This window comes from Litoreibacter janthinus, from assembly GCF_900111945.1.
GTDB lineage: Bacteria > Pseudomonadota > Alphaproteobacteria > Rhodobacterales > Rhodobacteraceae > Litoreibacter > Litoreibacter janthinus.
In genome coordinates this window covers 38,251-92,938 of sequence record NZ_FOYO01000001.1, presented here as the reverse complement: position 1 = coordinate 92,938, position 54,688 = coordinate 38,251, and the positions used below count along the sequence as shown (strand labels likewise).

60 protein-coding genes (1 of these 60 cut by a window edge) are annotated in these 54,688 nt (G+C 56.4%); 31 read left to right on the top strand and 29 right to left on the bottom strand.

The window, feature by feature from the left end; translation table 11 throughout:
• The 6 genes from BM352_RS00525 to BM352_RS00500 all read right to left on the bottom strand — a co-directional run.
• A protein-coding gene (locus BM352_RS00525; protein WP_090211143.1) for a GDP-L-fucose synthase family protein crosses the window boundary here: on the bottom strand, positions 1-769 show its 5' portion. It extends 167 nt beyond the left edge of the window; 769 of the gene's 936 nt are visible here — the first part of the coding sequence; the start codon lies at positions 767-769; its stop codon lies beyond the left edge, outside the window.
• Positions 769-1,875 carry a GDP-mannose 4,6-dehydratase gene (gene gmd / locus BM352_RS00520; RefSeq protein ID WP_090211142.1) on the bottom strand — a complete coding sequence of 369 codons (1,107 nt, stop codon included), beginning with the start codon at positions 1,873-1,875 and terminating at the stop codon, positions 769-771. Before gmd ends, BM352_RS00525 begins: the two co-directional genes overlap by 1 nt.
• A 111-nt stretch (positions 1,876-1,986) precedes the next feature.
• Complete coding sequence (locus BM352_RS00515) at positions 1,987-3,246, bottom strand: TRAP transporter large permease (RefSeq protein ID WP_090211141.1); 1,260 nt, start codon at positions 3,244-3,246, stop codon at positions 1,987-1,989.
• On the bottom strand, positions 3,243-3,773 hold the full coding sequence (locus BM352_RS00510) for a TRAP transporter small permease (RefSeq protein WP_342713283.1): 531 nt from the start codon (positions 3,771-3,773) through the stop codon (positions 3,243-3,245). The genes BM352_RS00515 and BM352_RS00510 overlap by 4 nt, the downstream gene beginning before the upstream one ends.
• A 15-nt stretch (positions 3,774-3,788) precedes the next feature.
• Positions 3,789-4,769, bottom strand: coding sequence for a TRAP transporter substrate-binding protein (locus BM352_RS00505; RefSeq protein ID WP_090211139.1), 981 nt, complete (start codon positions 4,767-4,769; stop codon positions 3,789-3,791).
• A 22-nt stretch (positions 4,770-4,791) separates the two neighbouring features.
• Positions 4,792-5,334, bottom strand: coding sequence for a 3-hydroxyanthranilate 3,4-dioxygenase (locus BM352_RS00500; protein WP_090219739.1), 543 nt, complete (start codon positions 5,332-5,334; stop codon positions 4,792-4,794).
• Positions 5,335-5,462: 128 nt separating this feature from the next.
• Between BM352_RS00500 and BM352_RS00495 the strand changes: the two genes are divergently transcribed.
• Complete coding sequence (locus tag BM352_RS00495; RefSeq protein ID WP_090211138.1) at positions 5,463-5,699, top strand: Lrp/AsnC ligand binding domain-containing protein; 237 nt, start codon at positions 5,463-5,465, stop codon at positions 5,697-5,699.
• A 1-nt stretch (position 5,700) separates the two neighbouring features.
• Here BM352_RS00495 and hemN read toward each other — a convergent pair whose 3' ends face one another.
• Positions 5,701-7,050: an oxygen-independent coproporphyrinogen III oxidase gene (gene hemN / locus BM352_RS00490; protein ID WP_090211137.1), complete on the bottom strand. Its 1,350-nt coding sequence runs from the start codon at positions 7,048-7,050 to the stop codon at positions 5,701-5,703.
• 70 nt (positions 7,051-7,120) lie between these two features.
• Between hemN and fnrL the strand changes: the two genes are divergently transcribed.
• The 5 genes from fnrL (at position 7,121) to ccoP (ending at position 11,488) form a co-directional block, all read left to right on the top strand.
• Positions 7,121-7,849 carry a transcriptional regulator FnrL gene (fnrL, locus tag BM352_RS00485; RefSeq protein WP_090219738.1) on the top strand — a complete coding sequence of 243 codons (729 nt, stop codon included), beginning with the start codon at positions 7,121-7,123 and terminating at the stop codon, positions 7,847-7,849.
• Between the two features lie 188 nt (positions 7,850-8,037).
• Entirely contained in the window at positions 8,038-9,642 is a 1,605-nt protein-coding gene (gene ccoN, locus BM352_RS00480; RefSeq protein WP_090211136.1) for a cytochrome-c oxidase, cbb3-type subunit I, read from the top strand.
• Positions 9,643-9,653: 11 nt separating this feature from the next.
• Positions 9,654-10,412 (top strand): cytochrome-c oxidase, cbb3-type subunit II, encoded by a 759-nt coding sequence (ccoO, locus tag BM352_RS00475; protein ID WP_090211135.1) that lies wholly within the window; start codon positions 9,654-9,656, stop codon positions 10,410-10,412.
• A 10-nt stretch (positions 10,413-10,422) separates the two neighbouring features.
• Positions 10,423-10,632: a cbb3-type cytochrome c oxidase subunit 3 gene (locus BM352_RS00470; RefSeq protein ID WP_090211134.1), complete on the top strand. Its 210-nt coding sequence runs from the start codon at positions 10,423-10,425 to the stop codon at positions 10,630-10,632.
• Complete coding sequence (gene ccoP / locus BM352_RS00465) at positions 10,625-11,488, top strand: cytochrome-c oxidase, cbb3-type subunit III (RefSeq protein WP_090211133.1); 864 nt, start codon at positions 10,625-10,627, stop codon at positions 11,486-11,488. The genes BM352_RS00470 and ccoP overlap by 8 nt, the downstream gene beginning before the upstream one ends.
• 172 nt (positions 11,489-11,660) lie before the next feature.
• Here ccoP and rsgA read toward each other — a convergent pair whose 3' ends face one another.
• On the bottom strand, positions 11,661-12,737 hold the full coding sequence (rsgA, locus tag BM352_RS00460; protein WP_090211132.1) for a ribosome small subunit-dependent GTPase A: 1,077 nt from the start codon (positions 12,735-12,737) through the stop codon (positions 11,661-11,663).
• 493 nt (positions 12,738-13,230) lie between these two features.
• Here rsgA and ccoG point away from each other — a divergent pair, with 493 nt between their 5' ends.
• The 5 genes from ccoG (at position 13,231) to gndA (ending at position 18,941) form a co-directional block, all read left to right on the top strand.
• A complete protein-coding gene (ccoG, locus tag BM352_RS00455; RefSeq protein ID WP_090211131.1) occupies positions 13,231-14,652 on the top strand; it encodes a cytochrome c oxidase accessory protein CcoG in 1,422 nt (473 codons plus the stop codon).
• The gene (locus BM352_RS00450; RefSeq protein WP_090211130.1) at positions 14,649-15,101 is read left to right on the top strand and encodes a FixH family protein; all 453 of its coding nucleotides are present in this window, start codon (positions 14,649-14,651) and stop codon (positions 15,099-15,101) included. Before ccoG ends, BM352_RS00450 begins: the two co-directional genes overlap by 4 nt.
• Positions 15,098-17,257 (top strand): heavy metal translocating P-type ATPase, encoded by a 2,160-nt coding sequence (locus BM352_RS00445; RefSeq protein ID WP_090211129.1) that lies wholly within the window; start codon positions 15,098-15,100, stop codon positions 17,255-17,257. The genes BM352_RS00450 and BM352_RS00445 overlap by 4 nt, the downstream gene beginning before the upstream one ends.
• Entirely contained in the window at positions 17,254-17,406 is a 153-nt protein-coding gene (gene ccoS, locus BM352_RS00440; RefSeq protein ID WP_090211128.1) for a cbb3-type cytochrome oxidase assembly protein CcoS, read from the top strand. The genes BM352_RS00445 and ccoS overlap by 4 nt, the downstream gene beginning before the upstream one ends.
• 128 nt (positions 17,407-17,534) lie before the next feature.
• Positions 17,535-18,941, top strand: a complete 1,407-nt coding sequence (gene gndA / locus BM352_RS00435; RefSeq protein WP_090211127.1) for an NADP-dependent phosphogluconate dehydrogenase — start codon at positions 17,535-17,537, stop codon at positions 18,939-18,941.
• Here the strand turns inward: gndA and BM352_RS00430 are convergent.
• On the bottom strand, positions 18,938-19,510 hold the full coding sequence (locus tag BM352_RS00430; protein ID WP_090211126.1) for a DNA-3-methyladenine glycosylase I: 573 nt from the start codon (positions 19,508-19,510) through the stop codon (positions 18,938-18,940). The genes gndA and BM352_RS00430 overlap by 4 nt on opposite strands.
• A gap of 136 nt (positions 19,511-19,646) precedes the next feature.
• Between BM352_RS00430 and BM352_RS00425 the strand changes: the two genes are divergently transcribed.
• The 3 genes from BM352_RS00425 to phbB all read left to right on the top strand — a co-directional run bounded on the left by BM352_RS00425 (position 19,647) and on the right by phbB (position 22,632).
• Positions 19,647-20,474 (top strand): EAL domain-containing protein, encoded by an 828-nt coding sequence (locus BM352_RS00425; RefSeq protein ID WP_090211125.1) that lies wholly within the window; start codon positions 19,647-19,649, stop codon positions 20,472-20,474.
• Between the two features lie 172 nt (positions 20,475-20,646).
• Positions 20,647-21,822: an acetyl-CoA C-acetyltransferase gene (locus BM352_RS00420; RefSeq protein WP_090211124.1), complete on the top strand. Its 1,176-nt coding sequence runs from the start codon at positions 20,647-20,649 to the stop codon at positions 21,820-21,822.
• An 84-nt stretch (positions 21,823-21,906) separates the two neighbouring features.
• The gene (phbB, locus tag BM352_RS00415; protein WP_090211123.1) at positions 21,907-22,632 is read left to right on the top strand and encodes an acetoacetyl-CoA reductase; all 726 of its coding nucleotides are present in this window, start codon (positions 21,907-21,909) and stop codon (positions 22,630-22,632) included.
• A 79-nt stretch (positions 22,633-22,711) separates the two neighbouring features.
• Here phbB and BM352_RS19190 read toward each other — a convergent pair whose 3' ends face one another.
• A complete protein-coding gene (locus BM352_RS19190) occupies positions 22,712-22,840 on the bottom strand; it encodes a hypothetical protein (RefSeq protein WP_281245088.1) in 129 nt (42 codons plus the stop codon).
• A 112-nt stretch (positions 22,841-22,952) separates the two neighbouring features.
• On the opposite strand from BM352_RS19190, the gene BM352_RS00410 reads away from it, so the two are divergent.
• Both BM352_RS00410 and yddG read left to right on the top strand, forming a co-directional pair.
• Positions 22,953-23,894: a transcriptional regulator GcvA gene (locus BM352_RS00410; protein ID WP_090211122.1), complete on the top strand. Its 942-nt coding sequence runs from the start codon at positions 22,953-22,955 to the stop codon at positions 23,892-23,894.
• Complete coding sequence (gene yddG / locus BM352_RS00405; protein ID WP_090211121.1) at positions 23,887-24,753, top strand: aromatic amino acid exporter YddG; 867 nt, start codon at positions 23,887-23,889, stop codon at positions 24,751-24,753. The genes BM352_RS00410 and yddG overlap by 8 nt, the downstream gene beginning before the upstream one ends.
• Here the strand turns inward: yddG and BM352_RS00400 are convergent.
• The 3 genes from BM352_RS00400 to BM352_RS00390 form a co-directional block, all read right to left on the bottom strand.
• Positions 24,750-24,914, bottom strand: a complete 165-nt coding sequence (locus BM352_RS00400) for a YdcH family protein (RefSeq protein WP_090211120.1) — start codon at positions 24,912-24,914, stop codon at positions 24,750-24,752. The genes yddG and BM352_RS00400 overlap by 4 nt on opposite strands.
• A gap of 94 nt (positions 24,915-25,008) precedes the next feature.
• Positions 25,009-25,758 (bottom strand): tRNA1(Val) (adenine(37)-N6)-methyltransferase, encoded by a 750-nt coding sequence (locus BM352_RS00395; protein ID WP_090211119.1) that lies wholly within the window; start codon positions 25,756-25,758, stop codon positions 25,009-25,011.
• A gap of 6 nt (positions 25,759-25,764) precedes the next feature.
• Positions 25,765-25,980, bottom strand: coding sequence for a putative signal transducing protein (locus BM352_RS00390; protein ID WP_090211118.1), 216 nt, complete (start codon positions 25,978-25,980; stop codon positions 25,765-25,767).
• A 57-nt stretch (positions 25,981-26,037) separates the two neighbouring features.
• Between BM352_RS00390 and BM352_RS00385 the strand changes: the two genes are divergently transcribed.
• Positions 26,038-27,039, top strand: a complete 1,002-nt coding sequence (locus tag BM352_RS00385) for a polyprenyl synthetase family protein (RefSeq protein WP_090211117.1) — start codon at positions 26,038-26,040, stop codon at positions 27,037-27,039.
• Here the strand turns inward: BM352_RS00385 and BM352_RS00380 are convergent.
• The 4 genes from BM352_RS00380 to BM352_RS00365 all read right to left on the bottom strand — a co-directional run bounded on the left by BM352_RS00380 (position 27,036) and on the right by BM352_RS00365 (position 32,381).
• Entirely contained in the window at positions 27,036-27,887 is an 852-nt protein-coding gene (locus BM352_RS00380) for a 4-(cytidine 5'-diphospho)-2-C-methyl-D-erythritol kinase (RefSeq protein WP_090211116.1), read from the bottom strand. The two genes, BM352_RS00385 and BM352_RS00380, sit on opposite strands and share 4 nt — an antisense overlap.
• Complete coding sequence (locus BM352_RS00375) at positions 27,884-29,593, bottom strand: tetratricopeptide repeat protein (protein WP_090211115.1); 1,710 nt, start codon at positions 29,591-29,593, stop codon at positions 27,884-27,886. Before BM352_RS00375 ends, BM352_RS00380 begins: the two co-directional genes overlap by 4 nt.
• A gap of 118 nt (positions 29,594-29,711) precedes the next feature.
• Positions 29,712-31,346: an electron transfer flavoprotein-ubiquinone oxidoreductase gene (locus tag BM352_RS00370; protein ID WP_090211114.1), complete on the bottom strand. Its 1,635-nt coding sequence runs from the start codon at positions 31,344-31,346 to the stop codon at positions 29,712-29,714.
• Positions 31,347-31,412: 66 nt separating this feature from the next.
• Positions 31,413-32,381: a phosphatase PAP2 family protein gene (locus BM352_RS00365; RefSeq protein WP_090211113.1), complete on the bottom strand. Its 969-nt coding sequence runs from the start codon at positions 32,379-32,381 to the stop codon at positions 31,413-31,415.
• A 147-nt stretch (positions 32,382-32,528) separates the two neighbouring features.
• Here BM352_RS00365 and BM352_RS00360 point away from each other — a divergent pair, with 147 nt between their 5' ends.
• Genes BM352_RS00360 through BM352_RS00350 form a run of 3 tightly spaced genes read left to right on the top strand, consistent with a single transcriptional unit; the run spans position 32,529 to position 36,742 of the window.
• Positions 32,529-32,846: a DUF2834 domain-containing protein gene (locus BM352_RS00360; RefSeq protein WP_090211112.1), complete on the top strand. Its 318-nt coding sequence runs from the start codon at positions 32,529-32,531 to the stop codon at positions 32,844-32,846.
• The gene (gene lysA / locus BM352_RS00355) at positions 32,846-34,111 is read left to right on the top strand and encodes a diaminopimelate decarboxylase (protein ID WP_090211111.1); all 1,266 of its coding nucleotides are present in this window, start codon (positions 32,846-32,848) and stop codon (positions 34,109-34,111) included. Before BM352_RS00360 ends, lysA begins: the two co-directional genes overlap by 1 nt.
• Before the next feature lie 33 nt (positions 34,112-34,144).
• Positions 34,145-36,742, top strand: a complete 2,598-nt coding sequence (locus BM352_RS00350; protein WP_090211110.1) for a TIGR02302 family protein — start codon at positions 34,145-34,147, stop codon at positions 36,740-36,742.
• 2 nt (positions 36,743-36,744) lie between these two features.
• Here BM352_RS00350 and BM352_RS00345 read toward each other — a convergent pair whose 3' ends face one another.
• Complete coding sequence (locus BM352_RS00345) at positions 36,745-37,578, bottom strand: zinc-ribbon domain-containing protein (protein ID WP_090211109.1); 834 nt, start codon at positions 37,576-37,578, stop codon at positions 36,745-36,747.
• A 159-nt stretch (positions 37,579-37,737) separates the two neighbouring features.
• On the opposite strand from BM352_RS00345, the gene BM352_RS00340 reads away from it, so the two are divergent.
• From BM352_RS00340 to BM352_RS00325, 4 genes are read left to right on the top strand one after another with little or no spacing between them, the layout of a single operon-like run.
• Positions 37,738-38,415: a cell division ATP-binding protein FtsE gene (locus tag BM352_RS00340; protein WP_090211108.1), complete on the top strand. Its 678-nt coding sequence runs from the start codon at positions 37,738-37,740 to the stop codon at positions 38,413-38,415.
• Positions 38,412-39,335, top strand: a complete 924-nt coding sequence (locus tag BM352_RS00335) for a cell division protein FtsX (protein WP_245780880.1) — start codon at positions 38,412-38,414, stop codon at positions 39,333-39,335. Before BM352_RS00340 ends, BM352_RS00335 begins: the two co-directional genes overlap by 4 nt.
• A 2-nt stretch (positions 39,336-39,337) precedes the next feature.
• Positions 39,338-40,075 carry a lysophospholipid acyltransferase family protein gene (locus tag BM352_RS00330; RefSeq protein ID WP_090211107.1) on the top strand — a complete coding sequence of 246 codons (738 nt, stop codon included), beginning with the start codon at positions 39,338-39,340 and terminating at the stop codon, positions 40,073-40,075.
• A complete protein-coding gene (locus tag BM352_RS00325) occupies positions 40,076-40,678 on the top strand; it encodes a pyridoxamine 5'-phosphate oxidase family protein (RefSeq protein ID WP_090211106.1) in 603 nt (200 codons plus the stop codon).
• 10 nt (positions 40,679-40,688) lie between these two features.
• Here the strand turns inward: BM352_RS00325 and BM352_RS00320 are convergent, their stop codons facing one another.
• On the bottom strand, positions 40,689-41,651 hold the full coding sequence (locus BM352_RS00320) for an acetyl-CoA carboxylase carboxyltransferase subunit alpha (RefSeq protein ID WP_090211105.1): 963 nt from the start codon (positions 41,649-41,651) through the stop codon (positions 40,689-40,691).
• A gap of 118 nt (positions 41,652-41,769) precedes the next feature.
• Between BM352_RS00320 and BM352_RS00315 the strand changes: the two genes are divergently transcribed.
• The gene (locus BM352_RS00315; RefSeq protein WP_090211104.1) at positions 41,770-42,606 is read left to right on the top strand and encodes an AraC family transcriptional regulator; all 837 of its coding nucleotides are present in this window, start codon (positions 41,770-41,772) and stop codon (positions 42,604-42,606) included.
• A gap of 44 nt (positions 42,607-42,650) precedes the next feature.
• Here BM352_RS00315 and BM352_RS00310 read toward each other — a convergent pair whose 3' ends face one another.
• A complete protein-coding gene (locus BM352_RS00310) occupies positions 42,651-43,607 on the bottom strand; it encodes an L-malyl-CoA/beta-methylmalyl-CoA lyase (protein WP_090211103.1) in 957 nt (318 codons plus the stop codon).
• 107 nt (positions 43,608-43,714) lie between these two features.
• On the bottom strand, positions 43,715-44,347 hold the full coding sequence (locus BM352_RS00305; protein ID WP_090211102.1) for an arylesterase: 633 nt from the start codon (positions 44,345-44,347) through the stop codon (positions 43,715-43,717).
• A gap of 49 nt (positions 44,348-44,396) precedes the next feature.
• On the opposite strand from BM352_RS00305, the gene BM352_RS00300 reads away from it, so the two are divergent.
• The gene (locus tag BM352_RS00300; RefSeq protein ID WP_090211101.1) at positions 44,397-45,092 is read left to right on the top strand and encodes an ABC transporter ATP-binding protein; all 696 of its coding nucleotides are present in this window, start codon (positions 44,397-44,399) and stop codon (positions 45,090-45,092) included.
• A complete protein-coding gene (locus BM352_RS00295; RefSeq protein WP_090211100.1) occupies positions 45,089-47,596 on the top strand; it encodes an ABC transporter permease in 2,508 nt (835 codons plus the stop codon). The genes BM352_RS00300 and BM352_RS00295 overlap by 4 nt, the downstream gene beginning before the upstream one ends.
• A 5-nt stretch (positions 47,597-47,601) precedes the next feature.
• On the opposite strand, the gene BM352_RS00290 is transcribed toward BM352_RS00295, so the two are convergent.
• Both BM352_RS00290 and BM352_RS00285 read right to left on the bottom strand, forming a co-directional pair.
• Positions 47,602-48,771, bottom strand: a complete 1,170-nt coding sequence (locus BM352_RS00290) for a MalY/PatB family protein (protein WP_090211099.1) — start codon at positions 48,769-48,771, stop codon at positions 47,602-47,604.
• A gap of 132 nt (positions 48,772-48,903) precedes the next feature.
• Positions 48,904-49,560, bottom strand: a complete 657-nt coding sequence (locus BM352_RS00285; protein ID WP_090211098.1) for a hypothetical protein — start codon at positions 49,558-49,560, stop codon at positions 48,904-48,906.
• A gap of 100 nt (positions 49,561-49,660) precedes the next feature.
• Between BM352_RS00285 and def (BM352_RS00280) the strand changes: the two genes are divergently transcribed.
• The 4 genes from def (BM352_RS00280) to fmt are packed head-to-tail and all read left to right on the top strand — an operon-like array spanning position 49,661 to position 52,030.
• The gene (gene def / locus BM352_RS00280; protein ID WP_090219732.1) at positions 49,661-50,179 is read left to right on the top strand and encodes a peptide deformylase; all 519 of its coding nucleotides are present in this window, start codon (positions 49,661-49,663) and stop codon (positions 50,177-50,179) included.
• Complete coding sequence (gene def, locus BM352_RS00275; RefSeq protein ID WP_245780879.1) at positions 50,179-50,634, top strand: peptide deformylase; 456 nt, start codon at positions 50,179-50,181, stop codon at positions 50,632-50,634. The genes def (BM352_RS00280) and def (BM352_RS00275) overlap by 1 nt, the downstream gene beginning before the upstream one ends.
• Positions 50,631-51,125, top strand: a complete 495-nt coding sequence (def, locus tag BM352_RS00270; RefSeq protein ID WP_090211096.1) for a peptide deformylase — start codon at positions 50,631-50,633, stop codon at positions 51,123-51,125. Before def (BM352_RS00275) ends, def (BM352_RS00270) begins: the two co-directional genes overlap by 4 nt.
• On the top strand, positions 51,122-52,030 hold the full coding sequence (gene fmt, locus BM352_RS00265; protein WP_090211095.1) for a methionyl-tRNA formyltransferase: 909 nt from the start codon (positions 51,122-51,124) through the stop codon (positions 52,028-52,030). The genes def (BM352_RS00270) and fmt overlap by 4 nt, the downstream gene beginning before the upstream one ends.
• On the opposite strand, the gene BM352_RS00260 is transcribed toward fmt, so the two are convergent.
• The 6 genes from BM352_RS00260 to BM352_RS00235 form a co-directional block, all read right to left on the bottom strand.
• On the bottom strand, positions 52,027-52,647 hold the full coding sequence (locus tag BM352_RS00260; protein ID WP_090211094.1) for a trimeric intracellular cation channel family protein: 621 nt from the start codon (positions 52,645-52,647) through the stop codon (positions 52,027-52,029). The genes fmt and BM352_RS00260 overlap by 4 nt on opposite strands.
• Complete coding sequence (gene rnhA / locus BM352_RS00255; RefSeq protein WP_090211093.1) at positions 52,644-53,093, bottom strand: ribonuclease HI; 450 nt, start codon at positions 53,091-53,093, stop codon at positions 52,644-52,646. The genes BM352_RS00260 and rnhA overlap by 4 nt, the downstream gene beginning before the upstream one ends.
• A complete protein-coding gene (locus BM352_RS00250; protein ID WP_090211092.1) occupies positions 53,086-53,676 on the bottom strand; it encodes a class I SAM-dependent methyltransferase in 591 nt (196 codons plus the stop codon). The genes rnhA and BM352_RS00250 overlap by 8 nt, the downstream gene beginning before the upstream one ends.
• Positions 53,673-54,110, bottom strand: coding sequence for a DUF3429 domain-containing protein (locus tag BM352_RS00245; protein WP_090211091.1), 438 nt, complete (start codon positions 54,108-54,110; stop codon positions 53,673-53,675). The genes BM352_RS00250 and BM352_RS00245 overlap by 4 nt, the downstream gene beginning before the upstream one ends.
• Positions 54,107-54,385 carry a hypothetical protein gene (locus BM352_RS00240; RefSeq protein ID WP_090211090.1) on the bottom strand — a complete coding sequence of 93 codons (279 nt, stop codon included), beginning with the start codon at positions 54,383-54,385 and terminating at the stop codon, positions 54,107-54,109. Before BM352_RS00240 ends, BM352_RS00245 begins: the two co-directional genes overlap by 4 nt.
• A gap of 64 nt (positions 54,386-54,449) precedes the next feature.
• On the bottom strand, positions 54,450-54,688 hold a 239-nt coding region (locus tag BM352_RS00235), incomplete at its 5' end, for a hypothetical protein (protein ID WP_217642966.1).

The following is a 54,688-nucleotide window of genomic DNA, read 5'->3' as shown; positions in this document are numbered from 1 at the left end:
GAACATCAGCTACGGTTTGATAGTAATCATTGATTGAATGGTCATGCCCTAGCCCCGTGTTCATCAGATCAGGAAGGGATGACATCTGTGCCGCAGCAGCAAGAATGGCGCTCGCTAGATCGCCCGCATACATGAATTCGCGTCGCGCTGTGCCATCGCCCCAAATCTCCACTTTGCCGGCGCCACTTTGCTTTGCGTCGTGAACCTTGCGAATGATCGCAGGGAGCAAGTGGGATTTTTCGGGATGAAAGTTGTCGTGAGGGCCGTAGAGATTGCAGGGGATGAGTGTCTTGTATTGCATCTCGGGTCGCTGGCGGCGGATATACTCACACAGACGGAGGGCTGCAATTTTGGCGATCGCATAGCCTTCGTTGGTTGGCTCTAGCTCGCCAGTGAGAACCATGTCTTCCCGCAGCGGGTTGTCCGCAGCTCGTGGGTAGATGCAGGTCGACGCCAGGTTCAGAAACTCCGGCACCCTTGCTTCATATGCGCCCATGATCAGGTTTCGCCCGATCGCAAGGTTCTTGTCCAGAAACCCTACAGGATCTGCCATATTTGCCTGAATGCCGCCGACTTTGCCCGCAGCATGAATAATCAAGTCTGGCTTGGTGTCCTGCAGATAGGCCTGAACGTCGTTGGCTTTGGCCAGATCAAGCGTTTTGCTGGACGGATGGTCAATGTTCAGGTGCGGGGCAGCTTCTAGAAGGTTTTGCCCAACCATACCGCCACCACCCGTCAGCAGAATCCGCTTTGCTTTTAGCTGCGCCATCAGGCTTTTTGCTCCGCCTCATGGGCTTTCAATACCACCATCCGACGCGCGGCTTTGAGATCCTCTGCGACCATTTCGGCGCACATTTCTTGGGTTGTGATTTCTGGTGACCAGCCAAGTTCCCGTTTTGCTTTGGTCGGGTCTCCAAGCAACGTTTCGACTTCGGCCGGGCGGAAGTAACGAGGGTCGATGCGCAAAACCACGTCGCCAGGTTTCAAAGCTGGCGCTTTGTCGCCGGTGATGGAGTCGACAATGGCCACTTCTTCAACATCGCTGCCTTCGAAGCGCAGGGCTATCCCAAGGTGTTCTGCCGCCCAAAGAATGAACTGACGAACGGAATACTGTTTCCCAGTCGCAATAACGAAGTCGTCTGGCTTGTCCTGCTGCAGCATCATCCACTGCATCCGAACGTAGTCTTTGGCGTGGCCCCAATCACGCAGGGCATCAATGTTGCCCATGTAAAGACAGTCTTCCAAGCCCTGCGCGATATTCGCCAAGCCGCGGGTGATCTTGCGCGTCACAAAGGTTTCGCCTCGGCGCGGGCTTTCGTGATTAAACAAGATGCCATTGCAGGCGTACATTCCATACGCTTCGCGATAGTTCACTGTAATCCAGTAGGCATACATCTTCGCAACTGCGTAAGGGCTTCGCGGATGGAAAGGCGTTGTCTCGGTTTGCGGCGTCTCTTGCACGAGGCCGTAAAGCTCCGAGGTTGATGCCTGATAGAATCGAGTTTTCTTTTCAAGCCCGAGGAAGCGAATAGCCTCAAGAAGGCGTAGCGCACCCATGGCATCGACGTCGGCCGTATACTCTGGAGACTCAAAGCTTACCGCGACATGCGATTGCGCACCTAGATTATAGACTTCGTCAGGCTGGACCTCGGACAGAATACGCGTGAGGTTGGAGCTGTCGGTGAGGTCCCCGTAATGCAGCATAAACCGCGCGTTATCGAGATGAGGATCTTGGTAGATATGATCTACGCGCTGGGTGTTGAATGACGAAGCGCGGCGCTTGATGCCGTGCACTTCGTAGCCCTTGTCGAGCAGAAACTCCGCCAAATAGGAGCCGTCCTGTCCGGTTACGCCGGTTATTAGGGCCTTTTTCACTATGTTATTCCCTGTGCCTATTACGACTTCGGTCTTGCCATAGCAGCGCGGTGAAATCCAGCAATGTCAGCGCAATTCTGTCGGCGCACCTGTGCGTCTGTTAATCGGTTGCTATAGCAAAGCCGTGGAAAGCCACGGTACATAACTGAGCAGGATAAGGACGCCTGTGACTGCCAGCAGGAACGGCCAAAGGGCGCGTAAGATTTGTCCAGCCGAAGCGCCTGACATTGCGGATGCAATGTAGAGACCAACCCCAACAGGAGGGGTAAGCAGTCCCAGCACCAAGTTGAGGCTCATGACGACACCAAAATGGAACGGGTCAATGTTGTAGTCGTTCATTGCGATCGGCAAAAGAATTGGTGTCACGAGGATGAGCGCGGCAATGCCATCAATCAGCATTCCAACGATCAGAAGGGCGAGGTTGACGATCAGCAGGAACGTGAATGGGTCTGACGTTATAGTTGTGATTAATGCCGCGAGTTTTTGCGGCAAGGCTTCGTAAATAATCACCCAGCCAAAGACATTCGCCGCAGCGATCATGAAAATGACCATGGAGGCGTTACGCGCTGTTCTCGCGAAAAGAAGGCCTAGTTTCAACGGATTGATTTCGCCGTAAACCAGCCAGCCTATGAGAAACGCTACCATTGATGCAACGGCTGCGGATTCGGTGGGGGTGGCGATCCCGAACAGGATGCCGCCGATGATTGCTGCGGGGATCAATGCGGCAGGTAAGCAGGCGAGCAAGGCCGACCGGGCTTCTTTAAAGCTCATCCAAGTGCCTTTGGGCATAGGTTTGAAAAGCCCGATGAGTGTGATGACGGCGAAAAAGACTGCTACCAAAATAAGGCCTGGGATGATGCCCGCCAAAAACATGTCCCCGATAGGGATCTGAGCGAGTACACCGTAAATCACGAAGAGCATCGAAGGGGGGATGACGGGGGCCAACAAACCGCCCGCAGCCGTCGTCGCGGCAGCAAATCCCTTGTCGTAGCCCTCGGCCTCCATCGCAGGGACCATCGCGCGGCTCATGACGGCGATCTGTGAAGCGGCGGAGCCGATAATTGCGGCCATGAACATGTTGGCCAGTAGGTTGATATAAGCGAGCCCTCCGCGAAAGCCGCCTACAAAGACACGCGCCGCGTTGATCAGGCGGCTGGTCATTCCACCTTCGTTCATTAACTCGCCCGTAAGCATGAAGAGGGGGATGGCGAGCAAGCCGTAATTTTCCACACCCGAGAACAACTGCTGCATGAAGCTGTCGAACAAAACAGTGTTGCCGCTTTCAGAGATATACCAGATCGAGGTCAAAATCAGGACAAGCGCGATTGGCACTGCGCCAAATAGCAAGGCAACGAAGACGATTGGCGTCATGTATGGGCCACCGGTTCTAGTTCAGGTGCAGGCGAAAACAGATTGGCGACTGCGTGAAGCAATGTGCCAATGACAAACAAGCCCAACACTGACCACACCCAGATTTTCCGCACACCCAAGGTGGTCGTCGGCTCCGCGTAGACGAAGTTGAAGGTTTCGCCTTGGAAGGCTTCTAGGTTGAAGCCCGCACGAAGTAGGTCAACCGGCAACAGCCAGCGCCACGAAAAGTATAGCAACGATATCGCAAAAACCAAAACGCACAGATCGACCACGCGGCCCAGTATCTTCTGCCCTTTGGCGCCTAGTAAGCCCTGAACCAGCGTTACAGAGACGGCGCTACGTTCGTGCAAAGCAGCTGACGCAGCCAAAAAACACATCCAAACCATCGCATAGATGGCCGCCTCGTCGACCCAATAGATCGAGGCATTGAACGCTCGGGTCACGACGTTCAACAGGATCAACGCGGTGACCAGCACTGCGCAGAAAGAGGCGAGGGCAATCTCAGCCCTCGCCCAAGCTTTGGACACCCTTGCAAGCATCAATTATTCAACGCTGGCTGCTGCTTCTCGGATCGCGCCCAGTTTCGTGGACTTCTCGCTCCACTTGGCTTCCCACGCTGCTGCCGCATCGCCGAAGAAGTCCGGGCCGACGGTTTTGTACGTTTTGCCGGTGCCTTCGACCTGCTTCATCCATTCAGGATCTTTCGCGACATATGTGTCGATGACGCCCTCGAGCTGCTCTTGCATCAGGCTGGTTATCGATGCGCGATCTTCCTCGGAGAGATCCTTCCAGACTCGTGCAGATACCAGACCAACCATCGGGAACATCATATGGTTGGAGGCCACCACAGTGTCGGCATGTTCATAATACTTGAGAAGCCAGATCAGTTCGGCATCCATGTCGATTGCATCAACCTGACCGTTTGCCAGCGCGTCGTAGACCGCAGGCAGCGGCATGGGAGTAGGTGCGGCGTCCAACGCGTTGTAGAAATCCAGAATGGGCTCAAACGGCGTTATGCGAAGTTTCATGCCTTTCAAGTCGGCTGCAGAATTGACTTCGCCGCGCGAAACGATCTGCCGCAAACCTGCCATGCCATAGCCGATACCGACGACGCCAGCCTTGGCGGGAAGTTGGCCCAGCATGTCAGTCGCAGCGTCTGTGCGCAAAATACGACCCGCATGGGCGATATCTTTGGCCAGGAACGGCGCGTAGAAGGCGCCAAAATCTGGCGCACGGTTAGAGACCTCTGCAACGGTCATAAAGGCCATGTCTAAAGCACCGGTTTGCAGTTGCTGAAGCATTTGCGCTTCGTTGCCCAGTTGGCGCGACGGGAAAACGGTCACCGAATGTTTCCCGCCAGACGCATCTTTGAGAGCGGCGCCGAAATTCTCGGCAGCCTTTGTCCAAATATGCGGAGGCGGGGTGATCAGTCCCAAACGGAAATCATTTGCGAGTGTGGCCGTGGCGCTGAGTGCGAGCGCCGCTAGACTGGTGGTGAGGCCTTTAAAGAAGGCTTTCGACATTTTGGTTCTCCCTGTTGAATTTTTAAAGTTGGACCCAGCCTTCTGGCGGCTCCTTGCCCGGATGTACGGTTTGGCAGTTCGGGCAGGTTCGCAGATCTTTGTCGGAGTAAAATTTTGCGTAGACCGGGGGCAGATCGTCTACGATCGACTTCAACGCAAGCTCCGCGCGGTGCACACGCGTTCCGCATTCGAAGCAATACCATTCGATTGCGTCCAAAGCCCCTTTCGGCCGCTTTGGTTCGATGACAAGCCCGACGGAGCCTTCTTGCGGTCGTTGAGGGGAGTGGCGCACATGTGGCGGTAGCAAAAACACGTCGCCTTGGCGGATGGGCACGTCGTAAAACTCTTCTCCGTCATAGAGCTTCAGAAGCATGTCGCCTTCCAGTTGATAGAAGAACTCTTCAACGGGATCGTCGTGATAGTCGGTGCGCTTGTTGGGGCCGCCGACGACGGTCACCATCAGGTCGGCATGCTCGAACACCATTTTGTTCCCAACCGGGGGTTTCAGCAGGTGGCGGTGTTCGTCGATCCACGCTTTGAAGTTGAAAGCACTTAGTTTTCCCATGTTCATTGTCCCCCAGACCAGTGAGGTGAATGAAACGGTGCATTGACCCGCCTGTCAACTCAACCGGCGACTTTCCTCTACTGCGAAGGCGTGTCAAAGTGCACGAGCAATCAGCAAGGGAGGCCCAAATGAATTGCGTTTTTGTCCAGATCAGATGCAAGCCGGGTCAAGGCTACAAGGTAGCCGAAGAGATTGTGCTTAGAGAATTCCACTCGGAACTCTACTCTACCTCCGGCGCGTTCGACTTGCTTTTGAAGGTCTATGTGCCCGAAGGCGAAGATATTGGGCAGTTTATCAACGACAACCTGCTCAGTATCCCCGCGATCGAGAGGACATTGACCACGCTCACCTTCAAGGCGTTTTAATCTAGATCGCCAAGGAGTGGCGATTGGATGCAGTTTGGTACGCGTCCAAGTCCATAGCCATGAGGCGGGACAAGGCGGGCTCAGACAGGCTTAGAGATTGGGCCGTAATTGTGGACACATCCGCGTAAGACTTGTGCAAGTCCTTGGCGAAATTCACGACTTCGTCGATCTCTGCACCTGTTGTTTGCGCAACATCTTTAAAGTCGATTGCGAAGCGGCACATCAGATCCTCGATCAACTGGGCGCGAAGCGTGTCGTCAGCGCTCATCGCGTGCCCGCGCGTCGTCGCGAGCTTGCCCGATGCTATAGCGGTTGCATATTCGCCTGTCCCGGGTGCGTTCTGGGCGTAGCCGTTCGGGAAGCGCGATATTGAGGACGCGCCGACGCCGATCAAAACTTCAGATTGGTCATCGGTGTAACCTTGGAAGTTGCGCCGCAGCGTGCCGTTCAGGGATGCGTTCAACAAGCCGTCGCCTGCTCGGGCGAAGTGGTCGATGCCGACTGCGTCATAGCCAGCCGCGCCAAACAGCTGAGAGGCCATATGGAACAAGGCGTAACGCGTCGGCCCGTCCGGGAGGTGGTCCTCCGGTATTAGCACTTGCCGTTTTGCGGCCCAAGGGACGTGGGCATACCCGTAAAGGGCCAGCCGGTCCGGAGACAAATCCAATGTCTTTGCCACCGTGTCAGTCAGGCTGTCAGCTGTTTGGAATGGCAGTCCGTATAGGATGTCCAGATTGAGATTCTTCGCCCCAGCTTCGCGCAAGGCCTGAGCGGCCCATTTGGTTTCGTCAAAGCTCTGAATTCGGCCGATTGCGGATTGCACGTGCGGATCAAAATCCTGAATTCCGAGGCTCGCGCGGGTCAATCCCGCTTCGCTTAAGGCGGCGATCTTGTCCGCATCGATCAAGGTTGGATCGATCTCAACCGAAAACTCCGAGCCTTCACTGAGTGGGAAGTAGCGGTCAATCTCGGCCGCCAGTTCGCGGATCATGGCGGGCGGCAAAATGGTTGGTGTCCCGCCACCCCAGTGCAAGCGACCGAGTTTGACGCCAGTAGGCAAGCTATTTGCGATCATCGCCAGTTCGGCTTTGAGCATGTCGAGATAACCGCGCAACGGCGCGTCGGTTTGGGTCCCTTGAGTGCGGCAGGCGCAGAACCAGCAGAGCCTACGACAAAATGGAATGTGCACATAAAGTGACACCTTCGCGTTTTCATCGACCTGCTCCAGCCAATCGGCCATCGTTTCGGGCCCGATTTCTTTGTTGAAATGCGGAGCGGTCGGGTAACTTGTGTACCTTGGCGCTCTGGACGTGAATAAGCCGTAGCGGCGGAGAGTTTCATGCTGTGTCATACTGGCCTAAATGCTTCACAAGATCAGTGTAAACCTTGATCCTGATCAAGTTCTCCATCATGTAGGTTTTATGACCCAGATTGATCTGACTTCGAAAACTTGCAGCAATTGCCCGATACGCCCTCGGGCAATTTGTTCTCGGTGCACAGATGATGAGTTGGTCGAGCTTGATAAGATCAAGTATTACAAGACTTATCCTGCTGGTGCCTCTGTTGTGCTGATGGGCGATCCTATGACTTTTGTGGCGTCGGTTGTGACTGGCGTGGCGTCGTTGTCGCGATCCATGGTCGACGGGCGTATGCAAATGGTTGGTCTGCTATTGCCATCGGATTTTATCGGTCGTCCTGGGCGGGAAACGGCGTCGTTCGATGTGACTGCTGTGTCGGAGCTGACGCTTTGTCATTTCCACAAACGGCCTTTCGAACGCGTCACCCAAACGACGCCGCACGTTCAAGAGCGTTTGGTCGAGATCGCGCTGGATGAATTGGACGCTGCGCGCGAATGGATGCTTTTGTTGGGCCGCAAGACAGCCCGAGAAAAGATTGCAAGTTTCCTGTTAATCTGCGCGCGCCGCCTTGGTCGAAGGGAAGGCGAGAAGCTGCTATTGGATCTTCCTCTGACACGGGACGCGATGTCAGACTATCTTGGCTTGACGATTGAGACTGTGAGCCGTCAGATGGCCGCCCTGAAGCGGGACGGCGTTCTGGTTCTTGATGGCACTCGGAAGGTAACCATACCCGACCTCAACCGTCTTCTTGACGAAGCGGGCGACGACAGCGACGGTGCGACCCTGCCGTAAGGCCGTAAATTTTCTGCACTTGCAAAAGAAATCCGGCGCGAAGCTATAAAAACCACTTCACTTCGACCCGCATTGGGTGCCTTTTGACATATATCAAGGCCCCACCTCTTTATATTCGGCATTTGCAGCCATGCTGAGGTTGGGGATTCCCTAATTAATCGGCCAGGATTGAACGGAACGGGTGAAAAATGCTTAATTATATCAAGCTAATACTGTTGGGGGGCGTCATATTGTTTGCCGCCCTTGCAGCGAACTGGGCGCATGACTTGGCTTACCAAGTTCACGCGCTTTTGATTCTTGTGGTGGGGATCGTCATGTTTGTTTGGGTGCTTCGGCACACGGACGAGCCGGTCGCCGTCACAGCTGGGGATGAAGCGGGCTACATGGATGGCCCCGTGCGCTTCGGGATTGTCGCAACAGCCTTTTGGGGTGTCGTCGGGTTTCTTGTAGGCACGTTTATCGCATTCCAATTAGCGTTTCCCGTTCTGAACTTCGATTGGGCCCAGCCCTTCGCCAACTTCGGGCGTCTTCGTCCGCTGCACACGTCCGCGGTTATTTTTGCATTCGGTGGTAACGCGCTGATCGCAACGTCGTTCTATATCGTGCAACGCACATCCGCGCAGCGGCTGTGGGGCGGCAATCTCGCTTGGTTCGTGTTTTGGGGCTACAACCTTTTCATCGTTCTGGCTGCAACCGGCTACCTGCTTGGTGCGACGCAATCCAAAGAATATGCTGAGCCTGAATGGTATGTGGACATCTGGCTGACAGTCGTTTGGGTTGCATATCTGGCCGTGTTCATGGGCACTATTCTGACCCGAAAAGAACGTCACATCTATGTGGCCAACTGGTTCTTCCTGTCGTTCATTGTGACTGTCGCGATGCTGCACTTGGTCAACAACCTGTCCATTCCGGTGTCGATCTGGGGTTCCAAATCGGTTCAGGTCTTCTCGGGCGTGCAAGATGCCATGACGCAGTGGTGGTATGGCCACAACGCAGTGGGCTTCTTCCTGACAGCAGGCTTCCTTGGCATGATGTACTACTTCGTACCCAAGCAAGCAGGTCGTCCGGTTTACTCTTACAAATTGTCGATCATCCACTTTTGGGCGCTGATCTTCCTTTATATCTGGGCCGGCCCTCACCACCTGCACTACACCGCGTTGCCTGACTGGGCCTCGACGCTTGGTATGGTCTTCTCGATCGTACTGTGGATGCCGTCTTGGGGTGGTATGATTAACGGTCTGATGACGCTGCAAGGCGCATGGGACAAGTTGCGCACCGACCCGATCATTCGCTTGATGGTGGCCTCGCTTGCCTTTTACGGCATGTCCACCTTCGAGGGCCCGATGATGTCGATCCGTGCAGTCAACTCGCTGTCGCACTACACTGACTGGACTATTGGTCACGTGCACTCCGGAGCTCTTGGCTGGAACGGCATGATCACTTTCGCTGCGATCTACTTCCTGACACCAAAACTCTGGGGACGTGAGAAGATGTATTCAATCTCGGCCATCAACACGCACTTTTGGTTGGCTACGATCGGCATCGTGCTCTACGCGTCGTCGATGTGGGTCAGCGGGATCATGGAAGGCCTGATGTGGCGTGAAGTCGACAGCCAAGGCTTCTTGGTGAACAGCTTCGCTGACACCGTATCTGCCAAGTATCCAATGTATGTGGTTCGCGGTCTGGGTGGGGTCCTTTACCTCGCTGGGGGGCTGATCATGGTCTGGAATATGTGGATGACCATCCGCGGTGGCGCCTCTGTGCAAGCCCCCGTCGGTGTGGCTGCTGAATAAGGAGCGGATGAATGACATCTGAACAAACAAACCCGAAGAAGCGCCGCACCTTTCTCGAACGCCACGCCACCTTGGAGCGGAACGGCACCTTGCTGTTGGTTGCATCCTTGCTGGTCGTGAGTGTCGGCGGCATCGTTGAGATCGCACCATTGTTCTACCTTGAGAACACCATCGAGGATGTTGAGGGCATGCGCCCTTACTCTCCATTGGAACTCGCGGGTCGTGACATCTATGTGCGGGAGGGCTGCTATGTCTGCCACTCGCAGATGATCCGTCCGATGCGCGACGAGGTGGAGCGGTATGGCCACTACTCACTGGCTGCGGAGTCGCAATATGACCACCCGTTCCAGTGGGGGTCGAAGCGGACAGGGCCAGATTTGGCCCGCGTCGGCGGCCGGTACTCTGACGAATGGCATGTTGATCACCTCACAGACCCGCAATCCGTCGTGCCTGAATCGGTGATGCCCAAGTATGCATTCCTGTCAGACACGATGATCGACGGGAAGTATATCCAGGCGACGATGGAAACCCACCGCTTTGTGGGCGTGCCTTACTCGGACGAGATGATCGAAACCGCTCAGGCAGACTTCCTTGCTCAATCCGACCCGGAAGCTGACTGGGACGCGCTACTAGAGCGTTATCCCGGAGCGCAAACACGTAACTTCGACGGTGCGGCCGGCGTGTCTGAAATGGACGCATTGGTGGCTTATCTTCAAATGCTCGGCACGCTGGTAGATTTCTCTACCTTCACGCCAGACGCATCACGCTAGGGAGGGAATGATGGATACCTATTCCTTCATGCGCCAATTGGCAGACAGCTGGGTGCTGCTCGCCATGTTCGCGTTCTTCTTTGGCGTGATTTTCTGGGCGTTTCGCCCGGGATCTCGCGCCGTGCATGACGAAATCAGCCAAACACCGTTTCGCAACGAAGATCACCCCGCTGCGGACGTTGAGGATGCTGCTACACTGAAAGGCCAAAACAATGGATGAGCCAAGATTTGACGAGGCCACAAAGACCTACACGACAGGTCACAGCTATGACGGCATCGAAGAGCTGAACACGCCGCTACCACGTTGGTGGCTCTGGACGCTTTATATCACGATCGTTTGGGCGGTGATCTACTCGATCGCCTATCCGGCTTGGCCGCTGGTCTCCTCCGCAACAGCTGGCTTTCTTGGGTTCTCCACTCGTGCTCAGGTGGCCGAAGAGATCGCCCGCGTAGAGAACGCCAATTCCGAGCTGAACACCCAATTGGCCGCAATTGACCTGACAACGCTGAAAGACAACGCGCCGTTGCAGCAATATGCGGTTTCGGCAGGTGCTTCGGTCTTCGCCAACAACTGTTCCCAATGTCACGGTTCCGGCGCAGCTGGTGCGGTGGGATATCCTAACCTGCTGGACGATGACTGGCTTTGGGGCGGCGACATCAATGCGATCGCAGTGACTGTGCGCCACGGCATTCGGAACGAGCAAGACGAAGACGCCCGTTATTCTGAAATGCCAGCGTTTGGTGAGCAGTTGGAGAAAGAAGAGATCGCATCCTTGGTGGCTTATGTTCAGTCCTTGTCTGGGCTGGACCACGACACCGCTTTGATTGAGCAAGGCACTGAGTTGTTTATGGACAACTGCACGGCTTGCCACGGCGACGAAGGCCGCGGTGACCGCGAGCAGGGCGCGCCGAACTTGACAGACTCTGTTTGGCTCTACGGCAGCTCTGATGCTGTCCTGACAGAGACAATCGCGAACGCGCGCTTTGGGGTTATGCCGCCTTGGTCGCCACGTTTGTCTGATGCTCAAATCAATGCGGTTGCTGCCTATGTGCACCAAAAAGGTGGTGGCGAGTAACGCGCCCAAGCAATTCATGCGCTGCTCGGTAGAAATCCTGTCGTTGCGCATGAAATCCCGCCCCTGAGCCTCCTGTTCGCGCATTCGGCTTAGGGCGCGGGACACTTACAATTAAGCCCGCTCGGCATCTGCAGAGCGGGCTTTTTCATGCCATTTCAGTCCTCGTCGGAGGCTACTTCTTTTTCTTGCTCTGCGCGTTGCGGACTGCTTTTCCGAAAGCTTTATCCTTCGACCGACGCTCGGCAATCGTCGCGGAGTTGTGCTCGTCCTCCAAGACCAACTTTTGCCAACGGGCTAACCGTGCGGTGTCAATCTCGCCGCGTTCGACCGCGGCCAAGATGGCGCATCCAGGTTCGACGGTATGCTTGCAGTCGTTGAATTTGCAGCGGGTCCCAAGCTCATCGAGGTCGAAGAACATCTCGGCCAGACCGGACGCCGCATCGGTGAGTTGCAGCTCCCGCATGCCGGGCGTGTCCAGAACAGCGCAGCCGGTCGACAAAAAGTAAAGCTGCCGCCGCGTGGTTGTGTGACGGCCTCTGGCATCGTCCTCGCGAACATCTTGTGTGGCGATGCTGGTGTCACCCGCGAGCGAATTGGTCAGTGTCGATTTTCCAACACCTGACGACCCAAGGAAAGCGACGGTTTGCCCAGGCTTGCACCAGTCAGCCAGCTTCGAGTGCGGCTCGTCACTTTTGGCATTAAGAGCAACGACGGGCACAAGCGGAGAAATTGCTTCGGCCTGCTCGATGTAATGTTCTGCATTATCAGACGTATCAACCTTGGTGAGAATGATGACGGGGGTCACATCAGCCTCAAACGAAAGGGCTATAAATCGTTCAAGTCGCGCGACGTTGAAATCATCATTGCAGGACGACACGATGAACGCAGTGTCCAAGTTGGCAGCAATCAACTGGACACCCAGCGTTTTACCGGGCGCGCGGCGCTTGATAACGCTTTTGCGCTCCAGCACTTCGCTTGCAGATGGAAGCTCTCTGTTCAGAAGTAGCCAATCTCCGACTGTCGCTTCCGGACCGTGAGGGATGTGCATGTCAATACCGTCTCCGCGTGCCTGCAACCCGTTGCGGTGCACTTCGGTGACACGCAGCGGCGGCGTCTCTTGCAACTGTTCGATACTTACTTGCTGCGCGAAAAACGGCTGCCAGCCAAGTGCGACCAAGGGGGCGAGCGGGGATGCCGGGGGCGCGTGTTCTGATGTGGTAGGGAGAAACTTTGAATAGTCCCGTGTCATGGATATTTGCTTTCATGTGCCACCTGCCGGCGACGCCTCGCGATGCGCTGGAGTGTAATGGAATGCGTACGCACGCACGCTGAAGCCTACAGTCAGCTGCGATGCTTGCGATTGGGCTACATTTCATCGGGAACTTGCGCGTTCCCCACTTTAACGGGACATAAAATCTCCATGCTGACAGCGGTAGTTTAGCACGCTCTCGAGGCACAATCTAGCGGCGCATGGTTTCAGATCGCGCGCTCACGTTTCGCTTGACTCGCAAGCGCGTCAGGGTGTGACACTCCGTCATACGATATAGGGATGCAACTCGCGGGTTTTTCCTGTTTCGTAGGGACTGAGCAACGCCCAGTCCTCGCGAGCAGCCCATGAGTGGTGCCAAGCCACACTGGTCTAAGGGCCTGCCGCTTTCTGCTTGATCTGGGTCAAAGACCTTTAAGTCCTAGCCATGCACACACACACTGCGAACAGATTTAAAACTCCGGAAGATTCTAAAATGAGCGACGCTGAAAACCCACCATCCCTTTATGCCGCGCAGGAACCGATTTTTCCGCGTCGCGTGACAGGCTTTTTTCGTACGTTCAAGTGGTGGATCATGGCTTTCACTTTGGGGGTCTATTACCTAACGCCTTGGATTCGCTGGGATCGTGGGCCGAACCTGCCAGATCAGGCGGTATTGGTGGATCTTGCCGGGCGGCGTTTCTATTTCTTCTGGATCGAGATCTGGCCGCATGAGTTCTACTTTGTCGCGGGCCTTTTGATCATGGCGGGCCTCGGCCTGTTTTTGTTTACGTCTGCACTGGGGCGCGTTTGGTGTGGCTACACATGCCCGCAAACCGTCTGGACTGACCTTTTCATCCTTGTGGAGCGCTGGATCGAAGGCGACCGCAACGCTCGGGTTCGCCTTTGGAAAGCCAAGTGGGATTTCCATAAATGGCGGCTCAGACTCACCAAATGGCTTGTTTGGCTCCTTATCGCGATAGCAACCGGCGGGGCGTGGGTCTTCTATTTTACCGACGCGCCTCAACTTGCTGTTGATTTGGTAATGCTCAATGCGCACCCGGTTTCATACGCCACTATAGGCGTTCTGACTGCCACGACGTTCATCTTTGGCGGCTTCATGCGCGAGCAGGTTTGTATCTACATGTGCCCTTGGCCGCGCATCCAAGGCGCCATGATGGACGAAGACACCATCACTGTCGGATACCGCGAATGGCGTGGCGAGCCGCGCGGAAAGAAGCGTGACGGGACCACCGGTGACTGTATCGATTGTATGGCGTGCGTGAACGTCTGCCCGATGGGCATCGACATTCGTGACGGGCAGCAGATGGAGTGCATCACGTGCGCGCTTTGTATCGACGCTTGTGATGACATCATGGCAAAGATCGGCAAAGAGCGTGGGTTGATCGACTATCTCGCGCTTTCGGACGAGCCACTGGAGCGTTCGGGTGGCAAGGCTAAGCCAATTTGGAAGCATATTTTGCGCCCAAGGACTCTGGTTTACACCTTCCTGTGGTCGACGATTGGCTTCGGTTTGGTGTTCGCTCTGTTCATTCGCGCTGATATCGACATGACTGTCTCGCCAATCCGTAACCCGACCTTCGTGACCATGTCTGACGGCTCAATCCGCAATGCCTACGACATCCGCCTGCTGAACAAGCACGGAGATGACCGCGAATTCCACATGTCGCTGACATCGGACGAGGTGCTACGCATTGATCTGGAAGGGACCGATTTGGTGAGCGTTGTAGTTCCGGCAAACGAGACCAAGCTGCAACGCGTCTATGTCACCGCACGTCGTGGTGACCCAAGCGCGACAGCGGAACGCACTGATTTGCGTTTCTGGGTAGAAGACTTAATCTCGGGAGAGCGTGCGTATACGAATACCGTGTTTAACGGGAAGGAAGCGGGCCAATGAGCCGTGAGATCAAGGGCATCCATGTTTTCGCGATGTTCGCGTTCGGGTTTAGTATCATCATCGGTGTGAATCTGATCTTGGCCACTCAGGCCATCCGGACATTTCCAGGCCTCGAGACCAAGAACTCTTACGTGGCAAGTCAGAGCTTTGACGCGCGGCGCACAGCCCAACTTGCTTTGGGTTGGGATGTGAAGGCTGGTTATGTTGACGGCGCATTGCGGCTTGAGATCAAAGATGCGAACGGACCTGTGCAGCCAGAGACAATCGAAGCAACGCTCGGGCGTGCAACGAATGTTAGTCAGGATCAATCACCTGGGTTCCGTTTCGACGGGACAGCGCATATCGCAGCTGCGGATTTGGCGCCGGGGAACTGGAACCTTCGCATGAAAGCTATCGCAAAAGATGGAACACTCTTCGAGCAACGGATACCATTTGTGGTGTCTAAATGAGCGTCATGAGCTGTCCCGGTTGCGCGGGTGCTCCCCTTGCGGAGGAGACAGCGCGCAGCTCGCCGGCATCTTCGGCGGGTGATACAGTTTCACTGTCTTTGCCGGGCATACATTGCGCGGCCTGCGTGTCAGGTGTCGAGCGTGGCTTAGCGAGACTGCCCGAGGTTCTTGATGCTCGCGTCAATCTCAGCCTGAAACGGGTTACAGTCCAAACGCGCGGCGATGCTGACGAGGACGGCCTCATTAATGCGCTACTCGGGTTGGGCTTCGAAGCATTGCCCTTAGACAGCGACACCTTGCGTGCGAGTGAGGGGGACCCCGCAGGTCGCGCGTTGCTACTGCGTCTAGCCGTGGCAGGATTCGCCATGATGAACGTAATGATTTTGTCTGTTGCAGTCTGGGCCGGTGCGGCTGAAGCAACGCGCCAGCTTTTCCATTGGATTTCCGCGATCATTGCTCTGCCTGCTGTGGCATTCGCCGCTCGTCCGTTCTTCGTCTCCGCCCTTTCGGTCTTGCGGGTTGGGCGAGTTAACATGGAAGTGCCGATCTCGCTTGCGATCCTACTTGCGAGCGGTCTGTCGCTCTATGAGACCATGGCCGGTGGGGAGGATGCTTATTTCGATGCAGCTCTGTCGCTGACATTCTTTTTGTTGATCGGGCGCTATCTTGATCACCGCACACGCGCCGCAGCACGTTCCGCCGCACAGGAATTGGCTGCACTGGAGGTTCCCTCGGCAACGTGCATCCGCGACGGAAAACCGGTCCGCGTCAAAGCAGCAGACATCGTCGTGGGCGACCTCGTGCAGGTGCCTGCTGGTGGGCGTGTGCCGGTTGACGGAATTGTGGACACCGGGCGATCCCAAATGGACCGCTCCCTTCTTACGGGGGAAAGCCTTCCTGTTGCGGCACAGATTGGAAGTTCTGTCGTGTCGGGTGAAGTCAATTTGTCCAACCCGCTGGTTATTCGCGCCACCGCAGTTGGGCAGGACACAACATTGCGCCGGATGGCAGAGATGGTCGCTGTCGCAGAAAGCGGGCGCTCCCACTACACGCCATTGGCCGACCGTGCTGCTCAGCTTTACGCACCGCTGGTGCATGGTCTGGCAGCATTGGCGTTTGTGGGCTGGTTCATCGCGACTGGTGACGCCCGCTATGCGCTGAATATCGCGATCGCTACTTTGATCATCACTTGTCCTTGTGCCCTAGGATTGGCGGTTCCGGCCGTGACCACCGCCGCGTCTGGCAGCCTGTTCCGCAAAGGCCTTCTGATCAAGTCCGCCACCGCGCTAGAACGATTGGCAGAAGTCGATACGGTGGTTTTCGACAAGACCGGCACATTGACCGACGGGACGCCGATACTTGAGGATTTGCAGAGCCTGTCTGATCAAGACCGTGCAGCGGTTCTGGCCTTAAGCCAGTCGTCGGATCATCCGGTCTCCCGACTTCTGGCTTCGGCATTGGCTGGTCTGCAGATTGAACCCGCAGATTTAACAGACATTCACGAGATTGCTGGCCGGGGCGTAGAAGGGCGCGATGGCGCGGAGATCGTCCGACTTGGTAAATCGGCGTCTGCGTCAGGCGGCACCGTTTTCCAACGCGGTGCCGGACCCGAGCAAGCTTTACGCATTGACGAAACCTTGCGCGAAGGTGCGCACGAACTGGTCGCGAACCTGCGGTCGCAGGGTATGGATTTAGAGCTATTATCTGGGGACACGGATTTTGCAGCCGCCAAACTGGGTGCGCGGCTGGGCCTAGTGCAATCACGGGGCGGCATGTTGCCTGCCGATAAGATCGACCATCTCGCGGCTCTGCAAGATCAGCGCAAACACGTGCTGATGGTTGGCGACGGGCTGAATGACATGGGAGCAATGGCACAAGCTTTCGTTTCGATTTCGCCAGCGTCGGGCGTTGATGCGACCCGAGCCACTTCTGACATTGTTTTACTGGGTCGCTCACTTGCGCCTGTGCAAGATGCTTTGCGGGTGGCCAGACGGGCGCGGGCGCGAATTCGGGAAAACTTTGGGATCGCCATATGCTATAACGCTGTCGCCGTTCCACTTGCGATCTCCGGCTTTGCAAGCCCGCTCATGGCGGCCTTGGCGATGTCGAGCTCGTCTATCCTCGTGATCTTGAATGCGTTAAGGGTGCGGGCATGAACGTACTTGTGATCCTAATTCCGGTGTCGCTCATCCTTGGCGGGATGGGCATCGCGGCCTTTTTGTGGACAGTGAGGCACAATCAGTACGAGGATATCGAAGGCGACGCGACACGCATCTTGTTCGATGATGAAGAGCCGAAACGCTAAGACATTCGACGCTTTGGCTCGGTGTCACCGACCTGATCTCTTCCGTATTTTTTTGAATTAGATCGACACGGTTTGACCTGTTGTGCCGGTAGCGGTAACACAAATGGGAAAAATGTGGGGAACTTCTTATGTCGAAATCTGAGATTGGCCTAATCGGACTTGGCACCATGGGGGCGATGCTGTCTCTGAATATCGCTGAGAAAGGTCACGCGATTTCGGTCTTTAACCGAACGACGTCCCGGACTTCGGAGTTCTACGCTGAGGCTGGCAATCTTGCCGATCGGATTACACCTTGCGAAACGCTAGAAGAGTTGGTCGCGTCAATTGCTGAGCCCCGTGCTATCATTCTAATGGTCCCAGCCGGTAAGGCCGTCGATCAGCAGATCGCGGCCCTACGCCCGTTGCTGGGAAAAGACGATTTGATCATTGACGCCGGGAACGCCAATTTCCGTGATACTGAGGCGCGTGCGGCGCAGGCAGAAGCAGACGGCGTGCCGTTCCTAGGGATCGGCGTGTCAGGGGGCGAAGAGGGGGCTCGTCACGGGCCCTCCATCATGGGTGGCGGTCGCAAGGAGGCTTGGGATCAAGTGGCACATATCCTCACCGCGATTGCAGCTGATTACGAGGGCACCGCATGCGCCACATGGATGGGACAGGGCGGTGCCGGACATTTTGTGAAAGCGGTCCATAACGGTATCGAATACGCCGACATGCAAATGATCGCAGAGGTGTATGGCATCATGCGGGATGGTCAGGGCGCCTCTGCTCAGACCTGTGCCTCTGCGTTCGAGACGTGGAATAAGGGCCCGCTCCAGTCATACCTCATCGAGATATCGGGAAAGGTTGCTGCGGCAACTGATGATGCGACGGGCAATGCTGTGCTCGACATAATTCTTGACCGCGCTGGCCAAAAAGGGACAGGGCGGTGGACTGTGATCGAAGCGCAGCATCTTGGCGCACCTGTGCCTGTCATTGAAGCCGCTGTTGCTGCGCGTAACCTGTCCGCAATCAAGGCAGAGCGCGCGCGCGGCGAAGCGACTTTTGGCGCTGCGCCGACGGTGCTTGCTGACGGGGCGTTGAGCCTGGACGAACTGGAGAAGGCGTTGATCGCTGGCAAGATCATGTGCTACGCACAAGGCTTCCACCTACTCAATTCCGCAAGCGCTGAGTTCAAGTGGGACCTCCCGATGCCGGACATCGCGCGTGTTTGGCGAGAGGGCTGTATCATCCGCTCCACTATGCTCAACGATATGGCCGATGCCTTGACGGCGGCGCCACAGGACAACCTGATGTTTGCGCCATACTTCGCTGATATGATCAAAGAGAATGCGCCTGCACTTCGTAAAGTCGTGGCGACCGCATTGTCGCATGGTTTGCAGGTGCCGGCTCTTGCGGCAGGGCTTGGCTACTACGACGCTATGCGGACGGCGCGATCAACCGCAAACATGATCCAAGCGCAACGGGACTTTTTCGGCGCACACAGCTTTGAGCGAGTAGATCAGGAAGGCGCGTTCCACGGCCCTTGGGGCTCCTAACGCGCGAGTTTTTTGACGGCCTCGTGGCGTGGGCAGTTTATTAGGTGATCGTTGATCAATCCACACGCCTGTGCAAACGCATAGACGATCGTAGGGCCGCAGAAGCGAAACCCTTCTTTCTTCAGATCCTTTGAAATCTGCGTGCTCAGGGGCGTGAAGGCTGGCACGTCTTGGAGCGTCAGAAACTGGTTCTGTAGCGGCTCTCCATCGAAGTACTTCCAAAGGAAGGTATCAAAACCTTCGCGCTGCTCAATCTTTTGCCACGCACGGGCGTTGCCGATCGTTGCTGCGATCTTTCCGCGATGCCGCACAATGCCTGCATTTTTCAAAAGGCGCTCCACGTCAGTATCGTCCCATCCAGCGATGATGTTGGGGTCAAACCCCTCGAAGGCTTCGCGGAAGGCCTCTCGTTTCTTCAAGATGGTGATCCAACTCAATCCGGCCTGAAAGCCATCCAGAACGAGCTTTTCCCATAGCGCCCGGCTATCGTATTCCGGAACACCCCATTCTGTGTCGTGATAATTGACATAAATTTCTTCTGAACCGCACCACCCACACCGATCATTCATACATTTGCCACCGTATTCATCGCTTTAACAATCCAATTAAAAGTTTAGCTCAAATAGAACAAAATTGGAACATTAACCTGCATTTAAGTCCAGAGCGCCTACCAGTTGCGGGTCAGAACTCAATGCAGAATAGATAATGCCACTCGACCCATCATCCGAGGATAGCCCTTTGTCTGCTGCAGTCGCTCAGCGGGACGCTCACGTTTTGGATATGGTGCGCTCCGCATTGCGTAAAAAGGATGTGCTGCTCGCTTATCAGCCAGTCGTCAGGAGTGGGGATATGAGGCGCGTTGCGTTTTATGAAGGGCTGATCCGGGTTCTTGATGAAACGGGACGGATAATCCCTGCCAGGGACTTCATTGACACAATTGAGCCTCGTAACGAGGGGCGCATGATCGATTGCCTTGCGGTTGAATTGGGCTTGGCGAGCCTTGCAGCTGAGCCACGCCTTCGGCTGTCGATCAATATGTCACCACGTTCTATCGGGAATCCTGAATGGGAAACGGCTCTTGAACGAGGGTTGTTGCGTGACCCCACAATCGGGGAGCGGTTGATCATAGAGATCACCGAATCATCGGCTCTGCTAATGCCTGACTTAGTGTCAGATTTCATGACTCGCATGCAGAGGCGCGGTATTTCCTTCGCGTTGGATGACTTCGGTGCAGGTTATACGGCGTTTCGACACTTCAAGGATTTCTATTTCGACCTTGTAAAAATTGATACCAGCTTTGCTCGAAATATCGACGAAGATGCAGACAATCAGGTCCTGATGACAGCGTTGGTCTCGATCGCAAATCAGTTTGATATGTTCACCGTTGCCGAAGGTATCGAGCACCCGCAAGAGGCTGAATATCTTGCCCAAATTGGGGTTGATTGCCTTCAAGGATATCTCTTCGGCGTGCCATCAGTATCCAAGCCGTGGCTCGTGGGGGCTGGCCAGCAAGGTTTGGCGCATTTCGGCTAGCACTCGTTTGCCCCAGCGCAGACGTCGCAACTTCTTGCGTCTGATGGCCATGTGAGACACCCTGTCTATTTGTATACCCTACGTAAGCCAGCTAAACGCTTCGCTATATTCAGCCGGTGATATCCAGCGCTCTGGGAAACAGAGACGCGCCGGCTACAGGAAAGGAAAGTCCATGACCAACGTCGTAATCGCTTCTGCCGCCCGAACTGCTGTAGGCAGCTTCCTCGGCTCTTTCTCAAATACCCCAGCTCATGATCTTGGCGCCGCTGTGATCGAAGCTGTAGTCGAACGGGCAGGCGTCGATAAGGCAGAGGTGTCCGAAACCATTCTTGGTCAGGTTCTTACGGCAGGCCAAGGTCAGAACCCGGCCCGTCAGGCGCATATCAACGCAGGTTTGCCGAAAGAGGCGTCGGCCTGGAGCATCAACCAAGTCTGTGGTTCCGGTCTTCGTGCCGTCGCGCTGGGTGCACAGCACATCATGCTTGGCGACGCCTCTGTCGTGATTGCTGGCGGTCAAGAAAACATGTCCATGAGCCCCCATGTCGCGAACCTGCGTCAAGGCCAAAAGATGGGCGACATGAAGTACATCGACAGTATGATCCGAGATGGTCTGTGGGATGCATTTAACGGCTATCACATGGGTCAAACGGCAGAAAATGTTGCGGATCAATGGCAGATCAGCCGTGAGATGCAGGACGAGTTCGCCGTTGCTTCGCAAAACAAAGCCGAAGCCGCGCAGAAAGCTGGTAAATTTGCTGACGAGATTGCAGCGTTCACAATCAGTACTCGAAAGGGCGATGTGACGGTTGATCAGGACGAGTACATTCGTCACGGGGCAACGATGGACGCTATGGCCAAACTGCGCCCAGCTTTCACCAAAGACGGTTCGGTCACAGCTGCGAACGCGTCTGGTCTGAATGACGGTGCTGCCGCCACATTGCTGATGAGCGCGGACGACGCTGAGAAGCGCGGCGTGCAACCTCTTGCACGCATCGCAAGCTACGCAACCGCTGGTCTGGACCCATCCATCATGGGCGTTGGGCCGATCTATGCGTCTCGCAAGGCTCTTGAGAAAGCTGGTTGGAAAGTCTCTGACCTCGATTTGGTTGAAGCCAACGAGGCTTTCGCGGCTCAGGCATGTGCTGTGAACAAGGACATGGGCTGGGATCCAGCGATCGTTAACGTCAATGGCGGTGCTATTGCAATCGGTCACCCGATTGGCGCTTCTGGCTGCCGCGTCCTCAACACCCTCTTGTTTGAGATGCAGCGACGTGATGCGAAGCGCGGCTTGGCCACGCTGTGTATTGGCGGTGGCATGGGTGTGGCAGTTTGCGTTGAGCGCGATTGATATTGCGATCAGGGTTGCGCATGAAAATTGCGCAACCTAAACTGATTTAGACAGAATATTACAACCTTATTGAGGAGGAATCATATGTCCCGAGTTGCACTTGTTACCGGAGGATCGCGCGGAATTGGCGCTGCCATTTCTAAGGCACTTCAAGCCGCAGGATACTCTGTAGCGGCGACCTACGCAGGTAACGACGAGAAGGCTGCTGCATTTACGGCCGAGACTGGCATTAAAACATACAAGTGGGATGTGGCGGACTATGAGGCCTGTTCTGCAGGTATTGCGCAGGTCGAGGCCGACCTTGGCCCAGTCGAAGTACTGGTGAACAATGCAGGCATCACCCGCGACGCGCCATTCCACAAAATGACGCCACAGCAATGGTCCGAAGTCATGAACACCAACCTTTCCGGCGTCTTCAACATGACCCATCCGGTCTGGCCTGGCATGCGTGAGCGGAAGTTCGGCCGCATCATCACTATCAGCTCTATCAACGGGCAAAAGGGTCAGTTTGCTCAGACGAACTACGCCGCTGCCAAGGCTGGCGACATCGGCTTTACCAAGGCGTTGGCGCAGGAAGGCGCTCGTGCCGGCATCACTGTAAACGTGATCTGCCCCGGTTACATCAACACTGAGATGATGAGCACGATCCCGGAGAAAGTGATGAATGAAGTTATCCTGCCGCAGATTCCGGTTGGCCGTTTAGGCGAACCTGAGGAAATTGCGCGCGCTGTGGTCTTCCTTGCTTCGGACGATGCTGGTTTCGTGACAGGTTCGACAATTTCGGCCAATGGCGGTCAGTACATGGCCTGACCTCGCGAGGTTAACGAAGTTAGTGGGGGCTGGCGCCGTGAAGCGCCGGCCCCTTTTTTCGTCTAGGGATGGGTCGATATCACCGTATCCGAATGGAGGCGACGAATTTTGGGATGCTGTGCAGAATGCGTGCAAAGGCGTCGGCGCGCTCTTGATGGGCACGCGCATGCGCATCGATTATGCGCGGGCTGAGTTTTGTCTCGATCATGAGCTGTTCCTCTCGTGAACATGAATTTTTGAACTGAATCTGTTATCGCTTTCAGAAATGAGAAGAACAAACGAGACTTTTCACCGCTTCAGTTAAGATATACTTGTGTGGAATGACGGATCGACTTCCACCACTCACAGCGCTTAGAGCGTTCGAGGCCGCAGCGCGGCACCTTAGTTTTGCGCGCGCAGCGGATGAGCTCAATGTTACTCCGGCTGCGCTCAGCTTTCAGATCAAATCGCTGGAGGAACACTTGGGTGTGGCGGTCTTTCGAAGGCTGAACCGCGCTGTAGAACTGACGGAGGAGGGCGAGTTGCTTGCCCCCGGGGTGTCGGATGGCTTCGGCGCGCTGCAGTCGGCGTGGCGCGCGGTGAAGCGCCGATTGGACAGTGCGACATTGACCGTTACAGCGGGGCCAGCGTTCACCGCGAAATGGCTGGCACCTCGTTTGTTCAGTTTTGCAAGAGAATACCCAGAGATCGAGTTACGCTTTTCAGCAGGTTTGCGGCTTGTGGATTTCGCGCGGGACGATGTGGATGTGGCCATTCGATTTGGGCAGGATTTTGATGATGCGTTGTACTCGCGAACACTGATTGATGAATGGGTGGCCCCAATGATGGCGCCCGAGCTTGCTGCAAAGGTGAAAGTCATATCTGATTTGCGGAACCAGACGCTACTTCACCAAGAGGATATCGGCTTTCTAAAGCCGCCCGTAAACTGGAACCGGTATTTCGCTGCGGCCGGAGTGGACGCAATCGATGAACATGGTCCTCGGTTTTCGCAGGCTGATCACGCTGTTGACGCAGCTTTGGCAAGCGGTGGGGTGGTGTTAGGCCGGTTATCTTTAACGGAATCGTATTTGCGTGACGGCCGTCTAGTGATGCCGGTAAAACGCGCGCTGCCGACAGGTGCAAGCTACCGTGTTGTCTGCCCGAAGGGGCATGAAACACGCCCTCAGGTTGCGCGGTTCATTGAATGGGTCGTGCGAGAGATGGAAGGGATGGAGCTTTCTGCGCAAGCGCTGGAGTTCCTGCCAGTGACGGTCGATGACTAAGTCTTCGGCAACTCTCATTGGCTTCGGAGCCGTCATGTTGTGGTCGATGCTCGCGCTCTTAACCGTCGGATCATCGCCAATTCCCCCTTTTCAGCTTAGCGCCATGACGTTCGCTTTGGGTGGCGCAATTGGTTTGGGGTATTCTCTACGCAAGGGACAGGTCTTGGCATCAATGGCACAGACACCTTTAGTGGTTTGGATTCTGGGTGTTGGAGGATTGTTCGGCTATCACGCATTGTACTTCTCGGCATTGCGTATGGCCCCGGCGGCCGAGGCTGGGTTGATCGCTTATCTTTGGCCGCTGTTGATTGTGCTGTTTTCAGGATTGCTTCCCGGCGAACGTCTGCGTGCGCTGCATGTTCTGGGTGCCTTGGTTTCTTTCGCTGGCGCTGGTCTCATTGTCGGTGGCGGCGGAACAGAGTTTCAGTGGGATTATGCTGTCGGGTATGTCCTAGCCGCCCTTTGTGCGCTTACCTGGTCGGGGTATTCGGTTCTTTCACGACGCTTCAATGACGTTCCTACGGAAGTTGTCGCCTATTTCTGTCTTGCCGCAGCAGGCCTCTCGGGTGTCGCACATTTGCTACTCGAAGAAACCGTTCGCCCCAGTGGCACGGCCAACTGGCTCTCGGTCATCGGCCTTGGCCTCGGACCTGTCGGGCTTGCGTTCTATTTGTGGGATGTTGGGGTAAAAAAAGGCGACATACAACTCTTAGGCGCAGCATCCTATGCTGCGCCGTTGCTGTCGACATGCATATTAATCGCAACCGGATATGCCCAAGCAACGGCTGGTTTGCTGCTGGCTGCAGTTTTAATTACAGCCGGTGCAGGGCTAGCCGCGCTTGGCTCACGAAAACTCTAGTTTGCGTATTTGGAGATTTCCTCCTTAAGGCGCAGTTTCTGCTTTTTCAGCTCTACAACTGTCAGATCATCAGAGCTTGGGCTTTTCTGGGCCTCTTCCACGCGTTGGGACAATACCTCGTGTTTGCGTTTCAGCTCCGAAAGGTGAGAACTGATTGTCATGGGCATACCTCCTGTTTGTGTGGTTAGACTTTCATTGCAGCACAACTTTTCGCGCAAGTCACGCAAATGCGTCGCGGCGATGCGGCGATAGTTTCTAAAAATCTAGTGAACACCCATGGCGCAGGATTCTGGTTGCCTCCTCGGAGTAGTCATCCCCGTCTGAGAGATGCGTGGCTCCATCGTGTAACACCAAGGGATTATGCAATATGCTTCTTGCTGCGCGCCCTTTATGCGCCCGCAGCAACACACGCCGAGCGGGCTTGCCGGCCCGTGAAGCAATGGGTTTGATTTCGATAAGCCCTGCCCGAGAATTGAGCAATTCGATCAAGTCTCCCACCCGCTCAGCCAAGTGAATCACGGTCACGCATCCCTTTGGGCCCGCGCGGCGCAGTGCTGCGTCGATCCAAGCAGCGAGCGGGGTCTGCTCCCTAAGCGCAGTATCCCGACCTTGGTCAGGTGAAGCCGTGCCTGGTCCATAATAGGGGGGATTCAGCAGAACATGATCGAAGCTACGTGCTCGGATATCTGCGGGTAGGTGTGCAAGGTCGGCCTCGATCACGTCCATGCTTGTTCCGACTTCGGCAGAATTTCGGCGTGCGAGAGCAGCATACGCCGATTGAAGCTCAATACCGGTCAATTTGACCGGCACCCTTGTGTGCAAGCAAAGCGACGCGGTGCCCACACCGCATCCAAGCTCAAGCACAGTCTGGCCCGGCTTGGCAGGGCAAGAGGCTGCAAGGAGGACAGGATCAGTGGCCGCGCGGTAGCCCTTGCGGGGCTGCCACAGATGGAGCTTTCCACCAAGGAATGCGTCGTGCGTCAGCTCATCTTGCGCGAAGCCCATAGGCCGTCAGCCGTCGATGGAAATTTTGTTATCACGCAGAATTGCGCGCGCCATGAACAAGTCTTGCTCGCGCACCATAAGGCGGCGCGGCAATATGCCAACGGACCCTTCAAGAACACTCATATGGACGTCCATTTCGAACACGCCTATATCTTCCCCGGATAGCAGGGCTTTAGAGAAGGCGATGATGGTTGGATCGTTGCTGCGCAAAAGCTCTTTCATGTGATAGAGTTAACGACAGCCCAGCACGTTTGTCGAGAGACGAGGCAGATCGCGAAGATGAGTTTGGATTACCCCTCTGTTAAGCCCCACGATCGCCTTCAGGCGGCTCTCGCCGAAGACCTTGACGCTGTTGGCGCAATGATCCGCGACAGGATGGCATCAGAGCATGCGCCGCGCATTCCAGAAGTGACCGCGCATTTGGTTGAGGCCGGAGGAAAACGGTTGCGCCCAATGCTCACTTTGGCGGCCGCCCGGCTGTGCCGCTACGATGGGCCTTACCATGTCCACCTTGCTGCAACCGTTGAGTTTATTCACACCGCTACTCTGTTGCACGATGACGTCGTTGACGGCAGCGAGCAGCGTCGCGGCCGACCTGCTGCAAATCTACTTTGGGATAACAAATCGTCTGTGTTGGTGGGGGACTACCTCTTTGCCCGTTCATTCCAACTGATGACCGAGACAGGGCGCTTGGACGTGCTGAAAGTTCTGTCGAACGCTTCTGCTGTCATCGCGGAAGGCGAGGTTTTGCAACTGACCGCAGCGCAAAATCTATCGACGACAGAAGAGATTTATTTGCAAGTCGTGCGCGGAAAGACGGCTGCCTTGTTCTCGGCGGCAACTAAAGTCGGTGGGATGATCGCGGATGCCCCAGCAGAAGTTGTTCAAGCCTTATATACGTATGGAGATGCACTGGGGGTAAGTTTCCAGATCGCTGACGACATTCTGGACTTCGCTGGTGACGCGACCAAGACAGGCAAGAATGTCGGCGATGATTTCCGGGAGCGGAAGCTGACATTGCCATTGATCAAAGCGATCGCTGCTGGCGGAGACGTCGACCGAGAGTTCTGGGTGCGCACGATTGAAAAGGGCAAGCAAAGGGACGGAGATCTGGAACAAGCTCTGCATTTGCTAGATCAGCATGATGCTTTGGATCGGGCTCGCGAAGATGCGCTTGCTTGGTCGGACGTTGCAAAGCAGGCGCTTCGGTCAGCACCCAAAGGGGATCTGACGGATATGCTTCATGACTTGGCTGACTATGTCGTGTCGCGCCTGAATTAGGCGCCCAGAGTGCAGGATTGCACCCACCAGTCCGAGTGCTTCCCGCTGATCTGAGATGCCGCATTTTCTGCTGCGCCCGCATCTGGATAAATCCCAAAACACGTTGCGCCAGAGCCTGACATACGGGCAAGCTGGCACGCATGCGAGCTCGAGATTGCATTCAAAGTGTCCGAGATTGCAGGTTCCAACGACATCGCCGCTGACTGCATGTCGTTTCGATTCTGACTAAGCCAACTTATGAACGACGCCTGGCCCGAAAAAAACGATGGAAGCTCACCCATTGCTGGGTTGGACTTATTCGTGACGGTTTTGAACACGGCCTGTGTCGACACTGCAACTCGGGGATTTACTAAAACTGCATGGAGCATGGGAAGATGCGTCAAGAACTCAAGGCGCTCCCCAATTCCCGACATGCGCGTCGTTCTTGAGAAAACACACACTGGCACGTCGGCGCCTATCCGCGAAATTCTTGCGCAAAAATCCTGTGAGAGTGGTGGCTCAGGTAAGTTCCAGAGCTTTGACAGGCCACGGTAAGCAGCTGCAGCGTCCGCACTTCCGCCACCGATCCCAGATGAGACCGGCAAGTGTTTGGTCAGCCTGATACTTGCGCCTTTGGTGGAATCAAGGTTGTGCGCAGCTGACAGGATCGAGTTGTTTTCGACGGGAAGCGCTCGGGCTTCTGGGCCGTCAATCCTGAGGGACAGGTCAGTAGCGTGGTCGAAGCTAAGAATATCTCCGGTGGATGCGAACATCACCAAGCTATCGAGCATATGATAGCCATTTTCGCGTTGCCCAGTGATATGTAGCGTCAGGTTGACCTTCGCTCGCGCAAATTCTTCCAGCATCATTCGTTGGCGGTTTGTGTCGTTCCAGCGCTGGCTTCTTCCTCAAGCACGACGGTCAGGCCCCGTGCCAGCTTGTCGCGAATGCGCTCGGCTTCCGCTTCCTCCGGCTCGAACGAAAGGGCACGCTTCCATTGGAATTCGGCTTCCCTCTCTCGGCCAACCATCCAATACACGTCTCCAAGGTGGTCGTTTACAATTGGATCTACAGGTAGCAGTTCAACTGCCTTTTCCATAGGTGCAACGGCCTCTTCGAAACGCCCGAGACGATAGAAGATCCAGCCAAGACTGTCGGTAATATATCCGCTTTCGGGGCTTTCTTTTACGGCTGTCTGAATCATCCCCAATGCTTCGTCGAGCTTGATACGCTGCTCGACCAGCGAGTAGCCAAGGTAGTTCAGAATGTCCGGCTGATTAGGGGACAGCTCAAGCGCTTTGCGGAAATCCAATTCCATCCCTGTGAAGTCATCCATGCGCTCTCGAACGATGCCGCGCGCGTAGAAAATACGCCAGTTGGAGCGGTTGCCGATCCCGTTGATATCTAGCGCACGTGAATATGCTTCAATCGCGGCTTCGTTCTTCTCGGTCCGGCTGAGCATGTCGCCAAGGGTTGAATGAACCAAGGCGATATCGCCACGAGATTTTGACAGGGCGGTCAGAACTTCGACTGAGGCGTCTTTGCGGTCGTCCGAATACAACGCGTTCGCCCGACCGATCTCGGCCAGTACGTATGCAGGGGAGTCGGCATCAAGTGACGCATAAGCGTCCGTCGCCAGGTCAAACTGACCCATGTCCTCAAGAATTTGGGCAGCCATCAAAACCGCGGGGGCGTGGTTTGGACGAATGAATTGCGCCATGCGGACATATAGCAAGACATGCTCTGGCGCGGTGCGGCCAACAAGCACCGAAGACAGATTGAAATAGACCTCAGCCACGCCTTCGCTTGCGTTGGTGACGAAGTCGTATTCAACCGTTTCACGTGCTTCGAGGCGCTCTTTCAGGGCTTCGAGCTCGGCGCTGAACCCGTTCGCAGTTGTAGCATTCAGCAACTCAATCGCGTCAGATTGTCGGTCAAGCTGTGCAAGAATTTGTGCATGCGCTTCGATGCCGCGCGCGCTTAAGATCAGGGGACCGTGTTTCTCGCCGGACAGGATTTGATCCGCCCCTTCAAAGTCACCGACAGAAGCAAGCGCCAAAGCATTGTGATAATAGGCGAAGGATGCAAAATCTTCAGTTTTCGCGACTGCGTCAAAGGCATCAGTGGCGTCGGACATTTTGCCTTGCCCAAGAAGAGCCCACGCCCGCGTCAGGCCGCCCAAAAGGGGGGCAAGGCCAGTTGTCTCGGGGCTTTCTTCTGATGCGCGATCAAATTCACCCTCGGCTACTGAAACCGTATCCAGCACCAGATCAACGATTTGGTTTCTGCCGCCGGATTTTTCATGTTCCGTCGCGACTTCAGCCGCGCCAGCAATGTCTCCCTGACCAATCAGCGCAATGATTGCGCTTTCCTTCAATGGAAGGTTCGTCGGTTCTGCGATGATTGCGCGGCGGTAGTAGAGCGCCGCTTCGGTGTAATCGAAGGATATGGTCGCTTGTCGCGCTGCAAGGTAGGGGCCAGCAAGACCATTTTGCGCGGCCCATCCTGGTGCCGTTCCTGCCGCGAACGAAAGCAGCAGCGCAGTCGCGCAATTGCGGAGAGTGGTCGATGTCATAATAGTCGGGCCCAATTCTTCTAACGTCACAGAAGGAAACTAGGTCCACCGACTCAGGTTGTCCATGTGCCGTTTGGTAACAATAGCGCGGGGGAAAGCCCGCCGCGCCAATTCTGCGTTACATATTGGGGTAGTTAGGCCCGTCACCGCCTTGAGGCGTCGTCCACACAATATTTTGCGACGGGTCTTTGATGTCGCAGGTTTTGCAGTGAACGCAGTTTTGGAAGTTGATGACAAAGTTGTTGTCGACCACTTCGTAAACACCTGCAGGGCAATAGCGCTGCGCAGGTTCTGCATAGACGGGCAGGTTAACACCAATCGGGATGCTCTCGTCTTTCAGCTTCAGGTGTGACGGTTGGCTTTCCTCGTGGTTGGTCGCGGCAAAGGCGACGTTGGTTAACCGGTCGAAGGACAGCTTGCCGTCTGGCTTGGGGTAGTCGATTTCCTTGAAATCGGCTGCCTTTCCCGTAGCTTCCGCGTCCGACTTGCCATGCTTGAGGTTCAGCGGAGACGTGCCAAAGATGTTGTTGCACCACATATCGGCGCCGCCGATGGCCAAGGAGGCAGTCAAACCATAGTTCGACCACAGTGGCTTTACGTTGCGCACGCGTTTCAGGTCTTTGCCAATCGCGCCAGTGCGCACTTCGGTGTCGTAGCCGTCCAATGTATCGCCAGAGCGGCCTGCGCCGATAGCCTCAAATGCAGCTTCGGCTGCGGCTTTGCCGGACAGCATTGCGTTGTGGTTGCCCTTGATCCTCGGGACGTTGACCATTCCCGCGGAGCAGCCCAGCAACGCACCGCCCGGGAAAGCGGTCTTGGGCAGTGACTGCCAGCCGCCCTCAGTAATTGCCCGCGCACCGTAAGCCACTCGTTTGCCGCCTTCCAGCAGATCTGCAACCATCGGGTGGTGCTTGAAACGCTGGAATTCCATGTAAGGGAACAGATACGGGTTCTCGTAGTTCAGATGCACCACGAACCCTACATAGACTTGATTGTTGTCGAGGTGGTAAATGAACGACCCGCCGCCTGCATTGCTCCCCAAAGGCCAGCCCATTGTGTGGGTCACAGTGCCTTCTTTGTGCTTGGCTGGGTCGATTTCCCAGATCTCTTTCATACCGAGACCGTATTTCTGTGGGCTTGCGCCTTTCGCGAGATCGTATTTTTCGATCACTTGTTTGGAGAGCGATCCGCGAACGCCTTCCGACAGGAAGACGTATTTGCCATGAAGTTCCATCCCCGGCTCTGTGTTTTCGCCGTAGGAGCCGTCTGCTTCCAGACCAAATACGCCAGCTATAACACCCTTCACTTCTCCATTGTCGCCGTAGACGATGTCAGAGCAGGCCATGCCGGGGAATATTTCGACACCCATGCCTTCGGCTAACTCGGCCATCCAGCGGCAAACATTAGCCATGGAGACAATATAGTTGCCGTGGTTGTTCATAAGTGGCGGCATCACGAAGTTCGGGATGCGCACCTGACCGGCCTCGCCGAGCATGTAGAAGTTGTCGGATTTCACCGGCACTTTGATCGGGGCGTCCATCGTGCGCCAATCCGGCAGCAGCGAGTCAAGGCCCGAGGGATCAAGGACCGCACCAGACAGGATATGCGCGCCGACTTCGGAGCCTTTTTCCAAGACAACGACATTGATGTCAGCGTCGAGCTGCTTCAGGCGGATGGCTGCGCTAAGTCCGGCTGGGCCGGCCCCCACGATAACCACATCATATTCCATGCTTTCGCGTTCAATCTCGGCCATGTCTCAATTCCTCTCGCAACGCCCCGTGGGGGCGGGTTCGCAACTTTGTTAGCTTTAAACCTTCAATCAAGCAGGAATGTAAGTGGCAATTGCGACGTTGCGTCGCCGCAGCGCAGCCCAGAGGACTGTTACGACCGCGATCGAGACATAACCGTCCACTGCGTAATGCCAGCCATGATAGACGGAGGAGAATAAAATCATTACAGCGAAAACGACGCCAAACGGGGCCAGAAGGCGTGAGCGTTCCCACAAATAAAGGAGCGTGACTGCGGCCAAACCTACATGGACTGACGGGAACGCCGAAATTCCTGAGCCGAGACTTTGCCCGCCTTCGGAATAGAATTGCCAAAGATTCTCTTGCACTCGTCCAAGAGCCGATGCGGAGATTCCGCTGCTCTCAAGTGCGATTGTCAGGTCGGAAAACCGCGCAGTGCCAAGAAGGCGGTCATAATAGACGGGGCCTGCGGAGCTTCCGACAACGGCAAGCAGGTTGCCCAAGCCAATCCATGATCCGACATAAAGGATCATAAACCGTTTCGATCTGTCCTTGTCAGTATCCGTCAGGGCTATGAAAACCGGTAGGAAAACGGCTGGGAGGAACCAAACCATAAAGTACAAGATAACGATGGCAGCGGGCGGTACGTAGGCCGCGATCGCGTGGGTAATGCGCCACGGATCGACACCGAAATGAAGTGCCCTATCCAGATCTGCGAAGAGCGGGTCGGCGTAGAAAGGCTGGATATAAGGGATTGATGTCTTAACCAGAGAAAACGCCATCGAGAACGCCAGACAGCCGAGTAAGGCGTAAAGGGTTGGTAGAATTCGCTCCTTGATGCCGAACTTTCGTGTCAGGAAAAGCGACCCCGCCAGAAACACTCCGAGTATAGGCATCCATTCGGCGAACGACCTCAAAAGGTAGAGGGATGTTTGCACCGCACCTTGCAGCAAGACCCCCGGCTGTTCTCGCAAGGCAAAGACCAACGCCACAGCGCAGGCCAAATATGCCAAAGAAAACAGTAGGTAGTGTCTCATCATTCGGTCGGCCCCCTAAGCCCTTTTGCACGGTTTGCCCCGTCCATTGGGCGAAAATAAGGAAAATGCGGGGTTATCGCTGGGCCTGAGACCTTTCCGGCGGTGCGGGAATGGGCTACATCGCCGCTCACTGGTACAGGAGCCGCTGCAATGTCCGTGTTGCGTATGATCTATCTTGCCCTCGCGATTTGGGGGGCAATCCACCCGATGTATTATTTCGTTCAGTGGTTTTCTGAGAACGGTTTTTCTATCGGCCTGATGGTTGATGCTTGGCACGCCAATGCAGCGTCCTCGGGGTTGGTCTGGGACCTTACTATTGCCGCCTTCGCCCTAACTGTCTGGATTTTGGCAGAGGTATCAGTTCGTAGGAATTGGCTGGCTCTGGTTGCGATCCCGGCGACATTCTGTATCGGTGTCTCTTGCGGCTTGCCGCTCTATTTATTTCTGCGCACAAGGCCACTCGACTGATGGATCATTTTCTTTACCGCGACGGCGTTTTGCACGCTGAGGAAGTCGCAATTTCCGAAATTGCCGCTCAAGTGGGTGCGCCGTTTTATGTCTATTCGAGCGCGACGCTTTCGCGCCATTTCCGTTTGTTTGACGAAGCATTGGACTGGGCGGATCATCTTGTCTGCTACGCCATGAAAGCCAATTCCAACCAAGCTGTGTTGAAGCTGCTGGCGGATCTGGGAGCGGGCATGGACGTCGTTTCAGGCGGCGAGTACATGCGGGCCAAGGCTGTTGGCGTTCCGGGCGATAAGATCGTTTTCTCCGGAGTTGGAAAAACCCGCGCAGAAATGCGTCTCGCGCTTGAAGGTGGTATCCGCCAATTCAATATCGAGAGCGAGCCGGAGATGCGGGTTTTGTCCGACGTCGCGTCGTCCATGGGAGCCGTGGCGCCAGTGACCATTCGGGTCAATCCAGACGTAGATGCAAAAACCCACGAGAAAATTTCAACAGGCAAATCAGAGAACAAATTCGGTATTCCGATTTCCCGCGCAAAAGAAGTTTATGCCGAAGCCGCGGCGTTGCCCGGGTTAGATGTAATTGGCATCGACGTTCATATTGGCAGCCAGCTGACACAACTTGAACCCTTCGGTCAGGCATTCGAGAAAGTTGCGGAGTTGACCAAAGTTCTTCGTGCCGAAGGTCACGATATTCGCCGCCTTGATTTGGGCGGTGGCTTGGGAATTCCTTACGAGCGCTCGAACGATGCGCCACCTTTGCCGCAAGAGTTCGGCCAACTCGTGAAAGACAAAGTCGGACATCTTGGATGCGAGATCGAAATCGAACCCGGACGACTGATCGCAGGGAACGCGGGTCTCTTGGTGTCAGAGGTTATCTACATCAAAGAGGGTGAAGACCGTAGTTTCATGATTATTGATGCAGCGATGAATGACCTCATTCGCCCTGCCATGTATGGCGCGCATCATGATATCATTCCGGTCATCGAGCCTGCGGCAGGTGTCGAACAGGTGAAGTATGATATTGTCGGTCCTGTATGCGAAAGTGGCGACACCTTTGCAAAACAACGGATCATGCCGCCAGTCTCAGCCGGTGATTTGGTCGCGTTCCGCTCTGCAGGTGCATATGGTGCTGTAATGGCGTCCGAATACAACTCAAGGCCGCTTATTCCTGAAGTTTTGGTACATGAGGATCAATTCGCCGTCATTCGGGAGCGTCCTACCTTTGACGAGATGATAAATCGAGATACCATTCCAGAATGGCTCTGACGCTATGGTGCGATGGGCCGATGGGATGACCGGATGAGCAAGCCTGACACCGAGCTAGACCTTTCTGCCTTAAAGTGGCCAACACGACTGACACTTGTTGGTCTGTGGGCTGAACGTATTACGCAGGCGTTTTGGCCTTTTTGGACAGTTGTTATTCTTAGCTTGGTGGTTTTGACGCTCTTTGCTGGCGTTGCAATGCCTGCGGAGGCCCTCTGGGGCGTCACGATGGTCGCGGGGGCCGCGACGCTAGCCTCACTGGTCTATGGGCTGAAGAAGTATCGCAGCCCGACATGGTCCGACGCGTTGAATCGGATTGACCTCACGATGGCCGGGCGTCCCGTGACAGCGGCTTTGGACACACAGGCGCTTGGCGGCAGTGACGCAGCTTCGCAAGCGATCTGGAAGGCTCATCAGGCAAGGATGCAAGCCCGCTTGGCCGAGGCTGAGGCTGTCTCGCCTGACTTGCGCGTATCTTCGCAAGATCCCTACGCTTTGCGCTATGTGGCGGTGTTGCTTTTGGTCATGACGCTTGGTTTCGGCAGTCTTTGGCGGGCAACGTCTTTGGATGATCTGACATCAGGCGGCTTGGGACAAGCCGTGGCGGCAGGCCCCGCGTGGGAAATCTGGATCGAGCCGCCCGCATACACCGGCAAACCCAGCCTTTATCTGAACGAAGTTAAGGTATCAGATTTAACCGTGCCAAAGGGCAGCGACCTTACGGTTCGACTTTATGGTCAGGTCGGAAGTTTGACCCTGTCCGAAACAGTTTCAGGGGTGAGCGGGAGCGTAGAGGAAGACGCGGACCCTAAAACAGCATTTAGCAGAGTGATTGAACAAGACGGTGTGATCCGGATCGAAGGCGGCGACGCGGCGGAATGGAAAATCACTGCACAAGCTGACCAACCGCCATCGGTTGCCGTGTCAGGTGAAGTATCGCGGCAGATCAATGGCGAAATGGAGCTACCCTTCACGGCATCTGACGATTACGGAGTTGAACGCGGCAGTGCTACGATTTCTTTGGATTTGGCGGCTGTGGATCGGCGCTACGGATTGGAGGCGGAGCCAGAGTCTCGAGAAGTCATCGTTTTGGACCTTCCAATGCCAATTTCAGGCCAGCGGGAAGAGTTTACAGAAAGCCTAATCGAAAACCTGTCTGAACACCCTTGGGCCGGTTTGCCAGTCAAAATCGACCTATCGGTTATGGATGCATCGGAACAGACGAACAGCCCAACCACGGTTGCCGCCGAGTTGCCGGGGCGACGCTTTTTCCAACCGATTGCAAAGGCTCTAATTGAGCAACGGCGTGATCTGCTCTGGGCACGATCGAATGCGCCGCGCATTAGCGATGTACTGCGAACCATAACTTACGACCCCGAGGGCTTCTTTCCCAGCGAAGTTGCGTACTTGACGGTACGCATGGCAATCACACGCTTAGAGTTGGCGACAGAGTTCGGCATCAATGACGACAAGCAGGCGGAAATCGCTGACATGCTTTGGCAAGCCGCAACGCTTCTTGAGGATGGCCGCCTGTCTGATGCGTTGGAGCGGCTCCAGCGTGCGCAGGAACGCCTATCAGATGCAATGAAAGACGGCGCGACCGACGACGAGATTGCGGAGTTGATGCAAGAACTCAGTGAAGCCATGCAGCAATACATGGAGCAGCTGGCGCAAGAAGGGCAAGAAGGAGAACCTCAGCAGCAGGCGCAGGGCGACTCTCAGGAAATCACCAACGACCAACTGCAGGAGATGCTGGACGAGATTCAGCGGTTGATGGAAGAGGGGCAAATGGCCGAAGCGCAGGCCTTGCTCGACCAGCTGATGGAAATGATGAAGAACATGCAGGTCACGCAAGGACAGAATGGCGAAGGCCAGCAAAGTCCGGGGCAGCAAGCGATGGAAGGCCTGCAGGACACGCTGCGCGAACAGCAAGGGCTCAGCGACGAGGCGTTCCGTGATCTGCAAGAGCAGTTCAATCCAGGTGCGCAGGCTGGCGAGAATGAGGGCAACGAGGGTCGTAATGGCGGCCAGGGTCGCGGCCAGAGCCACGACGGACAGGGCGGTCAGCAAGGCGAGCAAGAGGGCCAGCAGGGCGAAGGCAACCAGCAAGCTGAAGGTCAGCAAAATGGCGCAGGGTCCGAACGCTCGTTAGCTGATCGTCAGCAAGCCCTTCGGAATGAGCTAAACCGCCAGCAACGCAGCCTGCCCGGACAAGGCACCGAAGAGGGCGACGCAGCGCGCGAAGCCCTTGATCGCGCCGGAGAGGCGATGGATCGTGCCGAAGACGCCTTGCGCAACGACGAAACCGCGGAGGCACTAGGCGCTCAATCCGACGCAATGGAAGCGCTACGCGAGGGAATGCGCAATTTGGGCGAAGCACTGGCTCAGGAGCAGCGTGAAGGCCAAGGTCAAGAAGGCCAAAATCAAGGCCAAGCTTCTCGTCAGAACCGTGACCCGCTAGGGCGTGAGCAAGGCTCTGATGGCATGATCGGCTCGGAGGACAACATGTTGAAGGACGAGAATGCGCAGCGCAGGTCACGTGAATTGTTGGACGAAATCCGTCGCAGGTCGGGCGAACAGGAGCGTCCTGAAATCGAACGGGACTACCTGAAGCGATTGCTGGATCAGTTCTAGCTTCAGGACTGGTCGCTAAGCGTTACGCCGATCTTTTCGACAAGACCTTGAGCCGCGGTGTCCAACCAGACCCGCATGCTGTCGACAGTTGAAACGTAGCTCGACAACGCTCCTGACCATGAAGGTGATTTCTGTGCCAGTTGCGGCGCGTAAACGTAGAGGACCAGTAAGCCCACCGCGAGCAGCAGCATCAACCCAAAGCCAAGTCTGAAGCCGCTGCTTCTGCTTGGCGCAAGCTCGCCCCCTTCAGCAGCCAGTCGTGCGGCTTCCGCTTCGGCCTCTGCGGCTTCTGGCGAAAGGGTCGAATTGATCTCTTCGATATCGGGGAAGAGTTCTTTTTTGGCGTGGCCTTCATCACGCTTCGGAGCGGCCGCTAGGGCCTCGTCATTGTCTTCGATTGTCGCGGCTTGTGGGTCAAGGCCTCGGCGCCGGGCCATCCGGTCGCGCGCAGCTGAGGCGCGGACTTCAGTCTCGCCGTCATCAAGGCCCAGATCAGGCTGTATCTCGATACCTCCCAGCTCGGCCTTCCTTGTCGAGGTCTCGCGCTCAACTTCCTCATGGATGACGTCCAGCGCGGCTTGGTCCACAGTTGGTTTGCGAATGGTCGGAGTCGCTGCGGCGGCGGCAGCGGCAGCGATGGTTGCAAGATCGGGATCCTCTGGCGGTACTTCTGCCACTTCGTCAGCAGGAGTTGGCACAGCGCTTTCTCCGGCTTCAGGCCCGGCCTGAAACCAAGTTGTCGTGCAATTGGAACATTGCACGTCGCGCCCCTCGAGCGGAATTAAGCTGTCATCAACTTCGTATTCCGCATCGCAATTTGGGCAAACCAGCCGCATGATAACCCCGCTTTCGCGCCCTAAAGCCTTGACGCGCCTCAAATCTCACCAAGTCTTAGCCTGTGGAAAAGCGTATTCCAAGCGTTGTTGTTTCCAATTGATTGCAACTGTTGCTGCCTATGGCGTAATTGTTGCGCAGTCGAATTTGGAGCAGTCCCCGTGATAGAATTAGAAAACGTAGCCTATAGCTATGGCGGCGGCGATTTGTTGACCGACATTTCGTTGAGGTTGCAGCCCGGCTCTTTCCATTTTCTAACCGGGCCTTCGGGCGCAGGTAAGTCCACGTTTCTAAAGCTCTGCTACATGGAATTGGCCGCTTCCAAGGGGCTGGTGCAGGTGTTTGGTCAGGACGTAGCCACTCTGGGTCGCGACGACATCGCGCTTGCCCGCCGCCGTATCGGGGTTGTCCATCAAGAGTGCCAGTTTCTGGATCACCTGTCAGTTGCTGACAACATCGCGCTTCCACTGACAGTGTCGGGCAGGGATGTTGAATCCGAGCGACAGAACCTTGCTGATTTGATGGGTTGGGTCGGTTTGACCAACCAACAGAACCAATTGCCGCCGGAGCTGTCCGGAGGCGAACGCCAGCGCGCCGCTTTGGCGCGCGCCGTGATTATGGGGCCAGACGTTATTTTGGCAGACGAGCCAACAGGAAACGTCGATTGGGAGATGTCACAGCGGCTAATGTCGTTGCTGATCGAACTGAACAAGATGGGAAAATCGGTTCTGGTCGCAACGCACGATCTTAATCTGATCCGAAATGCCAAGGCGCAGGTTTCCGCGCGGGTACTTCGGATTAAGGATCGTCGTTTGCAATTGGCGGGGGCGGATCTGTGAGCATTTTTGGGCAAGCCCGCGCGATTTTCGATGCTGTAAGTGATCTTGTTGCTGGTGATCGCGCGGCGGATAGCGTCGTGCCGCCAACTGGCTTCACCGCGACTCTGACGACCTTTACCGCTGGTTCAATGGCATTTTTGACCGTGTTTGCGTTGGCACTTTCGCTTGCTACGGGGCGTCTGGCAGAGCGCTGGGCGAGCGAGCTTGCCCAGACATCAACCGTGCGCATCTCTGCTCCGCCCGAAGAAATCGAGGCGCAGACGCTGGCCGCGCAGGAAGTTCTTCGGACCACACCCGGCGTGGTGCGCTCGCGCATTATGTCCGAAGAAGAGCAAATGTTGCTGCTGGAGCCGTGGTTTGGCCCCGACTTACCCTTGGAGGACTTACCCATCCCTAGGCTTATCGAAGTGGTCGAAGATGAAAATGGATATGATGCCGCCGGATTGCGGTTGCGTCTGGCCGGAGAAGCGCCAGGTGCGTTTCTTGATGATCACACACGCTGGCGACGACCTCTGGTGGAGGCCGCGAAAAGACTTCGGGGGCTTGGGTGGATCGCGATTGGGTTACTTGCCTTGTCGACGGCTGCGATGATTACTCTAGCCGCCCGAGCAGCGCTTGCCGCGAATGCGCAGGTTATCCGGGTGACGCGACTGGTTGGTGCCCGTGATGTTTATATTGCCCGCGCGTTTGTGCGTCGCTTTACCATCCGTGCATTGGTTGGGGCTACCATCGGAACGATTGCAGGTGGCATCGCAGTTGCGTTGTTGCCAAGCGCCGCCGATGAAGGGGCGTTTTTAACCGGACTGGGTTTTCAGGGGATCCAATGGCTTTGGCCGTTGACCATTCCACCGCTGGCCGCTTTGGTGTCCTTCGCGGCTACACGGAGCGCGGCTTTGCGGACATTGAACGAGGTGACGTGACCATGAAATACGCAGTGCAGTGGGTTCGATCACTGGTTTTCAACTTTTCCATGTACGTCGCCATGCCGACCTATGCGCTTATCTACTTACCGTGGGCAATCGTTAGCCCGCACGGTGCTGTTGCGGCCTGTCATGCCTATTGCCGCTATGTGAAATGGACGGCTCGGTGGATGGTTGGTCTACATAGCGAAGTGCGTGGCACCCCCCCGACCGGAGAAGTTCTTGTCGCAGCCAAGCACCAGTCCTTCCTTGATATCATTATGATTTTTGACGCGATCCCGCATGGGAAGTTCATCATGAAGGCGATCCTGCTTTATGCTCCCGTATTGGGGCAATACGCTTACCGCATTGGTTGTATTCCAGTGAACCGCGGTAAGCGGGGCGCGGCGATCGCCAAGATGCTGGCGGATGTTGAAAAGGGCGATAAGCTGCCAGGGCAATTGGTCATCTACTCCCAAGGTACGCGTTTGGCGCCTGGTGTGAAACGGCCCTATAAGATCGGCACAGCGGTCCTTTACGAACAAATGGGACAGACATGTTATCCAGTGGCCACCAATGCAGGCGTGTTTTGGCCACGACGGGGCGTTTTCCGTAAGCCTGGTGTAGCTGTAGTAGAGTTTTTGGAGCCAATCGCGCCGGGTCTGCCAAAAGAGGAGTTTCTCGCGAAGTTGGAGGCGGAGGTTGAAACGGCCTCCGACAGACTGCTTTTAGAGGCGGGGTTTCAGCCCAAGGAGACCTAGATGGACTACGTCGAGGATGTTGCCGAACTAGAGGCGGTCTATGGAATTCCTGGAGAGGCGTCGCTGATCAAGGTGGCGGATCGGCTGACCCCGAGCTACCGCAAATGGATCATGGCGTCGCGGTTCTGCGTGCTGACGACAGTTGGCCCCGAAGGCGTGGACGGGTCGCCGCGTGGCGATGATGGTCCTGTTGCTTTGGAGTTGGACGACACTTTGCTAGCGCTGCCGGATTGGCGGGGGAACAATCGAATGGACAGTTTGCGAAACATCGTGCGCGATTCTCGCATCGCCCTGATGTTCATGGTTCCCGGCTCGAACAACGTGGTGCGCGTGAATGGTGAGGCGAAGATCACTTTTGACGAGGCGCTATGCGCGCGCTTTAGTGACAAAGGGCGTCAGCCCCGCTCCGTCATCGTGGTAAAGATTAGTGAGGTCTATTCCCAGTGCGCGCGCGCATTGATGCGGGCGGATCTATGGGGCGGGCAAAGCCCGAACGTCGATTTGCCGACAGTTGGCGACATGCTGGCAGAGATGAAGGCAGGGTTTGACGGCAAGGAATACGACTCCGCTTGGGGCGACCGAGCGAAAGACACTATGTGGTAGCTGGTGCCGACTAGGCCGCCAGCCCCTTGGAGCCAAGGTCCAGATACTTCTTGCGGCGATCCTTGATCAACTCTTCAGCAGTCAGTTTTGACAGGTCATCAATCATCTCGCCGAGTGCTGTACCAACGCTTGCAATCGCAGCTTTCGCGTCACGTTGCGCGCCGCCTACAGGCTCCGCAATGATACGGTCGCATACGCCGAGGTTCTTGAGATCTTGCGCGGTGAGGCGCAACGCTTCAGCGGCTTCGCGCATTTTTTCGGCATCTTTCCAAAGAATGGACGCGCAGCCTTCAGGGCTGATCACCGAGTAGATCGAATGTTCCAGCATCGCCACACGATTGGCGGTTGCAAACGCGACAGCCCCGCCAGAGCCACCCTCGCCAATAATCACCGAGACCAATGGCACGCCAATTTCCAAGCACTTCTGTGTTGACCGGGCGATCGCCTCGGATTGACCGCGTTCCTCAGCACCTTTGCCAGGATATGCGCCGGGTGTGTCTACTAGTGTGACAACGGGAAGTCCGAAGCGATGCGCGAGGTCCATCAGACGGATGGCTTTGCGGTAGCCCTCGGGGCGGGCCATGCCGAAATTGCGCTCGATCCGGGTTTTGGTATCGTTGCCTTTTTCGTGGCCGATGACCACGACGGACCGATCACCCAATCTGGCTAGACCGCCCATGACGGCGTGATCATCCGCAAAGTTTCGGTCCCCAGCCAGCGGCGTGTATTCGTCAAACAGGGCCTCGATGTAGTCTTTGCAATGAGGCCGGTTGGGATGGCGCGCGACCAAGCATTTGCGCCATGGCGTCAGATCTTTGTACAAGTCCTTCAGCAGGTCTGCCGCTTTCTTATCCAGCGCGGTCGCCTCTTTCTCTATGTCCATTTCCTCGTTGTCGCGTGCCATTGCGCGCAATTCTTCGGCTTTGCCTTCGATTTCGGCCAAGGCTTTCTCGAACTCAAGGTAGTTGGACATTTACGCGCTCCTCGTTGCTTGGGCGTTATATGACCATGCTTGACGCTAGATGCAACTCAGCAAGATTTGTGAGAATGAGCTACGCTAGACCTAACAGTGAGACGTAACGGAGTAGAGAATGGCAAACCCCTATGAAGCTCGCTTGCTGCGCGTGAAAGAGTATATTCACGACAACCCTGCAGGGGATCTTTCGCTTGATGCTCTGGCCGACGTTGCGGCGATGAGCCGGTTTCATTGGCACCGCGTGTTTCACGGCATGACCGGCGAGACTTGTGCTGGCGCTGTGCGACGTATTCGGATGCATCGGGCGGCGTGCTGGCTCATCCAGAAGGACTGGTCGATAGCCGAAGTGGCCAAGCGGTGCGGGTATGACAACGTGCGAAGTTTCACGCGTACTTTTCGGGAGGTGTTCACCCTCACGCCGGTTGCGTTTCGAACACGCGGGGCCTTGCTGTCCCCGCAAATGGAACCCCAAAGAGGAGATGATGCAATGTATCCGGTAGAAATCAGAACGCAGCCGAAAGGTCGCCTGGCAGCTTTGGCCCACACTGGCCCGTATATCGAGATAGGCAAAAAGTTTGAAGCTGTGAGCTCGATGTTCTCATCGCGAGGGCTTTGGCCGCACGCCCGCGGCATGGCGGGAATTTACTACGATGATCCGAACGCTGTGCCGGAGGCGGACCTGCGAAGCTATGCTGGAATTCTTGTCGGGTCGGAATTTGACATGCCGGGCGACATGGAAGACCTGACGATCGCAGAAGGTAAGGTGGCAGTGCTGACCTATCAGGGGCCATATGCTGGTTTGAAGGCAGCCTATGACTATCTCTACGGTGCTTGGCTGCCTCAAAGTGGCGAGGAACCACGCGACGCGCCAGCTATGGAGGTCTATCTCAACGATCCGACTGATACTGCGCCAGAAGACCTATTGACCGAAATTTATCTGCCGTTGAATTGAATCAAAAAGGCCGCCCTTGTTTGCGAAGGGCGGCCTTTTGTGTGTCAGCTGTTGATCATCTCGTATTGTGTGACGATGACCTCAGCCTGTTTGATAGATGCGATATCCACCAGGCGGCCTTTGTAAACGGTAGCTCCCTCACCATTGGCCTTTGCTGTCTCCATCGCGGCAAGAATTTCGCGCGCTTCGCTGACCTGTTCGTCCGATGGCGTGAAAACCTCATTGGCCAGCGCGATTTGTTTCGGATGGATTGCCCATTTGCCGACCATACCCAAAACAGCAGAGCGACGCGCCTGCGCGCGGAAGCCGTCATCGTCAGAGAAGTCACCAAACGGGCCGTCGACGGGCAGCACCCCGTGCGTGCGGGCGGCGGCAACGATTTTTGCCTGCGCCCAATGCCAAGGGTCTGACCAGTGTTGGTTGCCGCCTTGCAGCATGTAGTAGTTTTCTTGCGTTCCACCGATGCCAGTGGTCTGCATCCCCATAGAGGCCGCGAAGTCCGCCGCACCAAGCGACATTGCTTGCAGTCGGGGCGAGGACGCCGCGATCTCTTCGGCGTGGGCGATGCCAGCGGCACTTTCAATAATGACCTCAAAGGAGATCTTTTTCGTGCGGCCAGTTGCGGCCTCGATGGCGGTAACAAGCGCATCCACGGCATAAATATCGGCAGCGCATCCTACTTTTGGGATCATGATTTGATCGAGGCGCTCGGAAGATTTCTCAAGAAGATCAACCACATCACGGTACCAGTATGGCGTGTCGAGTCCATTGATGCGCACCGACAAGTACTTGTTGCCCCAGTCGACATCGTGGGTCGCTTGAATGACGTTTGCGCGTGCTGTGTCCTTGTCGGACGGTGCAACCGAATCTTCCAAATCAAGGTTTATGACGTCAGCAGCCGAAGCCGCCATCTTCTCGAACAGAGCAGTGCGCGAGCCGGGACCGAACAGTTGGCAACGGTTGGGGCGGGCAGGTGAGGGGGGTTGAAGGCGGAAGCTCATGTTCGATTCTTTCGAGTAAGGAAGTTTCGCATTTGTCGCTATTGTTGATATGTTATTGCGCGACGCAGCGCAAGCGCTGCACTGCGGCGAAAAAAGCTTGAACGACTTTAAGGCTGTGCGCGGGAGATCAACTCCAGAACAGCAGGCCCAATGGCATCTACGACAAGCTCGACGCCTGACGCGTCCGGATGAATGCCGTCGCGTTGCATATGTTCGCGCATCACCATGGCTCGATCTTCAATCTGGGTCAGACCTTCAAGGAAATTTGGGAAGACCAAGGCGTCATGTTTAGTCGCAAGATCGGTATAAAGCGCCTCGAATGCGGCTTCATAATCCTGCCCAAAATTGGAGGGTGCGTCGATACCGGCGATCAAGGCGGGTAAGCCGCGTGCGTTGATTTTGGTTAGGATGCCGTCGATATTCTCTCTGGCTTGCTCCGGAGGAAGGCCTCGTAAGACGTCGTTACCACCCAATGCAACGATAACTGCATCGACCTCTGGGGTGAGGGTCCAGTCAATGCGGGACAACCCGCCTGCTGTCGTATCACCCGAGACGCCTGCATTTATCAAAATCACCTCGGCGCCGTGCTCGGTTAGCCATTTTTGAAGCTGGGGAACAAAGCCCTCTTCAGGCGCCAGCCCGTAGCCTTGGGTCAGACTGTCGCCTAGCGCGGCGATGGTCACAGGCTCCGCCAAACCCGGTGTAGCCAAAACTGATGCAATCGTGAGGTTGCGAAGCATCTCGAAGGGTCTATCTAGAAGGGAACGCCCCAAGCCCAAGGACCAACAGATGACCGACCCAGTGATGCGCCTCGAAAACTTAACGCTGTCATTGGACGGAAATGCGGGTGTCGTGGAGATACTAAAAGGCATCACTCTGGAGGTCGCAGAGGGAGAAACACTTGGGCTTACTGGGGCTTCGGGGTCTGGCAAGTCGTCTCTCCTGATGGTGATGGGCGGGCTGGAGCGCGCCACATCCGGGCTTATATCGGTTTTGGGTCAAGACCTCACCCCGATGGGTGAGGACGGGCTTGCCCGCTTCCGTAGGGATCATATGGGGGTGGTTTTCCAATCCTTCCACTTAATTCCGACAATGACCGCTTTGGAGAACGTCGCTTTGCCACTGGAATTGGCTGGAGAGCGCGATGCCTTCGCGCGTGCCGAGGCGGAATTGGCGGCAGTCGGGTTGGCATCACGCGGCGGGCATTACCCGTCGCAAATGTCTGGCGGAGAGCAGCAACGAGTTGCTTTGGCGCGCGCGGTTGTAGGGCAGCCAAAGATTTTGCTCGCCGATGAGCCAACGGGCAATCTTGACGCGGCAACGGGCGAGATGGTGATGGATCTGCTGTTCGACCTGCGTGACCGTTACGGCGCAACTTTGATCCTTGTGACCCATGCCGCCGAGTTGGCCGCGCGATGCGACCGCGTTGTCCAGCTGCGTGATGGGCAGGTGATGAGCGACAGCTTGGCGGTGGCGGCGCAATGAGCCTTGCATGGCGTATCGCTCGACGTGAGTTACGTGGTGGCCTGCGCGGCTTCTGGGTGTTTCTGGCGTGCCTGACTTTGGGTGTAGCGGCGATCGCCGCAATCGGGACCGTGCGAGGCGCGATTGAAGCCGGATTGACGGAGCAAGGGGCGGTTATCCTAGGCGGCGACGTTGAAGTCCAACTGACTTACCGATTTGCCGACCCTGAAGAACGGGCGTTTTTCGAGGGCTTGGGGGAGGTGTCCGAGCTTGTTGATTTCCGATCTATGCTCGCGGTCGGGGACGAGCGGGCATTGACGCAGATTAAAGGTGTCGATGACGCCTATCCGCTTTATGGGGCTGTCAATCTCACTCCCGACATGCCCTTGTCTGCCGCGTTGGCGGGTCGCAACGGGCTTCCTGGGGCCGTGATCGACCCGGTGCTTCTTGCGCGGCTTGGGCTGGAGGTGGGCGACAGGGTCAAACTTGGAGCTAAAGACTTCATCGCTATGGCTGCACTTGACAGGATGCCTGATAGCGCAGGGGCAGGCTTCTCACTAGGGCCACCGACTTTGGTTTCAAGCGCCGCGTTGGGAGACACAGGGTTGTTGGCACCGGGATCTTTGTTCGAAACGGAATACCGGATCAAAACGCCTGAAGCGTTAGATCTGGAAACCGCCAAAGCCCAAGCTGAAACCGCTTTGGAAGGCACCGGCTATCGCTGGCGAGACCGTCGCAATGGGGCACCTGGCATTTCGCGTTTCGTGGAGCGGTTGTCGGCATTTCTAGTGTTGGTTGGCCTGACTGGTCTGGCCGTTGGTGGCGTCGGGGTTTCGGCGGCGGTGCGGGCCTATCTCGCTGGAAAAACTGAAGTAATCGCCACTCTGCGAAGTTTAGGCGCGTCGGGTGGATTGGTGTTCCGAGTTTACCTGCTGCAGGTCGGTGCGCTGGCCGCATTGGGCATTGCAATGGGGCTGTTTCTGGGGGGCGTCTTGCCGCTGGTTTTTGGTCCGATTATCGAGGCGAGCCTGCCAGTTCCAGTTGATCTTGCGTTGCGGGTTCGCCCTTTGGCAGAGGCGGCGCTTTACGGGGCTCTGGCTGCGACGTTGTTCACGCTCTGGCCGTTGGGACAGTCCGAGCATATCCGAGCCGCAGCCCTGTTTCGGGACGCGCAAAGCGGTCTGCGCGGATGGCCACGGTCGATTTGGATTGTCGTCTGCGCTGTCGTACTTGCAGCGCTGGTTGGCTCTGCTGCGCTATTGTCCGGCTTGGCGATGCTAACCTTGTGGGCTGCGGGTGGCATCATGGCGGCGTTCGTGTTGCTCGTGCTTGCGGCGTTGGGTGTTGGCGCGTTGGCGAGGTGGCTTGCACCACGCATGCGCGGTTTCCGGACGTTGCGATTTGCATTGGGTGCGATCGGTGGGCCGGGTCGCGAGGCGCAGGCCGTTGTCGTCTCGTTGGGGTTAGGACTTTCCGTTCTGGCGGCGGTCGGGCAGATCGATTCCAACTTGCGGAACGCGATTGCGGGGGATTTACCCGAAATTGCGCCGAGCTACTTCATCGTAGACATTCAGCCCGACCAGTTGGAGCCGGTGAAGGCTTCGCTGGAAGCGCGACCGAGCGTGTCAAAGATTGAAAGCGCGCCGATGCTGCGAGGGGTCATTACCCAGATCAATGGTGAGTCTGCGATGGAGGTGGCAGGCGATCACTGGGTCGTCCGCGGAGACCGAGGTGTCACCTATGCCGACGCTTTGCCGGACGGCACAATGATAACCGACGGCACATGGTGGGGCGAAGGCTATCAAGGCCCGCCGCAGATCAGCTTTGCCGCAGAGGAAGCCGAGGAGCTTGGGCTGAAGTTGGGCGATACCCTAACTGTGAACGTGCTGGGGCGTGACATTACGGCAGAGATTACCAGTTTCCGCGAAGTCGATTTCTCAACGGGCGGGCTGGGCTTTGTGCTGTCAATGAACAAAGCTGCGCTGGAAGGTGCGCCGCACACTCATATTGCAACGATCTATGCCGAAGAAGCAGACGAGCCCGCGATTCTGCGCGATCTGGCGAAAGCTTATCCCAACATAACAGCGATCCGTGTGCGCGACGCTATCGACCGTGTGAGCGAGGTTCTGAAGGGGATCGCGGCGGCCATCACCTACGGTGCTTTGGCGACGTTGGTGACCGGCGGAATTGTGTTGATCGGAACGGCGGCCGCCGGTGAAAAGGCGCGAGTTTATGAGGGGGCTGTGCTCAAAACGCTTGGCGCGTCACGCGCAGCAGTGCTTGGCAACTTCGCATTGCGCTCTGCACTTTTGGGTTTGACTGCCGGCGGGATCGCTCTGTTTGCGGGAATTGCAGCGGCGTGGGCCGTTTCCGTCTTCGTTATGGAGACTGATTTCCACGTGGCCATCGGGTCGGCCATTGCAATCATCGCGGGCGGCATTTTGGCCACGCTGGCAACTGGGCTCATGTTTGCATGGCGCCCATTGGCAACGCGGCCAGCGCGTGTTTTGCGCGCTCGCGAATGAAGCGGTTATTGCAGGTCGGCGAACGCCGCCTGCATGCGGGTCACAGCCTCTTCCACAACAGCGCGTGGTGCCGCGATGTTGAAGCGGAGAAACTCCTCGCCGCCCGTGCCGAAGGTCGGGCCGTGATTGGCGGCAATTTTCGCGACATCTTGTGTGCGGGAGGTGAATTCTTCGCGGCTCATTCCAGTGCCGGAGAAATCGACCCACGCCAGATAGGTTGATTCCATCTGCATCGAGGACAAACCAGGAATCGCGTTGATTCCAGCGTCGAAAATCTTGCGGTTGGTGTCGAGGTATTCGACAAGTTCGTCCACCCATGCCGCACCTTCGGGCGTGTAGGCCGCCGTCGCCATGAAGAGGCCAAAGCTGTTGGGGCTCAACCCCAAGGCGGCCATCCGCGCTGCGAAACGGGCGCGCAGATCAGGGTCTGCGATAATCACGTTGCCAGCGTGCGACCCCGCAATATTGAAGGTCTTGGTCGTGGCGGTCATCATCACCAGACGATCTTCGATACCCGGCAGGTTGGCCATCGGGATGTGCGTGTGTCCGGGAAAGACGAGGTCGTGATGAATTTCATCTGACACGAGAATTAAGTCGTGGCGCTTCGCGAACGCAGCGACGGCTTGCAACTCTCCCTTCGTCCAAACGCGCCCTCCCGGATTATGAGGTGAGCACAAGATAACCATGGTCTCATTGCCCGTCATTTGCGCATCGTAAGCGTCGAAATCCATTTCGTAGCGGCCGTCGGAATTTGCCAACTCGCATTCGACGACTTCGCGGCCAGCGGCGTTGATGACTTTTGCAAATGCATGGTAAACTGGGGTGAACAGCACGATACCATCACCGGGTGCGGTAAAGGCGTCGATGCACATAGCGGTTCCGTTTACCAACCCATGAGTGGTGAAAATATGGTCGGGGTTCAAAGTCCAGTTGTGACGTGTCTGCATCCACCATTGGATGGCTGATCGGTATGCAGTCTCGTCCCCGAAATACCCGTAGACGCCGTGATCGTGCAGATCTTGAACCGCTTTCTGTACGCATTGCGGTGGCTGGAATTCCATGTCCGCAACCCACATTGCAATACCGTCTGTCGGGGAAACCCCATAAAGGGCCTCCATTTGGTCCCATTTCACGCAATGGGTTCCGCGGCGGTCGATTGGGGTGTCGAAACTCATGGATCAGCTCTCCTTGTCATTTGGCGCAAGGTCGCGGGATTCCTGAGGGGCTGCAAGGGCGAAAATGTTAACCCATGAGGTCTCTAGTTGATCAAAGGCTTGGGAGTTAAAGTTTGAGCCCGATCAGGCGCGTTACGCGTCGCCTTTTGCCCATTCCTGCCACGCCAATGTTGTGACCTGAGCAAGGACCATAACTGCCGTGACCACAAAACCCAGTGTGCTGGCGTGCAGATCGAACAGGTTCCATGACGACAAAAGTGCAAGCACAACTGCGGCCTGAAGCCCGACAAGGTAGGCGTTGCGGTAGGAGATGCGCTGGCTGCCCATCGTTTGTTCACTTGATAACGTAGCATCCAGCTTGGCAAACCGCGCGGTCCTTATCAGTGGAATGCCACCCCATACTCCCACAACGACCCCTATGAGCATTAGCACCCCACCGGTCGCAAAAACGATGGCGTAGGGCTGCGCCCAGACCATCGCGCCACCGATGACGTATAGCCAAGTTCCAATGGCGGCGAGGGTGACGCTCAACAAGTTTTTATGCCGAAAATCAGCGAGTTGTTGAGGCGTGATTACCGATTTTGGTTGGCGATAGAGGAACCCGTGGAAGAGCAAAGCAGTCAAAAAAACTGCTGCGCCGACGGCCCAAAACAGAAACGGCAAAGTGTGAAAGTGATCTGCGAGCAGATTGCCCGCTGCTATCACTGAGAGGCCAGCAAAGCCAATTATAGCGTTTATCCAGCGGGCTGGACCTATGTCTTTGGCGTTGCGCATGGTGGAGTGTCCCATGTGAAAGCCCCCAAGCCTAGGATAATGCAGTGTTCCTTTGACATCAAGCACGGGGTCTGACGCTCTTGTTCCGCTGGCTTGGAAAGGTTATCTGAGCGGCATGAAACGCTCGATCTTGATCCATCCCGACCCTCGCCTGAAAAAAGTGGCTAAACCTGTCGCTGACGTGTCAGACGCGCTGCGCACGTTGGCCGATGATATGTTGGAAACCATGTATGACGCGCCGGGCATAGGGCTGGCCGCGCCTCAGGTTGGCGTCATGGACCGTCTTATCGTTCTGGATTGCATCAAGAAGGAAGGTGAAATGCCCCGCCCCTTGGTGATGTTCAATCCTGAAGTTATCGCGTCTTCGGAAGAATTGAACACCTACGAAGAGGGTTGTCTTTCGATCCCAGAACAATATGCAGACGTTACCCGCCCCGCGGATGTGACCGTTCGTTGGATGGACCGCGATGGGGGCGAGCAGGAAGAAACATTCGACGGACTTTGGGCGACCTGCGTCCAGCACGAGATCGACCACCTGAACGGTAAGCTGTTCATTGATTACTTGCGCCCGCTCAAGCGCCAAATGATCACTCGCAAAATGGTCAAGCTGAAGCGCGAATTGGCCCGTACCTGATGATCCTTCCTATTTTGCAGCATCCCGACCCAATGCTGCGTCAGCTGTGCCAACCTGTCTTGGATGCGCAAAGCTTGGCCGGATTGATCGCTGATATGTTCGACACGATGTATGATGCGCCGGGGCGCGGGCTGGCTGCGCCCCAAATCGGAAAACCGATCCGCCTGTTTGTGATGGACACGACGTGGAAGGAAGGGACGCGGACGCCAGTAGTGATGATAAATCCGGAAATCCTTTCACGCTCGCCCGAAATGCAACGCAATGAAGAAGGGTGCCTGTCGATCGTTGATCATCCGGTTTGGGTCGAGCGCCCAGCCCGCATCGAAGCTATGTGGATGGACGAGACCGGTAGCTTGAAACGCGGCAGCTTTGAAGGGTTCGATGCAGCCTGTGTACAGCATGAAATGGACCACCTCGATGGCGTTTTGATTTTGGACTACGAGGTAGCAGCATGAAGCGCCCCTTTGTGATGTGGCCAGACAAGCGCCTGCGCAGCGTGGCTGCCGATGTGGCGGACGTCACTGACGACATTCGCGCTATTTGGGCCGATATGGTCGAGACCATGGACGCTATGCCCGGTGTTGGACTGGCTGCTGTGCAGATCGGCGTGATGCAACGTCTTGCTGTTGTGGATGCCTCTGAAAAGCGCGGGCAAGCGGTTCTTATGGCGAACCCCGAAGTGCTTCATGCCAGCGGGCAGATGCGGGAACATGACGAAGCTTCGCCCAACTTGTCTGGCGTGTCCGCTGTGATCAAGCGGCCTCGTGCTGTGACCGTGCGGTTCCTGAACGACGGCGGCGAGTTGGAAGAACGCGATTTCGTGGGCCTCTGGGCAACATCTGTTCAGCACCAGATCGACCATCTGAGGGGGAAGATGTATTTCGACCACCTAAGTCGGACCAAGCGGGAAATGCTGCTCAAAAAAGCAAGGAAGCTGACGCGATGAAGGTTGTTTTCATGGGGACGCCTGACTTTTCGGTTCCGGTTCTGGAGGCTTTGGTTGACGCAGGCCATGATGTCGTCGCGGTTTATTCTCAGCCACCACGCCCTGCTGGCCGAGGTAAGAAAGACCGCCTATCCCCCGTTCAAGCACGGGCTGAAGAGTTGGGCTTGCCGACCCGCCATCCGGTGTCTCTGAAAGGCGCGCATGAACAAGCGGAGCTTGCCGCGTTAGGCGCGGATATTGCTGTCGTCGTAGCTTACGGTCTTATCCTACCGCAGGAAGTTTTGGACCAACCTAAGCGCGGCTGTCTAAATATTCATGCCTCGCTTTTGCCTCGATGGCGCGGGGCTGCTCCGATCCATCGCGCAATCATGGCCGGTGACATTGAAACGGGCATTTGCATCATGCAGATGGAAGCAGGCTTAGACACAGGGCCGGTCTTGCTACGCGAGGCCACACCAATTGGACCAACTGAAACCACTGGTGTCTTGCATGACCGTCTCAGCGCGATGGGCGCGCGAATGATTGTCGAAGCGCTTTCGAAACTGGACGATCTGGCTCCGGAAACCCAATCGGAAGACGGGGTCACCTATGCCAGCAAGATTGACAAGGCCGAGGCTAGAATCGACTGGACCCGAAGCTCCGTAGAGATCGTGCGGCAGATCAACGGACTGTCACCCTTTCCCGGAGCGTGGACCGAGGCATCGGGAGAGCGGGTGAAGGTGCTGCAAGCATCCGTCGCTAGCGGTGATCTCCCTGCCGGCTCATTGCACGTCTCTGATGGAAAGCTTGTGGTTGGGAGCGGTGATGGTGCTGTTTCCATCCTGACACTGCAACGGGCTGGTAAGAAAGCGGCTGACGTAGCCGTTTTCTTGCAAGGCTGGACCCCGCCTGAGACATTTAGCTAAACGCGCGGGGGACGGCTTTTGTAGACCGGCAATCTCCATCCGAAAGCCATAGATCCCACACGCAGGGCAAGCGTGACGGCAGCGCATCCGATCAATGCCAACGGAAGCGGCTGGCCCAACGTAAGAAGCACAACAGCTGCGCCAGCACCGGCAAATGCGCAGGTGACATAAAGCTCTCCTTGTTTAAGGACGAGCGGCACCTCGTTGCATACCACGTCGCGCATTAGGCCACCGAAACATCCCGTGGCCACACCCATGATCAGGATGATCGGCCAAACGGATTCCATTGCCACGGCTGCAGCGACCCCTGCAGGAACTGCCACAGCAAGCGCAAGCGCATCGATCCAAAGGATCGTGCGGTATCTGGATTCCAAAAGGTGAGCCGTGAAAAATACCACAAAGGCAGCGACCGAGGCGACGATGATAAAGTTGGGATTGGCCACCCAGAACACCGGTCTATCCAAAATGACGTCGCGCACAGTGCCGCCACCGACAGCAGTTATGCACGCAATAAACACGAACCCAACGATATCAAGCTGAGCGCGACTAGCGACAAGCGCACCCGTCAGAGCGAAGACGAACACCGAGGCATAATCAAGAAGGGCCAGCGCGCTCATGGTTTGTACGGCGCCATGCCGGCGCGTGCCAGCTCGTCAGCGCGCTCGTTCTCGGGATGCCCTGCGTGCCCCTTGACCCATTCCCACTTGACGTCGTGACGGGCCTGCGCCTCGTCGAGCCGTTTCCAAAGGTCGAGATTCTTGATCTCGCCGCCTTTTTTCTTCCAACCTTTTGCTTTCCAGCCGTGGATCCACTTGGTGATCCCGTCTTTGACATAGGCGCTATCTGTCACGATCGTCAGTTTGGAGGAACGGGCGAGGGCTTCCAATGCATTGATGGCAGCCAGCATTTCCATGCGGTTGTTGGTGGTATTGGCCTCGCCGCCTTTTAACTCCCGCTCTTTGACGACAGCTTCGCCATCGCGTGCAATAAGGATCGCACCCCAACCACCGGGGCCGGGATTGCCGGAACATGCACCGTCCGTATAGGCGAAAAGCTCAGCCATCGGACAGCACGATGATGAAGGGGGCGACGGTGCCGTCAAGCCCCGGCTCCGCGCCAAGGCGGGTGGTGCGCGGGGTGAAGCCCGCGGCTTGAAGCAGGTGTTTCAATTCGTCTTCCTGATAGTAGCTGTAGAGCCGCCCAATCTTGTCGCGGTCGGCGTCGTCTCCGATCTTGAGACCGATATGGAATATGCCGCCGGGTTTCAACGCCTTGCGTAGCGCGGACAGGTGGCGGGGCATGTCGGCTTTCGGCGCGTGGAGCAGCGAGAAATTGGCCCAGATGCCATCGTAGCACTCAGTGCCTGTAATTTCATCGAAGGTTGCGAGGCGGGCACCGACCTTGTGTTGCTCACGCGCGATGCGGATCATCTCAGGTGACGCGTCGGTGGCCTCGACCGTGAAGCCAGCGGCCTGCATCATCGCGGCGGAATTTCCAGGGCCGCAACCGAGATCGAGTATGTGACCCTTGGGGATGACCGCGTCCATGAAAGCCAGCAGGTCGGCGTCGGGTTTGGTGCGCGCGAAAGTGTCCGCATAGGTGGCGGCGCGGGCGTTGTAGACGTCGATGGTTTCCTTGTCGCTCATGCGAAAATTCCTATGAGGAGGCAGCCGCAGACAATCACCGTCAGAAGTGCGCGGAGCTTGAGCCACCATGGGGGTGTCAGGTTCCAGCGAGCGAATTGCACGTCGCAGGCGAAGACCAGCAGGAATCCGATCAGCACGGCTATGGTCGCGCGGGTGCCACCGCCGCCGATGGTGAAGAACGCCCAGAGCGCGGGCAGGGTGCTCAGCGCGTAGGCTATGGCTGCGTTGGTTTTGGTCGCGAAGCCCCAGAGCACGCCGGACATGAAGCACAAGATCACGGTGCCGAAGGAAATCAGGATATAGGACGCGCCGAACCGCTGGCCCAACAAGGCCGTGGTCTGCTCGTCTATGGCAGGGACCAGCATACCGAGCGCCCCCCACAAGAACGGCAGCAGCCCCGCGAGGCCAAGGGTAAGAGCAGAGCGGGGGATCATGCGCGCTCCAACGCCAGTTTTCCCGCAAGGCCCACGAAGATTGCGGCGAAGGAGCGGTTGAGCCATTTTAGCACCCGCTCGGAGCCTAGGATCGCGTCGCGAGCGCGGGCGGCGAAGAGGCCGTGCAGAACGAAAACCCAGACGGTGCAACCCAACGCCGCCCAAAGAACTGCCAGTTGACCTTGGCCGAGGCCCATAGCCAGCGTGTCGATGACGCCGGTGCTGGGGGCGAGGACGACGACGAGGGCGGTGAGCAGGAACTGCGCTGTGATCATGGGGGACTCCTTCGCCGCAGAGCGTAACGCGAAACGACGGGCGGGGGGAAGGCGCGGCGTGGGGTCAAAGCGCGTCGCGGCGGGTGGTGATTTCGGTTTGCTGGGTGGCGCACGAATTGAGGTAGTGGCTGGCCCCGGCGCGGGTGAAGATTTCCACCGCGTTGTCGAGATGGGCTTGGGCCGTGTCGAGATGTGCGGGGGCGTTGGTTTGGTCGAACAGGGCGAGATGCAGGATGCACAGGTTGAATTGTGTGATGGCCCAGTCCATTGGCATGGCATCTTTGGTGCGGACCTCCAGCGCGG

Excerpts from the sequence above, each read along its gene's own strand:
- BM352_RS00515 (WP_090211141.1), bottom strand. The coding sequence starts at position 3,246 with ATGACGCCAATCGTCTTCGTTGCCTTGCTATTTGGCGCAGTGCCAATC.
- BM352_RS00505 (WP_090211139.1), bottom strand. The coding sequence starts at position 4,769 with ATGTCGAAAGCCTTCTTTAAAGGCCTCACCACCAGTCTAGCGGCGCTC.
- BM352_RS00500 (WP_090219739.1), bottom strand. The coding sequence starts at position 5,334 with ATGGGAAAACTAAGTGCTTTCAACTTCAAAGCGTGGATCGACGAACAC.
- BM352_RS00495 (WP_090211138.1), top strand. The coding sequence starts at position 5,463 with ATGAATTGCGTTTTTGTCCAGATCAGATGCAAGCCGGGTCAAGGCTAC.
- hemN (WP_090211137.1), bottom strand. The coding sequence starts at position 7,050 with ATGACACAGCATGAAACTCTCCGCCGCTACGGCTTATTCACGTCCAGA.
- fnrL (WP_090219738.1), top strand. The coding sequence starts at position 7,121 with ATGACCCAGATTGATCTGACTTCGAAAACTTGCAGCAATTGCCCGATA.
- ccoN (WP_090211136.1), top strand. The coding sequence starts at position 8,038 with ATGCTTAATTATATCAAGCTAATACTGTTGGGGGGCGTCATATTGTTT.
- ccoO (WP_090211135.1), top strand. The coding sequence starts at position 9,654 with ATGACATCTGAACAAACAAACCCGAAGAAGCGCCGCACCTTTCTCGAA.
- BM352_RS00470 (WP_090211134.1), top strand. The coding sequence starts at position 10,423 with ATGGATACCTATTCCTTCATGCGCCAATTGGCAGACAGCTGGGTGCTG.
- ccoP (WP_090211133.1), top strand. The coding sequence starts at position 10,625 with ATGGATGAGCCAAGATTTGACGAGGCCACAAAGACCTACACGACAGGT.
- rsgA (WP_090211132.1), bottom strand. The coding sequence starts at position 12,737 with ATGACACGGGACTATTCAAAGTTTCTCCCTACCACATCAGAACACGCG.
- ccoG (WP_090211131.1), top strand. The coding sequence starts at position 13,231 with ATGAGCGACGCTGAAAACCCACCATCCCTTTATGCCGCGCAGGAACCG.
- BM352_RS00450 (WP_090211130.1), top strand. The coding sequence starts at position 14,649 with ATGAGCCGTGAGATCAAGGGCATCCATGTTTTCGCGATGTTCGCGTTC.
- BM352_RS00445 (WP_090211129.1), top strand. The coding sequence starts at position 15,098 with ATGAGCGTCATGAGCTGTCCCGGTTGCGCGGGTGCTCCCCTTGCGGAG.
- ccoS (WP_090211128.1), top strand. The coding sequence starts at position 17,254 with ATGAACGTACTTGTGATCCTAATTCCGGTGTCGCTCATCCTTGGCGGG.
- gndA (WP_090211127.1), top strand. The coding sequence starts at position 17,535 with ATGTCGAAATCTGAGATTGGCCTAATCGGACTTGGCACCATGGGGGCG.
- BM352_RS00430 (WP_090211126.1), bottom strand. The coding sequence starts at position 19,510 with ATGAATGATCGGTGTGGGTGGTGCGGTTCAGAAGAAATTTATGTCAAT.
- BM352_RS00425 (WP_090211125.1), top strand. The coding sequence starts at position 19,647 with ATGCCACTCGACCCATCATCCGAGGATAGCCCTTTGTCTGCTGCAGTC.
- BM352_RS00420 (WP_090211124.1), top strand. The coding sequence starts at position 20,647 with ATGACCAACGTCGTAATCGCTTCTGCCGCCCGAACTGCTGTAGGCAGC.
- phbB (WP_090211123.1), top strand. The coding sequence starts at position 21,907 with ATGTCCCGAGTTGCACTTGTTACCGGAGGATCGCGCGGAATTGGCGCT.
- BM352_RS19190 (WP_281245088.1), bottom strand. The coding sequence starts at position 22,840 with ATGATCGAGACAAAACTCAGCCCGCGCATAATCGATGCGCATGCGCGT.
- BM352_RS00410 (WP_090211122.1), top strand. The coding sequence starts at position 22,953 with ATGACGGATCGACTTCCACCACTCACAGCGCTTAGAGCGTTCGAGGCC.
- yddG (WP_090211121.1), top strand. The coding sequence starts at position 23,887 with ATGACTAAGTCTTCGGCAACTCTCATTGGCTTCGGAGCCGTCATGTTG.
- BM352_RS00400 (WP_090211120.1), bottom strand. The coding sequence starts at position 24,914 with ATGACAATCAGTTCTCACCTTTCGGAGCTGAAACGCAAACACGAGGTA.
- BM352_RS00395 (WP_090211119.1), bottom strand. The coding sequence starts at position 25,758 with ATGGGCTTCGCGCAAGATGAGCTGACGCACGACGCATTCCTTGGTGGA.
- BM352_RS00390 (WP_090211118.1), bottom strand. The coding sequence starts at position 25,980 with ATGAAAGAGCTTTTGCGCAGCAACGATCCAACCATCATCGCCTTCTCT.
- BM352_RS00385 (WP_090211117.1), top strand. The coding sequence starts at position 26,038 with ATGAGTTTGGATTACCCCTCTGTTAAGCCCCACGATCGCCTTCAGGCG.
- BM352_RS00380 (WP_090211116.1), bottom strand. The coding sequence starts at position 27,887 with ATGATGCTGGAAGAATTTGCGCGAGCGAAGGTCAACCTGACGCTACAT.
- BM352_RS00375 (WP_090211115.1), bottom strand. The coding sequence starts at position 29,593 with ATGACATCGACCACTCTCCGCAATTGCGCGACTGCGCTGCTGCTTTCG.
- BM352_RS00370 (WP_090211114.1), bottom strand. The coding sequence starts at position 31,346 with ATGGCCGAGATTGAACGCGAAAGCATGGAATATGATGTGGTTATCGTG.
- BM352_RS00365 (WP_090211113.1), bottom strand. The coding sequence starts at position 32,381 with ATGATGAGACACTACCTACTGTTTTCTTTGGCATATTTGGCCTGCGCT.
- BM352_RS00360 (WP_090211112.1), top strand. The coding sequence starts at position 32,529 with ATGTCCGTGTTGCGTATGATCTATCTTGCCCTCGCGATTTGGGGGGCA.
- lysA (WP_090211111.1), top strand. The coding sequence starts at position 32,846 with ATGGATCATTTTCTTTACCGCGACGGCGTTTTGCACGCTGAGGAAGTC.
- BM352_RS00350 (WP_090211110.1), top strand. The coding sequence starts at position 34,145 with ATGAGCAAGCCTGACACCGAGCTAGACCTTTCTGCCTTAAAGTGGCCA.
- BM352_RS00345 (WP_090211109.1), bottom strand. The coding sequence starts at position 37,578 with ATGCGGCTGGTTTGCCCAAATTGCGATGCGGAATACGAAGTTGATGAC.
- BM352_RS00330 (WP_090211107.1), top strand. The coding sequence starts at position 39,338 with ATGAAATACGCAGTGCAGTGGGTTCGATCACTGGTTTTCAACTTTTCC.
- BM352_RS00325 (WP_090211106.1), top strand. The coding sequence starts at position 40,076 with ATGGACTACGTCGAGGATGTTGCCGAACTAGAGGCGGTCTATGGAATT.
- BM352_RS00320 (WP_090211105.1), bottom strand. The coding sequence starts at position 41,651 with ATGTCCAACTACCTTGAGTTCGAGAAAGCCTTGGCCGAAATCGAAGGC.
- BM352_RS00315 (WP_090211104.1), top strand. The coding sequence starts at position 41,770 with ATGGCAAACCCCTATGAAGCTCGCTTGCTGCGCGTGAAAGAGTATATT.
- BM352_RS00310 (WP_090211103.1), bottom strand. The coding sequence starts at position 43,607 with ATGAGCTTCCGCCTTCAACCCCCCTCACCTGCCCGCCCCAACCGTTGC.
- BM352_RS00305 (WP_090211102.1), bottom strand. The coding sequence starts at position 44,347 with ATGCTTCGCAACCTCACGATTGCATCAGTTTTGGCTACACCGGGTTTG.
- BM352_RS00300 (WP_090211101.1), top strand. The coding sequence starts at position 44,397 with ATGACCGACCCAGTGATGCGCCTCGAAAACTTAACGCTGTCATTGGAC.
- BM352_RS00295 (WP_090211100.1), top strand. The coding sequence starts at position 45,089 with ATGAGCCTTGCATGGCGTATCGCTCGACGTGAGTTACGTGGTGGCCTG.
- BM352_RS00290 (WP_090211099.1), bottom strand. The coding sequence starts at position 48,771 with ATGAGTTTCGACACCCCAATCGACCGCCGCGGAACCCATTGCGTGAAA.
- BM352_RS00285 (WP_090211098.1), bottom strand. The coding sequence starts at position 49,560 with ATGGGACACTCCACCATGCGCAACGCCAAAGACATAGGTCCAGCCCGC.
- def (WP_090219732.1), top strand. The coding sequence starts at position 49,661 with ATGAAACGCTCGATCTTGATCCATCCCGACCCTCGCCTGAAAAAAGTG.
- def (WP_245780879.1), top strand. The coding sequence starts at position 50,179 with ATGATCCTTCCTATTTTGCAGCATCCCGACCCAATGCTGCGTCAGCTG.
- def (WP_090211096.1), top strand. The coding sequence starts at position 50,631 with ATGAAGCGCCCCTTTGTGATGTGGCCAGACAAGCGCCTGCGCAGCGTG.
- fmt (WP_090211095.1), top strand. The coding sequence starts at position 51,122 with ATGAAGGTTGTTTTCATGGGGACGCCTGACTTTTCGGTTCCGGTTCTG.
- BM352_RS00260 (WP_090211094.1), bottom strand. The coding sequence starts at position 52,647 with ATGAGCGCGCTGGCCCTTCTTGATTATGCCTCGGTGTTCGTCTTCGCT.
- rnhA (WP_090211093.1), bottom strand. The coding sequence starts at position 53,093 with ATGGCTGAGCTTTTCGCCTATACGGACGGTGCATGTTCCGGCAATCCC.
- BM352_RS00250 (WP_090211092.1), bottom strand. The coding sequence starts at position 53,676 with ATGAGCGACAAGGAAACCATCGACGTCTACAACGCCCGCGCCGCCACC.
- BM352_RS00245 (WP_090211091.1), bottom strand. The coding sequence starts at position 54,110 with ATGATCCCCCGCTCTGCTCTTACCCTTGGCCTCGCGGGGCTGCTGCCG.
- BM352_RS00240 (WP_090211090.1), bottom strand. The coding sequence starts at position 54,385 with ATGATCACAGCGCAGTTCCTGCTCACCGCCCTCGTCGTCGTCCTCGCC.